The organism is Micromonospora sp. A200 (assembly GCF_029893845.1).
GTDB classification, from domain to species: domain Bacteria; phylum Actinomycetota; class Actinomycetes; order Mycobacteriales; family Micromonosporaceae; genus Micromonospora; species Micromonospora purpureochromogenes.
On sequence record NZ_JARXXY010000005.1, the window covers coordinates 112,796 to 169,258 of the forward strand.

Here is a 56,463-nt window from a genome sequence, read left to right on the forward strand (position 1 = left end):
ACCACCAGGGTCCACCGTTCGCCAAGGACAGCCATCGCCCGGGCGATGGTGCAGTTCTCCACCGACCAGTCCAGTGCCGCGGGTCTCATGTCCACCAGGCTAGGTCTGATTGACAGACTCAGCAACGCGCTGCCAGGCTGAGTCCATGACTCAGACGCAGGACCCGGCGCGCAGCCGTACCTTCTCCTGGTCCGACCCGGTGGCCGGCGCCGCGCACGTGGGCCGCCGCAGCGGCCTGGAGCTGCTCCGCGCGATGATCGCCGGCGAGCTCGCCGCGCCGCCGATCATGCACCTGATCGACATGGCCCGGATGGAGGCCGACGAGGGTCGGGTCGCGGTCGAGCTGGTCCCGCAGGAGTTCCACTACAACCCGCTCGGCACCGTGCACGGCGGGGTCATCTCCACCCTGCTGGACACCGCCGCCGCGTGCGCCGTGCACACCACGCTGCCCGCCGGCGTCGGCTACACCTCGCTGGACCTGAACGTGAAGTTCCTGCGCCCGGTGACCGTCGCCAGCGGCATGCTGCGGTGCGAGGGCACCGTCCTGCAACGGGGCCGGCGCACCGCCCTGGCCGAGGCCCGCCTGACCGACGCCCAGGGCCGCCTCATCGCCCACGCCACGTCGAGCTGCCTGCTCTTCCCCCTGGACACCCCCGCCTGACCCACCCCTCCCCACGCCCCCGCCCCGCGCCGGGCGTGCTCTTTCCGAGAAAGCGTGGCTATGGCGCGCGGAATGGCCACTCTTTCTCTGAAAGAGCGGCCATCCCCGCGACGGGGTGGGGTGGGGATTCGGGGGCGTCAGGCGCGGGTGGCGAGGCGGGCCTCGCGGGCGGCGCGCTTCTCCTCGAAGCGGGACGCGGCCCGCTCCAGGTCGTCGAGGTGGCCGGCGATCTGGTCGCGGGCGGCCTCGCCGTCGGCGTCCAGGCCGGTGACGTTGAAGACGTCCCACTGCCGCAGCACCGGCTGCACCACGTCGTCGCGGTGCTGGCGCAGGTCGTAGATCCCGGCCAGGGCGATCGCCACCGACTTGCGGGCGAAGCCCTCGATGCCGACGCCGGGCATCTGGAAGTCGGCCACCACGTCGGCGACCGCGCGCATCGCCTGGCTGGGGGCCAGCTCGAAGGCCGCGCCGAGCAGGTTGCGGTAGAAGACCATGTGCAGGTTCTCGTCGGCGGCCACCCGGGCCAGCAACGCCTCGCAGGCCGGGTCGCCGGTGACCCGGCCGGTGTTGCGGTGCGAGATGCGGGTGGCCAGCTCCTGGAACGACACGTACGCCAGCGAGTGCAGCACCTCGTCGCCGTGCACGTTCTCGTAGCCGGCCGACATGTGCGTCATCCGGGCCCGTTCCAGGGCGACCGGGTCCACCGCCCGGGTCACCGTCAGGTAGTCCCGGATGGCGGTGCCGTGCCGACCCTCCTCGGCGGTCCACCGGTGCACCCAGGTGCCCCAGGCCCCGTCCCGGCCGAAGAGGCTGGCGATCTCGTGGTGGTACGAGGGCAGGTTGTCCTCGGTCAGCAGGTTGACGATCAGCGCGGTGCGGGCCACGTCGGGAATCGTCGAGTCCGACTCCGACCATGGCTCGCCGCCGAGCGGCCCGTCGAACGTGCGTCCCTCGCTCCACGGGACGTACTCGTGCGGGAACCACTCCTTGGCGATCGACAGGTGGCGGTCGAGGTTCTTCTCCACCACGGCTTCGAGTTCGAGGAGCAGGGCGGTCTGACTCAGCGGGGCGGTGCTCATGCGGATCTCCCTACGGTGGCGTAACTTACGCTACCGTAGGGCCCCGCGAGCCTACGCGCGAGTAGTACCTCAGCTGACCAGCGGTTTGAGGTCCTCCCGGGGCGGCGTCCACTCCCCCGCCGCGGCGGCGATCTGCTCGCCGGACCGGATGTCCTTCACCTCGTCCGCCGCCCCCTCCGCGCCCGGGAACCAGACGTACGGGATGCCGCGCCGCTCGGCGTACCGGATCTGCTTGCCGAACTTCGCCGCGCTCGGCGACACCTCGGTCGGCACCCCGCGGGAGCGCAGCGCCTCGGCGACCCGGTTGCTGGCCGGCCGCGCGTCCTCGCTGGTGACCGCGACCAGGACGCAGGTCGGCACGGCCCGGGAGACCGAGAGCACGTCGGCGCCGAAGAGCAGCCCGAGCAGCCGGGTCACCCCGATCGAGATGCCCACCCCGGGGAACCGGACGGCCCCGGAGCTGGCCAGGTTGTCGTAGCGACCGCCGGAGCAGATCGAACCGAACCGCTCGTAGCCGATCATCTGCGTCTCGTAGACGGTGCCGGTGTAGTAGTCGAGGCCGCGGGCGATGCGCAGGTCGGCCACGCAGAGCCCCGGCGAGTGCGCGGCGGCGGTCTCCACCACCGCGACCAGCTCCTCGATCCCCTCGTCGAGCAGCGGGTCGCTCACCCCGAGGGCGCGCACCGCGTCGGCGAACGAGGCGTCCGGCGCGGAGATCTCGGCCAGCGCCAGGCACGCCTTGGCCTGCGCCTCGCTCGCCCCGGCCGTCTCGGCCAGCAGCTCGGCGACCCGGGCCGGCCCGATCTTGTCGAGCTTGTCGACCGCGCGCAGCGCCGCCTCCGGGTCGGTCAGCCCGACACCCCGGTAGAAGCCCTCGCAGATCTTGCGGTTGTTGACCTGGATGCGCACCGGCGGGATCGGCAGCGAGCGCAGCGCGTCGCCGATGACCAGCGGCATCTCCGCCTCGTAGTGCGCGGGCAGGGTGTCCCGGTCGACGATGTCGATGTCGGCCTGGAGGAACTCGCGGTAGCGCCCCTCCTGCGGGCGCTCACCCCGCCACACCTTCTGGATCTGGTAGCGGCGGAACGGGAACTGCAGCTTGCCGGCGTTCTCCAGCACGTACCGGGCGAACGGCACGGTCAGGTCGAAGTGCAGGCCGAGCGCGTCGTCGCCGGCCGGGCCTTCGGTGTCGGCCTGCAACCGGCGCAGCACGTAGACCTCCTTCGAGGTCTCCCCCTTGCGCAACAGCTGGTCCAGCGGCTCGACCGAGCGGGTCTCCAGCGGCGCGAAGCCGTACAGCTCGAAGGTGGCGCGGATCCGGTCGAGCACGAACTGCTCGATCATCCGCTGGCCGGGCGTCCACTCCGGGAAGCCGGAGATGGGCGTGGGCTTGCTCATGGCGTACTCCTTGCGTCCCGCGCGCAGCGGCGCGGGGAGGTCGTGGGCGCGGCTACAGGCCGCGGGCGGGCGCGGCCGGGCGCGCGGCACCGTCCCCCGCCACCTCGGCGAGGTACGGGTTGGTCGCGCGCTCGCGGCCGATGGTGGTCGCGGGGCCGTGGCCGGGCAGGACGACCGTGTCGTCCGCCAGCGGAAGGACCTTCTCCCGCAGGCTGGTCAGCATCCGGGGCATGCTGCCGCCCGGCAGGTCGGTGCGGCCGATCGAGCCGGCGAAGAGCACGTCACCGGAGAGGCAGATCTGCTCGGCCTCCCAGGGCGAGCCGGCGCCGGGCAGCCGGAACAGCACCGACCCGCCGGTATGGCCGGGGGCGTGGTCGACGGTGATCTCCAACCCGGCCAGCGCCAGCGTCGCGCCGTCGGTCAGCTCGGCCACGTCGTCCGGCTCGGTGTACGGCAGCCGGCCGCCGAAGAGCTGGGCGAGGTCCGCGGAGAGCCCCTTGGCCGGGTCAGCGAGCAGCTCCCGGTCGTCCGGGTGGACGTACGCGGGGATGCCGCGCGCGCCGCAGACCGGCGCCACCGAGAAGGTGTGGTCGAGGTGGCCGTGGGTGAGCAGCACCGCGGCCGGGTGCAGGCGGTGTTCGGCGAGCACGGCGTCGAGCCGGTCGAGCACCCCGATGCCGGGGTCGACCACCACGCACTGCTCCCCCGGAGCGGTCGCCACCACGTAGCAGTTGGTGCCGAAGGCGTCCGCGGGAAAGCCGGCCACGAGCACGTCCGCTCCCCTTCCGTCGGTACGTCGTTCCCTCCGCAGCCTAGCCGCCGCGGCGAACGGATATCCGTGACCCACCCGTCCCGCACACCCCGTCCGGCACAGTGACGCACTCCGATAAACCCAGCCCCGACCTCGTACACCACATTCCCAGCGGCTACCCGTACACTCTGGCGGGCGTGTGGCGTGGCGCACCTGCTTCACGGGGACGCGAGCGGCCCGACCGCCGGTGACGACCAGGGCAGAGGAAGGGGAGCACGAGTGGCTTCCAGCAGGGACCGGCAGCGCAAGCTGGCACGGGAGAAGCTCGACCGGCAGCTGGCCCGGCGGGCCGCCGCGACCCGGCGGCGCCGGCAGATCCAGGCCGGCGTGGGCGTCGCGGTCGTGCTGGCGCTGATCGTGGTCGGCTCCGCCTGGGCGCTGGGCGCCTTCGACCGCGACCCGAAGCAGCAGGCCGCCCAGGACGTCTGCCTCTGGACGCCGCAGGACGCCGCCGCGAACACCAACCTCAAGGACGTCGGCACCCCGGCCACCAGCGGCCTGCCCACCTCGGGCAGCCGGCCGATGACGATCAACACCAACCAGGGCGGCCCGATCACGGCCGAGCTCGACCTCGCCGGCGCGCCGTGCGCCGGGGCGAGCATCGCCCACCTGGCGACCCGGTCGTTCTACGACAACACCACGTGCCACGAGATCACCAGCGAGGGGGCGCTGCGCTGCGGCGACCCCAGCGGCACCGGCCTGGGCGGCCCGACGTACTCGTTCTACGACGAGAACGTCCCCACCGTGCCCGAGGCGAGCCCCTCGGCCAGCCCGGCCCCCGGCGAGCCGCCGGCGTACCCGAAGGGCACGATCGCCATGATCGGGAACCCGCCGGGCAACAACGGCAGCCAGTTCCTCGTCTTCTTCAAGGACTTCAACCCGGCCAAGCCGACCTACCCGGTCATCGGCCGGGTCACCGGCGGACTCGACGTGATCGAGAAGATCGGCGCCCTGCCGACCGTGGACAATGGGACCGGGGCCAAGGTCAAGCCGAAGACCGACGTGCTGCTCCAGAAGCTCACCGTCGGCGAGCCGAGCACGGCGGCGGCCCCGGCCCCGACGAGCCCGGCTTCCGGCGCCCCGTCGGCCAGCCCCAGCGCCGGCTGAGCCGGACCACACCACCCGTACGCGGCGGCGACCGCGCCACATAGTCCAGGAGGAGTGACCGTGACGTCCACGAGAGAGCGGCAGCGCGCGGCGGCGCGGGCCCGGCTCGAGCGGGAGATGGCCGAGCGCGCGGCCAGGGCCCGCAAGCGCCGGCAGACGCAGGCGATCGTCGGGGCCGCTGCGGTCCTGCTGCTCGTGGTCGCCGGCAGCGTCTGGCTGGCGACGACCCTCGGCGGTGACGACGACCCGAAGCAGGACACCGCGGGCGCCCCGGGCTTCACGCAGTGCGCGTACACCGAGGCGCCGAAGGAGGGTCGGACCGCGCAGATCAAGGACGTCGGACTGCCGCCGGCCCAGCAGAAGAACACCGGCACCCAGACGATGACGATCGACACCAACCTGGGCCCGATCACCGCCAAGATCGACCGCGCGGCGGTGCCCTGCACCGCGGGCAGCTTCACCCACCTGGCCAGCAAGGGCTTCTTCGACAACAGCAAGTGCCACCGGCTGGTCACCGAGGGCATCAAGGTGCTCCAGTGCGGCGACCCGAGCGCGACCGGCAAGGGCTGGCGGGAGACCGACGGCACCGGCGGCCCGGCGTACAACCTGGCCGAGGAGAACCTGCCGACCGACAAGCGCCCCGCGTACCCGGACGGCGTCATCGCGATGGCCAACTCGGGCCAGCCGGGCAGCACCGGCAGCCAGTTCTTCATCGTCTACGGCGACTCGCAGCTCGACCCGAACTACACCGTGCTGGGCACCGTCACCGGCGGCATGGACCTGGTCAAGCAGGTCGCGGCGGCCGGCGACGACAAGGCCTTCGCCCAGCAGGCCGGCGGCGGCCACCCCAAGAAGGAGGTCGTCATCACCAAGCTGGCGATGAGCGACATCCAGGGCTGACCCACCCGTACGACGAAGCGCCCGCCGGCCGAGCCGGCGGGCGCTTGTCGTTGCTGCCTCAGGCCCCCGAGGTGACCCGGTACGCGTCGAAGACGCCGTCGACCTTGCGGACCGCGGCCAGCAGGTGGCCCAGGTGCTTCGGGTCGGCCATCTCGAAGCTGAACCGGCTCACCGCCACCCGGTCGCGGGTGGTGGTGACGGTGGCGGAGAGGATGTTGACCCGCTCGTCGGAGAGCACCCGGGTGACGTCGGCGAGCAGCTTGTGCCGGTCCAGCGCCTCGACCTGGATGGCGACCAGGAACGTGGAGGCGGAGGTGAGCTTCCAGCTGACCTCGACCACCCGCTCGCTCTGCGCCCGCAGGTCCTCGGCGTTGGCGCAGTCGTCGCGGTGCACGCTCACCCCGCCGGAGCGGGTGACGAAGCCGAAGACCGCGTCCGGCGGCACCGGGGTGCAGCAGCGGGCCAGCTTGATCCAGACGTCGCTGACGCCCCGGACCACGACGCCCGGGTCCGCGCTGCTCTGCCGGCTGCGCGGCGGCCGGGTGGCGACGGCGGTCTCGGCGATGTCCTCCGCCGCGCCCTCCTCGCCCCCGTAGGTGGCCATCAGCTTCTGCACTACCGACTGGGCGGAGACCTGGCTGTCGCCGACCGCCGCGTAGAGCGAGGCGACGTCGGCGAGGTGCAGGTCCCGGGCGATCGCCATCAGCGCGTCCGAGGTGAGCATCCGCTGCAACGGCATGCCCTGCTTGCGCATCGCCTTGACGATCGCGTCCTTGCCGGCCTCGATCGCCTCCTCGCGCCGCTCCTTGTTGAAGTACTGGCGGATCTTGGTGCGGGCCCGGGGGCTCTTGACGAAGCCCAGCCAGTCCTGCGTCGGGCCGGCCGTGTCGGACTTCGAGGTGAAGATCTCGATCACGTCGCCGTTGGACAGCGTCGACTCCAGCGGCACCAGCTTGCCGTTGACCCGCGCCCCGATGCACTTGTGCCCGACCTCGGTGTGCACCGCGTACGCGAAGTCCACCGGCGTCGAGCCGGTCGGCAGCGGGATGACGTCACCCTTCGGGGTGAAGACGTACACCTCCTGGCTGGACAGGTCGAAGCGCAGGGCGTCGAGGAACTCGCTCGGGTCCGCCGCCTCCCGCTGCCAGTCCAGCAGCTGGCGCAGCCAGGTCATCTCGTCGATGTGCGCCGGCGGGCCGACGATCTGGGTGCCCTTGTGCTCCTTGTACTTCCAGTGCGCGGCGATGCCGAACTCGGCGGTGCGGTGCATCGCGTAGGTGCGGATCTGCATCTCCACCGGCTTGCCGGTGGGCCCGATGACCGTCGTGTGCAACGACTGGTACATGTTGAACTTGGGCATGGCGATGTAGTCCTTGAACCGGCCCGGCACCGGCTGCCAGTTGGCGTGGATGACCCCCAGCGCCGCGTAGCAGTCCCGCACCGTGTCGACCAGGATCCGCACACCCACCAGGTCGTAGATGTCGTTGAAGTCGCGACCTCGCACGATCATCTTCTGGTAGATCGAGTAGAGGTGCTTCGGCCGGCCGGTGGTCTCCGCCTTGATCTTGGCGGCCTTCAGGTCGGTCTGCACCTTCTGGGTCACCTGGCGCAGCAGCGCCTCGCGCTGCGGCTGGTGCTCCCCGATCAGCCGGTTGATCTCCTCGAACCGCTTCGGGAACAGGGTGCCGAAGGCGAGGTCCTCCAGCTCCCACTTGATCGTGTTCATACCGAGGCGGTGCGCCAGCGGGGCGAGGATCTCCAGCGTCTCCTTGGCCTTCTGCTCCTGCTTGGGGCGGGGCAGGAAGGTCAGGGTACGCATGTTGTGCAGCCGGTCGGCCAGCTTGATCACCAGGACCCGCGGGTCCTTGGCCATCGCCACGACCATCTTGCGGATGGTCTCCGCCTTGGCCGCGTCGCCGAGCTTGACCTTGTCGAGCTTGGTCACCCCGTCGACCAGCAGGGTGACCTCCGGGCCGAAGTCCGCGCGCATCTGGTCGAGGGTGTACTCGGTGTCCTCGATCGTGTCGTGCAGCAGCGCGGCGACCAGGGTGGTGGTGTCCATGCCCAGGTTGCCCAGGATGGTGGCCACGGCCAGCGGGTGGGTGATGTACGGGTCGCCGGACTTGCGGTACTGACCGGAGTGCCAGCGGGCGGCGGTGTCGAAGGCGCGCTGCAGCAGCCGCGCGTCGGCCTTGGGATGGGCGTCCCGGTGGGTGGAGATCAGCGGCTCCAGCACCTCGCTGACCTGCGAGCTCTGCCAGGGCGCGTTGAACCGGGCCAGCCGGGCCCGCACCCGACGGCCGGTCGGCGCGTTGGAGAGGGCGAAACCTCCGCTCGGCGAGGGGTCGCCGACGGTCGGCAGCGGCGCCACGGGCGCGCCGGTGTCGACGGCCTCGGCAACGGCGCCGTCGGCGGCACCCGTCACACGGGCCGGCGGGTTGCTCTTCCGGTCGGTCACCGAGCCGTCAGCGTCGCCTGTCGGGTGCACCGTGCCCTCCACCGGAGGGACGACATCGTGGGACACCGGCCTCCTCACCGCTCGCCGGAAAACACCGGCCGTGGCTCCGGCCGGTCTGGTCCTTCGCCGCCGGACGGGGAACCGCCCGGTCAGCAAAGGGCAATGCTACCCGCACGGTGGGTGCGGTGCCGCTCCGCCGGACGGTCCGCACCGGGTCCGTTCGACGGCATGGGGGTCAAACGGTCAGCAGGGCATGGACCGGGCGTCCGGCGAGCTTCTTGCGGCCCTTCAGGAAGCCCAGCTCCAGCAGGACGGTGAAACCGGCCACCGTGCCGCCGGCCCGCTCGACCAGGTCGAGGGTGGCCTCGGCGGTGCCGCCGGTGGCCAGCACGTCGTCGACCACCAGCACCCGGTGCCCGGCGGTGAAGGCGTCCTGGTGCACCTCCAGGGTCGCCTCGCCGTACTCCAGCGCGTACGAGGCGGCGTACGCGGCGCGGGGCAGCTTGCCGGCCTTGCGCACCGGCACCACGCCCACCCCGGTGGCGTACGCGATGGCGGCGGCGATCACGAAGCCGCGGGCCTCGATGCCGACCACGATGTCGAACGAGTCACGCCCGTGGTACTCGACGATCCCGTCGATCACCTCGCGGAACACCGCACCGTCGGCGAAGAGCGGCATCAGGTCCTTGAACATGACGCCGGGCTTGGGAAAGTCCGGCACGTCCAGCACCCGGCTGGCCACCAGCCGGGCGACCTGCGGGCCGCTGTCCCCCCGTACCCCGGTGCTGTGGGTCTCCGTCACGGTGCTCCCTCCAACGACGACGGCGTCCTCCATGCCGCTCGCACAGCATGAAGGACGCCGTCGGGTCGATTCCTACCGGGTGTCCCCGCCCGGGTTAGCGCCGCTTGGCGCCACCCGGCCGGTTGCCGCCGCCCCCGCTGGGACGGCCGCCCCGGGCGCCGGTCGGGCGCTTGCCGGCGGGACGGGCGCCCACCTTCGGCGCCGTGCCGGCCAGGGCCGCCGCGTCGGAGTCGATCGACTCGTCGGCGCCCTCGGCCGCGCGGGGCGCGCCCTTCGGGGCCAGCTCGCCCCGGGCGATCGCACCCCGCCGGGCCAGCACCCGCTTGTTGTGCGCCTGGATCCGCGGGTCGTAGTTCTTCAGCAGCACCAGCAGCGGGGTGGCCAGCAGGATCGAGGTCAGGAACGCCACCGCCATACCGACGAAGAGCACCAGGCCGAGGTCCTTGAGGGTGCCCGCGCCGAGCAGACCGGCACCGATGAAGAGCAGGCCACCGACGGGGAGCAGGGCGACCACCGAGGTGTTCAGCGACCGCATCAGGCTCTGGTTGAGCGCCAGGTTGGCCGCCTCGCCGTACGTCTGGTTGTTGTTCGCGGTGATGCCGCGGGTGTTCTCCTGCACCTTGTCGAAGACCACCACCACGTCGTAGAGCGCGAAGCCCAGGATCGTGAGGAAGCCGATGATGGTCGACGGGGTGACCTCGAAGCCGACCATCGAGTAGATGCCGGCGGTGAGGATCAGGTTCATGACCAGCGAGGCGATCGCGGAGGCGGCCATCCGCCACTCGAAGCGCAGGATCAGGTAGACCGCCACCACCGCGAGGAAAACGACCAGGCCGAGCAGGGCACGTTCGCTCACCTGTTCACCGAACGACGCGCTCACCTGGTTGGCGCTGATCTGGTCGACCTTGATGCCGAACCTCTCGGCGATCTCGGTCTTGACCGCGCTGGCCTGCTCGGCCGTCAGCTCAGAGGTCTTCAACTCGTACGAGTCGCCACTGGTGCTTCCGACCTTCTGGGTGGTGGCCACCTCGGCACCGCCACCCTCGGTCCGCAGCACCTCGTTCACCTGCTGCTCGGCCTCTTCCAGAGTGCCGACGCTGGCCGGGACCTGCAGGGAGGTGCCGCCGGCGAACTCGATGCCGAGGCTGAACCCGCGCACCGCGAAGCTGAGCACCGCGATCAGCACCAGCACACCGGCCACGGCGAACCAGAGCTTGCGCCGGCCGACGATGTCCAGCCCGGCCTCACCGCGGTAGAGCCGGCTCGCGAGACCACTCTTAGCCATCTCAGGCCTCCTTGACGCGCGAGGTGCGGGGCGAGTCCTGCTCGGCCGACCGGGCCGGCAGGGCCCGGCCGAGACCGCTGACCCGCGGGGACAGGAACGCCCGGGTACGGGCGAACATAGTCATGATCGGGTGCCGGAAGAGGAAGACCACGACCAGGTCCAGCACCGTCGCCAGGCCGAGGGCGAAGGCGAAGCCCTTCACCGTGCCGACCGAGACGACGTAGAGCACCACGGCGGACATCAGGGTGATCGCGTTCGCCGAGATGATCGTCCGGCGGGCCCGGATCCAGGCGCGCGGCACCGCGCTGCGCGGGCTGCGCCCCTCCCGGATCTCGTCCTTGAGCCGCTCGAAGTAGATGACGAAGGAGTCCGCCGCCACACCGAGGGAGACGATCATGCCGGCGATGCCGGCGAGGGTGAGGGTGAAGCCGATCTGCCGGCCGAGCACCACCAGCGCGCCGAAGACCAGCAGCGCCGACAGCACCAGGCTCAGGAAGATCACCGAACCGAGGAGCCGGTAGTAGAAGAACGAGTAGACGATGACCAGCAGCATGCCGATGCCGGCGGCGAGCAGGCCCGCGCGCAGGTGGCTTTCGCCCAGGGTGGCGGTGACGTTCTGCTGCTCCTGCTGCTCGAAGGTCACCGGCAGCGCGCCGTACCGCAGCTGGCTGGCCAGCTTGTTGGCGTCGGTGCTGGTGAAGTTGCCGGTGATCTGCGAGTCACCGGTGAGCACGCCCTGGATCTCGGGCGACGAGACGATCTCGTTGTCCAGCACGACCGCCACCCGGCACTTGCCGTCCTGGCCGAGCGCGGTCTGGTCGCAGGCGCCACCGGTGTTGTTGAACGCCTCGCGGGTCAGCTCGGTCCACTTGTCCTGGCCGTCGCCGGTGAAGTTCAGGCTGACCACCCAGGCGCTGGTCTCATCGAGCACGGCGTTGGCGTCGTCGACGTCGGTGCCGACCACCTTCGCCACGTCGAGCAGGTACTTGGCCGCGCCGTCCTCACAGGCGACCGCCTGCTGCTTCTCGTCCTTGATCGACGCGGCCGGCCGCTTGTCCAGCTGGGCGCAGGTGATGGTCGGGACGTTGAACTGCATCTGCGGCGTCAGCACCGCGATCTCCCGCGGGGAGAGCGCGCCGAACGGCTTGAGCTTCTCCGCCAGGGACGGGTCGGCGGTGAGGTCGGCCGGGGCCTGCAGGGCGCTCGCGGCGGCCCAGGCCGCCGGTCCCACCTTCTTCTCGACGGCGTTGCGCTGCTCCTGGATGCTCTGCGGCACCGGGGCGGCGCTGGCGCTCGGCGAGGCGGCCGGGGCGCTCGGCGAGGCCGGGGCCGAGGGGGTGGCGCTGGCGCTCGGCGCGGGGGCGCCGCCGCCCTGGCCACCGGCGCTCGGCGAGGAGGTGACCTTCGGCGACGCACTGCCCGACGGCGTCGGCGCGGCGCTGCCCGAGGGCGTCGGCGCGGCGCTGCCGGAGGGGGTCGGGGTCGCCGCCGGGGCGGCGACCGCGCCGCTGCCGTCGGCGGCCTTGAGCACCTTCCGGAAGCGCAGCTCCGCCGCGCTGCCGACGTCGGTCAGGTCGCGGTTCTGGCCGGGCAGGGAGATGACGATGTTCCGGTCGCCCTCGGTGACCACCTCGGCCTCGGCCACGCCGTAGGCGTTGACCCGGCTCTCGATGATCTGCCGCGCCTCTTCGAGGTTCTCCGAGGTCGGGGGCTTGCCGTCGATGCTGTTGGTGGCCTCGAGCGTCAGCCGGGTGCCGCCGATCAGGTCCAGGCCGAGCCGGGGCTCCAGCCGGTCCTTCCAGCCGCCGCTGGCGCCGCCCGAGAAGAACACCAAAAGATAGAGGACGACGAAGATGAACCCGAGTACGGCGAGCTGCCGCCCGGGGCGCATCTGTCCCTGAGGTGGTGCCACGGCTGTCCTGTCTCCCTGTAACGGTCGCGCCGCCGGTGGGGGCGGCGAGGTCGGGCCGGGGGTCCGGGCCGACGTGCTCTGCGGGGTCGGCGCCCGGCGGTCGGCACGGCTCACCGCCACCGACGCGGGGGCGTCGGTCGGGGGCGCGTGCCGGCGTCGGGCGTCGACCCACCTGTTCAGTTGTCGCGGTCCGCCCGCCGCTCCGTCAGGAGGGCGGGCGGGACGTTTCACTCCTTGACGGCGTCCGCCGCTTCCTCGGTGACCGGCTCGGTCGACTCGACGCGCTCGGCCTGGTTGACCACCCGGGCGATGGCCGGCCGGGCGTAGCGGGTCTGGACGCCGGGGGCGACCTCGAGCAGCACGGTGTCGTCGCTGACCCCGGTGACCGTGCCGTAGAGCCCGCCGATGGTGACGACCTCGTCACCCGGGGCCAGCGCGGACTGCATGGCCTCGGCTTCGCGCCGCCGCTTCTGCTGCGGGCGGATCATCATGAAGTACATGACGCCGAAGAGCAGGGCGATCATGAGGATCGGCGTGAGACCGCCGACTCCCCCGCCGCCCGCTGCTGCGTAAACCACGGTGTGTGACCTTCCCATTGGCCTCCCGACCGGCACGAGGGGTGCCGGAGCGGAGGCGGATTCTCACGTCCTGTACAGACCGCGGCGAGTCTAATCCCTGCACCTGAGAACGCCGAATGCGGTACAGATCACGTTCACATCACGGCTGATCCGGTGCGCCGGAGAACAGATCGGGCACGGAAGGGGCCTCGGCACCAAATGTACCATTTGGCGGCGTACGGCCCAGATGGTGCCAGGCGGCCTCGGTGGCCACCCGTCCGCGAGGCGTCCGGGCGAGCAGACCGGCCCGGACCAGGAACGGCTCGCAGACCTCCTCGACGGTGTCCGGCTGCTCCCCCACCGCCACCGCGAGGGTGGAGAGCCCGACCGGGCCGCCCCGGAACGAGTCCACCAGCGCGGTCAGCACCGCCCGGTCCAGCCGGTCCAGGCCGAGGGCGTCCACGTCGTACACGGTCAGGGCGGCTTGGGCGGTCTCCAGGTTGACCACGCCCTCGGCCCGGACCTCGGCGAAGTCCCGCACCCGGCGCAGCAGCCGGTTGGCGATCCGCGGGGTGCCCCGGGAGCGACCGGCGATCTCGGTCGCCCCGTCGTCGGTGATCGGCACGCCGAGGATCCGCGCCGAACGGTGCAGCAGCGCCTCCAGGTCGGCCGGGGCGTAGAAGTCCAGGTGCGCGACGAAGCCGAACCGGTCCCGCATCGGCCCGGTCAGCAGACCCGAGCGGGTGGTCGCGCCGACCAGGGTGAACGGCTCGACGTCCAGCGGGATCGCGGTGGCGCCCGGCCCCTTGCCCACCACCACGTCGACCCGGAAGTCCTCCATCGCGCTGTAGAGCAGCTCCTCCGCCGGCTTGGCGATCCGGTGGATCTCGTCGATGAAGAGCACGTCGCCCTCGGCGAGGCTGGTCAGGATGGCCGCCAGGTCGCCGGACCGCTCGATGGCCGGGCCGCTGGTCACCCGGATGCCGGCGCCCAGCTCGGCGGCGACGATATTGGCGAGCGTCGTTTTCCCGAGGCCAGGCGGCCCTGAGAGGAGAATGTGGTCCGGCGGGGAGCCGCGCCGCATCGCCCCCTGCAGGAGCAGGTCGAGCTGGTCGCGGACCCGGTGCTGGGCGATGAACTCCGCGAGCCGCTTCGGCCGGACGCTGGCCTCCGCGTCCAGCTCGGCGTCGTTGACGTACGCCGACACCAGGCCGTCGCCGGTCACCGGGTCACCTCCGCCCGCCGGGCCGGTGCGGTGGGCGCGCTCATCGGGTGCGGCCCAGCAGTCGGATCGCCTGCTTCAGCAGGACCGGCACCGGCGGGGTGTCCCCGTCGACGCTCTCCGCCACCGCCGCCACCGCCTGGTCGGCCTGCCCCGCCGTCCAGCCCAGCCCGACCAGCGCTTGGCGGACCTGCTCGGGCCAGGCCCCGCCGGTGACCCCGGCCGCGCCGTCGGCGCCGACCGGCACCGGGCCGATCCGGTCGCGCAGCTCCAGGACCAGGCGTTCGGCGCCCTTCTTGCCGATGCCCGGCACCCGGGTCAGCGCGGCGGTGTCGGCGTTGGCGATGGCCTTGCGGACCGCGTCCGGGGTGTGCACGGCGAGCACCGCCTGGGCCAGCCGGGGACCCACCCCGCTGGCCGTCTGGAGCAGCTCGAACAGCTGCTTGGCGTCGTCGTCGGGGAAGCCGTAGAGGGTGAGCGAGTCCTCCCGGACGACCAGGCTGGTGGCGAGTCGGGCCGGCTGGCCGACCCGCAGGTCGGCGAGGGTGCCCGGGGCACACTGCACCGCCAGGCCGATCCCGCCCACCTCCACCACCGCGTGGTCCGGACCGGTCGCGGTCACCGTGCCGCGCACGCTGGCGATCATCGAGCTCCTCCTCGTCGTGCCCGGTCGGCGGCGGCGGCCAGCTTCGACCGGGTGCCGCCGCGCCACACGTGACAGATGGCCAGGGCCAGGGCGTCGGCCGCGTCGGCCGGCTTCGGCGGCTCGGGCAGCCGCAGCAGCCGGGTCACCATCGTGGTCATCTGCCGCTTGTCGGCCTGACCGGAACCGGTCACGGCCGCCTTCACCTCGCTCGGGGTGTACGTCTGCACCGGCAGTCCGGCGCGCGCCCCGGCGAGCACGGCGATCCCGCTGGCCTGGGCGGTGCCCATCACGGTGCGGACGTTGTGCTGGCTGAAGACCCGTTCGACGGCGACGGCGTCCGGCCGGTGCTCGGTGACCAGGTCGGTCAGCGACCGGTCCAGGTGCAGCAGGCGCAGCGCCAGCTCGTCGGCCGGGTCGGTGTAGACGACGTAGTAGGCGATCAGGGTGCAGGGCCGTCCCGGCACGCCCTCGACCACGCCGACTCCGCACCGGGTCAGCCCCGGGTCGACGCCGAGCACGCGCACGCCGCCTCCTCCCCCAGCCGCCAGCAGTACGTGTGTTCGACACCCTACTGGTCGGTCCGGCCCGGCATCCCGGGGGACACGCCGGCCGTACCGGCGCGTCGCGGTGGCCCGGACCACGCCACTACATCCGGGCGTGGTCGACCTCGACGGCGACGGTGACGACGTCCCCGTCGTCCTTGCCGGCGCGGATCCGCGCCGGCACCGCCAGCAGCCAGCCCGCCGCCCGGTCCCGCCAGACGCTGGTCGACCAGGTGCGGCCGTCCACGGTGGCGGTCACCGGCACCCGGCCGAACGGGCCGGCGGCGCCCGGCGCGTGGGCGTCGGGCACCGGGGCGAAGACCCACCCGCCCGCGCCCGGCCAGCGGATCAGCGTCGCCCGGAAGGCCGGCCGGCCCGGCGGGCCTTCGTCGGGGCCGCCCGGCGGCACGTGCCCCGCCATCTCCACCTCCCGTCCGCCGAGCCGGCCGAGGGGTGGCCAGCGCGGTGCTCTCACCCGGGCGAGGGTGCCACCCACCGCCGACAGTTCCGGCCCGCGACGGGGCCGGGTCGCCCGTTCCCGGGCCGGCGCCCGCGCGCCCACACAGACCGACGGTCGAGTATGTGTCGCCGCCCCATGTGCCGCCGGCCACACAGCTCGTAACTTCTTGCGCCATGACGGCAGAACCCGTGGCGGTCCCCCACGTCGTACACGTCGACCTCTCCGGTCGTAGCGCCCTGGTGACCGGTGGTGGCAGTGGCATCGGGCGGGCCTGCGCTCTGCGCCTGGCGGAGGCCGGCGCGAAGGTGCTGGTGGTGGACCGCAACCTCGAGGCGGCCAAGGTGGTGGCCGCCGAGGCGGGCGGCCGCGCCGAGGGGGTGGACCTGTCCGACCCGGCGGCGGTGGACCAGCTCGACGCCGACGTGGACATCGTGGTCAACAACGCCGGGCTCCAGCACGTCGCGCCAATCCAGGAGTTCCCCACGGAGCGCTTCGAGTACATCCACCGAGTGATGGTGGAGGCGCCGTTCCAGATCATCCGGCGCGCGCTGCCGCACATGTACGCCCGGGGCTGGGGCCGGATCGTCAACATCTCCTCGGTGCACGGGCTGCGCGCCTCGCCGTACAAGGTGGCGTACGTGTCGGCCAAGCACGCCCTGGAGGGGCTCTCCAAGGTCGTGGCCCTGGAGGGCGCGGCGCACGGCGTGACCGCCAACTGCATCAACCCGGCGTACGTCCGCACCCCGCTGGTAGAGAGCCAGATCGCCGACCAGGCGGCCAGCCACGGCATCGGCGAGGACGAGGTGATCGAGAAGATCATGCTGGCCCGGGCGGCGATCAAGCGGCTGATCGAGCCGGAGGAGGTCGCAGAACTGCTGGCGTACCTCTGCTCGCCGCCGGCGGCCTTCATCACCGGCGCCTCGATCGCCCTCGACGGGGGCTGGACGGCGAACTAGTGGCACCGCGCACAATGAGCGTCATGTCGTCGCCGGTGGAGTTCCTGGAGCTGCTGGCCCGGGAGGCGGCGGCCGTCGAGTTCGAGGGCCCGCTGGTCGCCGCCCGGGCAGCCGGGCTGCCCGCCGACCGGCTGGCCGAACTCGAACAGGCCAAGACGGTGGCGCTGCGCGTCCGCGCGCTGCTGGAACGCCGCCGCCGCCGGGAGACCGAACTCTCCGGCCTGTACGACACCGTCAGCGACCTGGCCGGCCTGCGCGACCTGGACGACGTGCTGCGGGCCATCGTGCACCGGGCCCGGCACCTGCTCGGCGCCGACGTCGCCTACATGACCCTCGACGACGAGGAGCGCGGCGACACCTACATGCGGGTCACCGACGGCTCGGTCTCGGCCCGGTTCCAGCGGCTGCGGCTCCCGATGGGCGCCGGTCTCGGCGGCCTGGTGGCCCAGTCCGGCGCCCCCTATGTCACCGCCAACTATCCGGAGGACGACCGCTTCCACCACACCGGCGAGATCGACGCCGGGGTGGGCGAGGAGGGCCTGGTCGCCATCCTCGGGGTGCCGCTGCGGCTCGGCTCGACCTCGATCGGCGTGCTCTACGCCGCGAACCGCTCGGCCCGCCCGTTCGTCCGCGAGGAGGTGGCCCTGCTGGTGTCGCTGGCCGCGCACGCCGCGGTGGCGATCGACACCGCGCGGTTGCTCGCCGAGACCCGCTCGGCGCTGGAGGAGTTGTCCGCGGCCAACATCACCATCCGGGCGCACAGCAGTTCGGTGGAGCGGGCCGCCGCCGCCCACGACCGGATGACCGCGCTGGTGCTCCGCGGCGGCGGGGTGGAGGACGTCGCGGCGGCGGTCACCGAGGTGCTGGGCGGCGCGCTGCTGGCGCTGGACGCCGAGGGTCGGCTGCTGGCCCGGGTCGGCGAGATCGAGGAGCCGGACCGGGCGGACATGGTCGAGGCGGTGGCCGCGTCGCGTACCGAGGGGCGCAGCGTGCGTCGGGGCCCGCTCTGGTACGCCGCCGTGGTCGCCGGCGCGGAGAACCTGGGCGCGCTGGTGCTGCGCCCGGACGACGACCTGGTCGACGCCGACCAGCGCATCCTGGAGCGGGCCGCGCTGGTGACCGCGCTGCTGCTGCTGTTCCGGCGTACGGTCGCCGAGGCCGAGGGGCGGGTGCGCGGCGAGCTGCTCGACGACCTGATCGCCCGGCCGCTGCGGGACACCGACGCGCTGCGCAGCCGGGCCCGTCGGCTCGGGATCGACCTGGACGCCCCGCACGTGCTGGTGGCGGTCGGCGACGACGCGATCGCCGCAACCGGCTCGGCCCGGCTGCGGGTGCTCTCCTGGGCCACCACGTACGCCTCGACCCGGGGTGGCCTGGCCGCGGCCCGCGACGGGCGGGTGGTGCTGATGCTGCCCGGCCGGGACGCCGGTGGCAGCGCCCGGTCGGTGGCCCGGGACCTGTCCCGGGTGACCGGGCGCCCGGTGACCGCCGGGGCGAGCGGCCCGGCGTGCGGGCCGACGGCGCTGGCCGCCACGTTCACCGAGGCGGACCGCTGCCTCACCGCGCTGGGCGCGCTGGGCCGGGCCGGCGAGGGGGCGAGCACCGCCGAACTGGGCTTCGTCGGGCTGCTCCTCGGCACGGTCGGCGACCAGGGCGAGCGGGACGTCGCCCGGTTCCTGACCGCCACGGTGGGGCCGGTGCTGGACTACGACGCGCGGCGCGGCACCGCGCTGGTGCGGACGCTGGAGGCGTACTTCGGGGTGGGCGGCAGCCTGGCCCGCGCGGCCGAGCAGCTGCACGTGCACGTCAACACGGTGACGCAGCGCCTGGAGCGGGTCGGGCAGCTGCTGGGTGCGGACTGGCAGAAGCCGGAGCGGGCGCTGGAGGTGCAGTTGGCGCTGCGCCTGCACCGGCTGCGCACGCCCGCGAGCTGATCCGGGGCAGGGCCCGACGGGGCGGCGCGGCGGATGATCATGGGGCATGATCGCGCCGTGACCGACCCCGACCAGGAGCCGTTCCGGCGGCTCGCCACGGCCGCCGACCGGGTGTGCCGGCTGGCCGACCACCCGGACGTGCAGGACGAGTACAACCGCAGCGACGAGTATGCGGCGTTCCGGGCGGCCCTGGCGGAGCTCGCCGCGGTGCTGCGCGCAGTGGACCCGGTTTCCCTGCCGTCCTCGCGGCGGGCCCCGACGGTCGCCGACGTGGCGGCCACGGTGCTCGACCTGCCCGGCCTACCGGGACTGGAGGAAATGGCCGACCGGCTCACCGAGGCGCAGGTCGAGCGCGCCCTCATCGCCGCCCTGGCCCTGCCCGACCGGGACCGGCAGGCGGACCTGCTGGTCGCCGCCGCCGCCCGCCTCGACGCCGGGCAGGCGGAGCGGGCGCTGGCGGCGGTGCCCCACCTGGACCGGGCGTCGCAGCAGGCCCGGACGGTGACCGCGCTGCTGCCCCGGCTGCCGGACGAGCGGCGGCCCCGGGCGGCCGCGTTCGCGTTGGCCGCCGCGCGCCGGGCACACCCGTCGCTGATCCTGCCCACCGTCGGCGACCTGGCGCCCTGGCTGGACGCCACCGGGCGGGCCGAGCTCTACGGGATCGCCGCCGCCGAGCAAGATCCGGGGTGGCACCTGCACCTGCTGGCCGCGCACCAGCTGCCCGAGCGGCGGGCCGCGGTGCTGGCCACCGCGCTCGCGCATGAGCACGAGCCCAGCCGGGCCCGGTCGCTGGCCGGGCTGGCGCCCCACCTGGACGACGAGCAGCTCGCCACGGCCGTGGCGGCCGCGCGGGGCATCGGTGACCCGACGTGGCGGGCCACGGCGCTGACCGGGCTGGCCACGGCCCTGGCGGGTGAGTCGCGCCGCGCCGCGGTCGACGCCGCGCTCGACGCCGGCGCCCAGGGCGGCCGGCTCGACTGGCCGGAGCTGCTCCCGCTGCTCACGCCGCACCAGATGGACGCGGCGCTGGCGGCGGTGGCGGCGTCGCCCTACCCGGACGGGGCCGCCGCCGCTCTCGGCGGGCTGCTCCCGCTGCTGTCGCCGGCCCGGTTGCCCGCCGCCGTCGCGGCGGCCCACGCGATCCGGGACGACCCGACCCGTGCCGTCGCGCTGGCCGAACTGGTGCCGGCGCTGCCGGCGGAACTGCGGGCGACGGCGGTGGCCACAGCGACCGACGCGCTGGTGGCCAGCCCGGTGTACGGCTGGTTCAACCCGCTCGGAGCGCTGGGCCCGCACGCCACCCCGGCGCAGCTGGCCCGGCTGTGGGCGGCGGCGCTGGCCGGGGAGGACGGCTACCCGCAGGGCGCCCTCGCCGCCCTCGCCCCGTACGTCGACGCGGAGCGGCGCGAGCAGGCGCTACGCCTCGCGCTGGGCTATGAGCCCGCGCACCGGGCCGAGGCGCTTAGTGGGCTGGTCCCGCAGCTGGACGAGGCGCAGCGGTCGCGGGCGTACCGGGCGGTGTCGGAGATCGACGACCCGTCCACCCGGGCGGTCGGGCTGGCCGGGCTGGTCGCGTACCTCTCCCCCGCCGACGCCGCCGAGGCGACCGAGGCGGCGCTCACCACGGCCGCCGGCCTGCGCGACCCCGTGGCCCGGACCCGGCTGCTGACCGACCTGGCCCGGCGGCTCGGCAGCCCGGCCCGGGACACGGCGCTGGCCTGGGCGTTCGCCGCCGCCCGAACGATCGGGGCGGAGCAGCGGGGGCCGCGCTTCCCGGCCCTCACCGACCTGGTCCCGCTGCTCGCCGACGGCTGAGCGGTCAGCGGGCCCGGATGCCCTCCAGCACCGCGTCGACGACCTTCTCGGGCAGGATCAGGTCGTCCAGCTCGGGATGCCAGCGCAGCATCCGCTGGATCAGCATCGGCCCGGTGAGCAGCGCCATCGTCACCTCGACGTCGAGGTCGGCGCGGAGCTCGCCGGTGCGGATCCCGCGCCGCAGCACCTCGCGCATCAACTGCCGGCGCGGCTCGATGATGTTCTGGTAGAGCTGGAAGTGGTCCGGGCTGCGGTTCACCTCGGGCACCAGACAGGGCATGATCTTCGCGGCGCGCGGGTCGATGTTGTGCCCGACGGCGCCGACAATCAGCACCAGGTCGTCGCGGACGGAGTGCCCGGCCGGCTGCGGCAGGACCCCCTTGAGCCGGCGCAGCGCGTCGAGCAGCAGCGCATCCTTGCCCGGCCAGCGCCGGTAGATGGTGGCCTTGCCGACCCCGGCGCGGCTGGCGATCGCCTCGATCGACAGCGCCTCGATGGTGCTGCCCTCGGCGAGCAGATCGAGGGTGGCCTCGATGATGGCCTCGTCCGCGCGGACGCTCCGCGGTCGCCCGGGCGACCGCGGAGCATCTGCGGTGGAAGTCATGTCGGACATTATCCCCGAACCTATGCCGTTCCGGCCAACTCCGGTTCGCCCACCACCGGCGCGGCGGCGGGCGCTTCCGCGGCCCGGCCCGGCATCCAGCGCAGCACGATGAGGATGCCGAGGGCGGCCACCACCGCGGACAGCGCCGCGGCCCAGTGCATGGCCGAGACGAACGAGTCGTTGGCCGCCGCGATCAGCTTCGGCGCCGCCGGCCCGAGTTGTCCCGCCGCCGCGTACGCGCCGGAGATGGACTCGTTGGCCGCCTCGCGGGCCGGGGCGGGAAGCCCGTCGACCGCCGAGGCGATGTCCTCCCGGTAGACCGCGGAAAGCACCGAGCCGAGCACGGCCACGCCCAGCGCGCCGGCGACCTGCCGCACCGTGTTGCTGACCGCCGAGCCCACGCCCGCCTTCTCCCGGGGCAGCGCCGACATGATCGACTCGGTGGCCGGCGGCATGATGTTGGCCATCCCGGCGCCCTGGAGGAAGAAGAACACCAGCACCACCCAGATCGGTGTGCTCGCGTCGACGAAGGCGAACGCGCCGAGCGCCAGCACGGTCAGCACCAGCCCGACCACCGCGACCGCCTTGCCGCCGTACTGGCGGACCATGGCGGCACTGCGCGGCGCGAAGATCAGCTGGGCGACGGCGAAGGGCAGGAAGAGCAGACCGGTCTGCAGCGGGCTGTAGCCACGGACCAGCTGGAGGTAGAACGAGCTGAAGAACATGACGCCCATCGCGGCGAAGAAGATCAGGCCGACGATGGCCACCGGCGCGGCGAAGCGCGGCACCCGGAACAGCCGGACGTCCAGCGACGGGTGCTCACTGCGCCGCTCGTGGGCGACGAACCAGGCCAGCACCGCCAGGCCGCCGACGATGGACGCCCAGACCACCGGCCGGTCGAAGCCGTGCTCGCCGCCGTCGATGATGCCGTAGGTCAGCGCGACCAGACCCACCACCGACAGCAGCACGCCGAGCAGGTCCACCCGGCCCGGCCGGGGGTCGCGGGACTCCGGCACCAGCAGCGCCACCAGGACCACGCCGGCCGCCACCACCGGCACGTTGATCAGGAAGACCGAGCCCCACCAGTAGTGCTCCAGCAGGGCGCCGCCCAGGATCGGGCCGATCGCCACGGCGAGGCCGACGGCGCCGGCCCAGACGCCGATCGCCCGGCCCCGCTCGCGCGGGTCGAAGACGTTGGAGATGATCGACAGGGTCACCGGCATGATCGCCGCGCCGCCGACGCCCATCAGGGCGCGGGCCGCGATCAGCTGGCCGGGATCCTGCGCGTACGCCGACAGCAGCGAGGCCAGACCGAACAGCACCAGCCCGATCAGCAGGAAGCGGCGGCGACCGAAGCGGTCACCGAGCACGCCGAAGGTGAACAGCAGCCCGGCGAAGACCAGCGTGTAGGAGTTGATCGACCACTCCAGCTCGCCCTGGCTGGCGCCGAGGCCGTGCACCGGGTCGGCGAGGGTGCGCAGTGCGACGTTGAGGATGGTGTTGTCGAGGACGACGACGAGCAGGCTGATCACCAGCACCGCGAGGATCCCCCACCGCCTCGGATGTCCGGTGTTCTCGTGCGGTTCCATGTGTCCGGTTCTCCCCCCGGCGTGCCCGTACCGTGAATTACGATACGAGTCAGACTCGTAACGAGCCTGAGCGTACGGGCCCGAGTTTCGATACGGAACCGGACCGTTTCGTATGTGTCCGGCGTCACTCTCCGTGCGTCATGTCGAAGCCGGCCGGGGCCTCGCGCCTTCGGGCACGGTTTGCGCGTGTCGGGCTGTCCCGCGCCCCCGTCACCGCGACACGCCGCGAACCGCGCGGCGAGAAATGGTTGCAGGCGCGCAGCGCGGAATGTCCGATTCGGGGGCCTACTCGGCGCGCCCGGGATGTCCGTTCTGAGGCGGCGAGTGACGGGCCGTCCGGTGACCGGGGGCACCCCGGCGGCGGAATGGTGGCCGGGCCGGTGTCGTTACATCACCTGGACGATCGCAGCAGCAAGCCCGCTGGCCTGGCCCGATACATGGGGCCGCCCGGGATGCCGGGCCCCCGGAATGATGGTGGGCCGGCGGTCGTTACACATGGACCCGGCGCCGTGAGCCCCCCGCTTGCGAAGCCTGCCGGGCGAAGACTTTCCCCTTTGATCTTTGAGCGCCGTCGTGGTGCTTGCGCGTGTCCGACCCCCCTTTGGGCACGTCGCCAACCCCCGAATGGAGCCACTCTGATGAACACCACCATTCTGCGCAAGAGCGTTCTGGGTATTGCTGGTCTGGCTTTCGCCGGTGGCGTCTTCGCCGGCCCCGTCACCGAAGCCCACGCCAACCCGGTCGACGCCAAGGCGGTCGCCGTGGTGCAGGCCGACAAGCCCGGTGTGGACAAGAGCAAGCTGATCCCGCACGGTGTGCAGGGCAAGCAGTCGCACATCGACCTGGGCGACGAGCAGACCGCCAACGTGAAGGCGATCATCGCGGCGACGAAGAAGTCGGGCATGGACGAGCGGGCCGCCGTGGTGGCGATCGCGACCGCGCTGCAGGAGTCGAAGCTGGAGAACCTGGGTCACCTGGGTGACCGGAACGACCACGACTCGCAGGGCCTGTTCCAGCAGCGCCCGTCCAGCGGTTGGGGCACCGTTGAGCAGATCACCGACCCGGAGTACTCGACGATGGCGTTCCTGAAGGGTCTGAAGCAGGTCGACGGTTGGCAGGACATGCCGCTGACCGAGGCCGCGCAGACGGTGCAGGTCTCGGCCTACCCGGACCACTACGCCCAGTGGGAGAAGCAGGCCGCCGACCTCGTCGCCAAGCACTGGAACAACTGACACGTGAACGATCAACGCTGGCCGGCACCCCCGAACCCGGGGTGCCGGCCAGCGGCATGTCTAGGGCGATCCACCCCGCAGGCGGCGACGGCGGCGGCGAAGGTGGTGAGGCGTGCCGACGGCGGCGGGAACGGCTCGATCCAGCCGGGCCCCGCGCCGAAGAGGCGTACCCGGGGAAAGTCGCGCCCGAAGCGGACCAGGCGGTACGCGCGGCCGGTGAGCGGGGTCTGCGACCAGACCAGGACTGTGCGGGCGGACCCGCACCACGGCGGCGGCCAGTGCGGCCCACGGCAGCGCGGGCCCGAGCAGCAGGCAGCCCCGGCCCTGCTCGCGCAGCGCGGCAGCGAGCGCGTGCAGCCCGAGGCAGTGCGCCTCCTGTTCGGCCCCGGCGAGCAGCACCCCGTCCGGCGGCAGGGGCCGACCCCGGTCCCGGCGGTAGCCGTCCAGGCCGATCCGGACGCCCTCGGAGAGCGCGTGTTCGACCGCGATCTCGGTGGCGCTGTGCCCCCGCGGTCCGCCGAGCAGCGGTCGGCGGACCCGCTCCCACACCGGCGCCACGCCGGCCTCGGCGGCGAGGTCCCGCACCAGCGCGGCGATCCGGTTGGCGTCGAGGTCCTCGGCGGCCACCGCGAGCCGCTTGCGGGCGGCCTCGACGGCGTCGGCCGGCATCGGTTCGGTCAGCACCAGACGTACCCCCGGGTGTGCGATCACTACCAGGGGGTTCGCTGGGACGGCGCGGTTCGGATGCGCCGTCGCGGGACGTCATCTGCGGCGGGCGGCCATCCAGCGCAGCGCCAGGGCGGAGAAAGTGCCCCACAACCCGCGGCGGAACAGCAGCACGACCAGGACGAAGATGCTGCCGGTCACCAGGCCGATCGTCTCGAATCCGGAGAACGACAGCCAGTCCTCCAACCGCACCACCACGGCCGCGCCGAGCACCCCGCCCCACAGCGTGCCGATGCCACCGAGCACGACGACGATGACCGCCTTGCCGGAGGTGGTCCAGTGCAGCACGTCGAGGGAGACGAACCGGTGCCCGACGGCGAAGAGCCCGCCACCGAGACCGGCGATGAAGCCGGAGAGCACGAACGCGGTCAGCTTGTAGCGGTGCACCGGGTAGCCGAGCGCCCGCGCCCGGGCCGGGTTGTCGCGGATGCCGACCAGCACCCGGCCGAACGGCGAGTGCGTGATCCGCCAGGCGGCGGCCAGGCCGAGCAGCACGATCGGCAGGATCGCGTAGTAGAAGTAGTAGTCGTCGGTCAGGTCGAGGCCGAACAGCGACCGGGGCACGCCCTGCAGGCCGTTCTCGCCCTTGGTGACCGAACGCCACTCGTTGGCCACGTAGTAGACCATCTGCGCGAAGGCCAACGTGACCATGGCGAAGTAGATGCCGGTCCGCTTCACCGCGAGGTAGCCGATGGGCAGCGCGAGCACCGCCGCGCCGAGCGCCCCGGCCAGCACCGCGACCGGGAACGGCAGGCCGGCGTGGATGGCGACCAGGCCGGTGAGGTACGCCGAGGTGCCCCAGAACGCCGCGTGCCCGAAGGACATCAGCCCGGTGAAGCCGAGCAGCAGGTCCACCGACACGGCGAAGAGCGCCCAGCAGAGGATGTCCACCGCCACCGCCGGGTAGAGCCCGTTGGGCAGCCAGATCGCGGCGGCCAGCCCGGCGGCGAGCAGCGCGTACCGGACCCAGCCGGGCGCGCGGGCGACGGCGAGGAGCCCGGACGGCGGGGCCGGCCGGCTCGCCTCGGCCGGGGTGTCGACGGTGCTGGTCATGCCGGTGCCTCCTCACGGCCGAACAGCCCGGCCGGCCGCCAGAGCAGCACGGCGGCCATCACGACGAAGACGATCGTCTGGGACACGATGGGGAACTCGGACAGGTACGCCTCGCCCCACGCCTGCACCAGACCGATGCCGAAGCCGGCGGCGACCGAGCCGAAGATCGAGCCGAGACCGCCGATCACCACCACCGCGAAGACCACGATGATCAGGTCGGCGCCCATCAGCGGGTTCACCGCCCGCATCGGGGCGGCGAGCACGCCGGCGAGCCCGGCCAGGCCGATGCCGAAGCCGAAGACCGGCGTCACCCACCGCCCGACGTCGATGCCGAACGCCCGGGTCAGCTCCGGCCGCTCGGTCGACGCCCGGACCACCATGCCGATCCGGGTACGGGTGAGCACCCACCACACCGCGACGCAGAGCAGCACCGCGAAGCCGAGGATGAAGACCCGGTACGTCGGGAAGTCGAAGAGTCCGAAGTCGACCGAGCCGCTGAGCTCGTCCGGGGTGGCGTACGGGCTGGACTGCACGCCGTAGCGGGTCTTCACCAGGTCCTGCAGGATCAGCGTCAGGCCGAAGGTGAGCAGGAAGTTGTAGAGCGGGTCGAGTCGGGTGAGCCGGTGGATGACGGCCCGTTCCAGGATCATGCCCACCACGGCGAGCGCCACCGGCATGATCACCAGGGCCGCCCAGAACGGCACGCCCGCCTCGGCCAGCAGCACGTACGCGCCGAAGGCGCCGAGCATGTAGAACGCGCCGTGGGCGAAGTTCACCACCCGGAGCATGCCGAAGATGACCGCGAGCCCGAGGGCGAGCAGGGCGTAGAACGCCCCGCTCACCAACCCGTTGAACGTGTTCTGGAGGAAACCGGTCACAGCTTGCAGTCCGGGGACGGGGCGCGGAACGCCTCGGCGGCGGGGATGGTCTTGAGCACCTTCACGTAGTCCCAGGGCTCGGCGACCTCGGCCTGCGGCTTCACCTGGGCGAGGTACGCGTCGTGGATCACCCGGTGGTCCTCGGCGCGGATCTTGCCGTTGCGCAGGAAGACGTCGTTGACCTCCTTGCCCTCCAGCCCCTTGACCACGGTGTCCGCGTCGTCGGTGCCGGCGGCCTGCACGGCCTCCAGGTACTGCATCGCCGCGGAGTAGTTGGCGGCGTGCGCGAAGGACGGCCGGGTGCCGGTCTCCTTCTGGAACCGGTCGGCGAACTCCCGGTTCTGCTGGTCGAAGTTCCAGTACCAGGCGTCGGTGTAGGTGGTGCCGGCCAGCGCGGCCGGGGTGAGCGAGTGGATGTCGGTGATGAACATCAGGCCGACCGCCAGGCCGACGCCCTTGTCCCGCAGCTTGAACTCGTTGTACTGCTTGACCACGTTGACCAGCTCGGCGCCGGCCTGCATGGTGCCGAGCACCTGCGGCTTGGGGTTCAGCGTCGGCGCCTTGAGCAGGAAGGTCGAGTAGTCGCCGGTGGTGTTCGGGAACGGCGCGCCGTCCTTGCCGACGACCGTGCCGCCGGCGGCGGTGATGGCGGTGGAGAAGCTCTTCTCCATGTCCTGCCCGAAGGCGTAGTTCGGGTAGAGGATGTACCAGTTCTTGCCGACCTGCTCGGTGGTGGTCTTGCCGGTGCCGTTGGCCAGCATGTAGGTGTCGTACGCGTAGTGGAACGTGTACTTGTTGCAGCTCTTGCCGGTCAGGTCGGTGGTCGCCGCGCCGATGTTGAAGTAGAGCTTCTTCTTCTCCTTCGCCACGTCGGCGACCTTCAGCGCGGCCGACGAGGTGGGCACGTCGAGGATCAGGTCGACGCCCTTGCGGTCGTACATCTCCTGGGCCTTGGCGTTGGCCACGTCCGGCTTGTTCTGGTGGTCGGCGGTCTCCACGGTGATGTCGGTGGTCACCGCCTTGTCGCCGTGCTTGGCCTTGAAGTCGGCGATGGCCATCTCCACGGCCTTGACCGAGTTCTTCCCGGACAGCTCCGAGTAGGCCCCGGACTGGTCGTTGAGCACGCCCAGCACGATCTTGTCGCCGGTCAGCTTCTGGTCGCCGCCGGACTGGGGGCCACCGCCGCCGCAACCCGCGGCCAGCACCACCGCCGCCGAGGCGGCGGCCACACCCACGCTCCTACGCATGTCAATCCCCTTCGTACCGCGCGGACACCGCGCGGGTCAGCCGTCGAAAATTCAGATACCGAGGTACGCCAGCAGCTCGCGCTCCCGCGAGCGCACCTCGGAGTTCGCCATCGCCTCCACGACGCGTCCCTCGGCCAGCAGGTAGTGCCGGTCGGCGACGCCGGTGGCGAAGTGCAGGTTCTGCTCGACCAGCAGCACGGTCACCCCGTGCTTCTTGGCCTCCCGCAGCAGGTCGCCGACCTGCTGCACGAGCAGCGGCGACAGGCCCTCGGTGGGCTCGTCGCAGAGCAGCAGCCGGGCGCCCATCCGCAGCACCCGGGCCAGGGCGAGCATCTGCTGCTCGCCGCCGGAGAGCATGGTCGCCGCCGAGTCGCGCCGGGAGTACAGGGCGGGGAACGCCTCGTACACCCGCTCCAGCGGCCACGGGTCGGGGCCGACCCGCGGCGGCAGCGTCAGGTTCTCGGTGACGCTGAGGGTGGCGTACGCGCCCCGGTCGTCGGGCACCCAGCCGAGGCCGAGCCGCGCCCGCTTGTACGCCGGCAACCGGCTGATGTCCCGCCCGTCCAGCTCGACGGTTCCGCGCTGGCCGGGGTGCAGCCCCATCACGCAGCGCAGCAGGGTGGACTTGCCGGCGCCGTTGCGCCCGACCAGGGTGACCACCTCGCCGGCGGCGACCTCCAGGCTCACCTCCCGCAGCACCTGCGCCTCGCCGTAGAAGGCGGAGAGGGTGTCAATGCGCAGCATCAGCGGCTCCCAGGTAGGCGGTGATGACCCGCTCGTCGGCGCGGACCTGCTCGTACGGGCCCTCGACCAGCACCGTGCCGGCCTGCAGCACGGTGACGGTGTCGGCGAGGCGGCCGACGACGCTCATGTTGTGCTCGACCATCACCACGGTGCGGCCGGCCCGAACCCGGGCGATCAGCTCCACCGTGCGGTCGACGTCCTCCAGCCCCATCCCGGCGGTCGGCTCGTCGAGCAGCAGCACCTTCGGATCCAGGGCGAGGGCGATGGCCAGCTCCAGGGCGCGCTTGCGCCCGTACGCCAGCGCCTCGGCCGGGGCCTCGGCCAGCGCGCCGAGCCCGACCATGTCCAGCAGTTCGTCGGCCCGCTCCCGGTAGCGGCCCATCAGCTTGGCCGACCGCCAGAACCGCCAGCCGAGCCCGCTCGAGCTCTGCAACGCCAGCTCGACGTGCTCGCGGGCGGACAGCTGCGGGAACAGGCTGGTGATCTGGAACGAGCGGGCCACCCCGAGCCGGGCCACCTGCTCCGGGGGCAGGCCGGTGACGTCCCGGCCGTCCAGCTCGATCCGACCCTCGGTCGGCGGCAGGAAGCCGGTGAGCAGGTTGAACAGGGTTGTCTTGCCGGCACCGTTGGGGCCGACGAGCGCGTGCACGCTCTCCGGGGCGATGTCGAGGTCGACGTGGTCGACCGCACGGAAGCCCCGGAAGTCACGGGTCAGCCCGCGCGCCGACAGGAGCGCTTGCCCGGCCATCGCCTCATCCTCCGCAGGTAACTGGCGACGACCGGGTCGGTGACCGGGGTCACAGGGCCGTCGCGTGGAGGAAACCTACGGGGAACGGCCGGAGTCCAGCCATGTCGGTCCACCACACTTTCCGGCCGGTCGGCGCGGGGCCGGCCGACATGAGCACCGGTCGGGAGCCGTCCGCAGGGGATCGACAGGCGTGAGCGGATGGTCTGGGAGACCGCTCCCATGTGGCCCGGCCACCTGACCTGCGGGGGGCGTGGCGGGCGTGGCCGACCACGCCCGCAGGGGGCGGCCGGCCACACCACTGCGCCCGGGACTCCGACGGCGGCCGGGTCAGTCGGGGAAGGTGACCACCCAGCGGGCGCCCTCGCCCCGGGCGAGCCGGTCGAACGCCTCCGGCGCCTCGTCTAGGGTGACCAGCCCGCTGATCAGCGGAGTCAGGTCGAGCGTGCCGTCGCCGACCTCGCGGGCCAGGCCCGGCACCTCCCGGTCGGGATCGGACGAGCCGTACACCGAGGAACGCAGCGTCCGGGCGGAGTGGAAGATGTCCAGCGCGGAGAGGCTGACCAGGTCGTCCTTGCCGCCCATGCCCACCACGGTGACCGCTCCCCCGCGCCGGGTGAGCCGCCAGGCCGTCCGGATGGTGGCCGCCCGCCCGACGCACTCGAAGGCGTGGTCGACGCCACGCCCCTCGGTGAGCGCCCGGATCTCCTTCGACAGCCGGTCGTCGGGCGCGAGGAAGTGCGTCGCCCCGGCGGCGAGGGCCAGATCCCGCTTGGCCTCGGCCACGTCGATCGCGACGATCGGGGCGGCGCCGGCGGCCCGGGCGGCGGTGAGCACCGACAGGCCGACCCCGCCGAGGCCGATCACCGCGACCGACTCGCCGGCGGCGACGCGGGCGGTGTTGCGGACCGCGCCGGTGCCGGTGAGCACGGCGCAGCCGAGCAGCGCGGCCCGCTCCGGCGGCAGGTCGTCGGGGACGGCGACGACGGCGGCCTCGGGCACCACCACCTCCTCGGCGAACGCGCCGAGCCCGAGCGTGACGTGCAACGCCTCACCGTCGGCGGTCTCGCCGCGCGGCACGGCCGGGGCGGTGTTGGCGGCGCAGAGCCACGGCTCGCCGTGGCGGCAGTGCCAGCACCGCCGGCAGGCGGGCGCCCAGTTGAGCACCACCTGCGTGCCGACCGGTACGGCGGCGCCGGGGCCGGCCTCGACCACCACGCCGGCCGCCTCGTGCCCCAGCACCAGCGGGTACGCGGGTGCGAGGGTGCCGTTGACCATGGACAGGTCGGAGTGGCAGACGCCGGCGGCGCGGACGCGGACCCGCAGCTCGCCGGGGCCGGGCGCGGGCAGGCGGATCTCCTCGACCCGCAGCGGCGCGCCGGGCGCGCGGGCGACCAGCGCCCTCACCGCTGGATCGCCTTGATCTCGCGGAACTCGTCGATGCCGTACGGGCCCAGCTCCCGGCCCAGGCCGGACTGCTTGTAGCCGCCGAACGGCGCCCGCGGGTTGAACGCGCCGCCGTTGACGTCCACCTGGCCGGTACGCAGCCGCCGGGCCACCGCCAGCGCCCGGTCGGCGTCGGCGGACCAGACCGCGCCGGCCAGGCCGTAGCGGGAGTTGTTGGCGATGGCGACGGCCTCGTCGTCGTCGCCGAACGGGATGACGGCGAGCACCGGGCCGAAGACCTCCTCCTGGGCGAGCGCGCTGTCGGGGTGCACGTCGGCCAGCACGGTCGGGGCGACGAAGTGCCCCCGGGGCGGCAGCGGGGCGTCCGGGCCACCGCAGACCAGGCGCGCCCCGTCGGCGAGGGCGCGCTCGACGTGGCCGCGTACCCGCTCGGCCTGGGCGGCGGAGACCAGCGGGCCGAGCCGGGTGTCCGGGTCGAACGGATCCCCCGGCCGGTACGCCGCGGCGGCCCGGGCGACCAGGTCGAGTGCCTCGTCGTACCGGTCGCGGTGGACCAGCATCCGGGTCCACGCGGTGCAGGTCTGCCCGGAGTTGAGCAGCGCGTTGCCCACCCCGACCTTGACGGCGGTGGGCAGGTCGGCGTCGGCGAGGATCAGGTTGGCCGACTTGCCGCCCAGCTCCAGGGCCACCCGGGCGATCCGGTCGGCGGCGAGGTGGGCGATCCGGCGGCCGGTGGCGGTGGACCCGGTGAACGAGACCATGTCCACGTCCGGGTGGGCGGCCAGGGCCTCGCCGACCACCGGCCCGGTGCCGGGCACCAGGTTGACCACACCGGCGGGCAGCCCGGCCTCGGCGACCGCGTCGAAGAGCAGGTACGCCGTCAGCGGGGTCAGCTCGCTGGGCTTGAGCACCACCGTGCAACCGGCGGCCAGGGCGGGCGCCAGCTTGGCGACGACCTGGTGCAGCGGGTAGTTCCACGGGGTGATCGCGCCGACCACGCCGACCGGTTCGCGGACGACGAGCGAGTTGCCGATCGTCTCCTCGGCGGGCGGCCGGGCGGCCAGCTCGACGCAGTCGCGCAGCACGGTCAGCGGCAGGCCGGTCTGCACCCGGGCGGCCAGCTTGAGCGGGGTGCCGAGTTCGAGCGCGACGGTCCGGGCGATGTCCTCGGCGCGGGCGGTCAGTGCGGCGAGCAGCCGGTCGAGGTGGGCGGCGCGCTCGGCCGGCGCGGTGGCCGCCCAGCCGGGAAAGGCGGCCCGGGCGGCGGCGACGGCCCGGTCGACGTCGGCCGGGGTGCCGGCCGGCACCTGCCCGAGGGTCTCCCCGGTGGCCGGGTTCTCCACGTCGATCTGCTCGGTCTCGGTCGGGTCGGCCCAGGCGCCGCCGAGGTAGAGGTGACGGCGGACCAGGAGCGCGGGGGGCGCGGCGGCGAGATCCATGTCGTCCTTCGGGGGTGAGGAAACTAGCGCTGGGAGTTTTGACGCTACCCGTTCGCCCCGGGTGGTTCCACCGCGGATACGCGCCGGTGTTCGGCGGCGAGGCCGTGCAGCAGCGCGTCCAGGCCGAGGGCGAAGGCGCCCTCGTCCACGCTGCGCTGGTGCTCGGCGAGCCGGTGCGCCTGGCCCAGGTGCGGGTAGTGGGCGGCGTACAGCTCGGGGTCCTCGACGAAGCCGCGGGCGAACGAGCCGAGCGCCGAGCCGGCGACGAAGTACCGCATCGCCGCGCCGACGTGGGTGGCCCGGGCCGGCGGCCAGCCGGCCTTGACCAGCGCGCCGTAGACCGCGTCGGCCATGGCGAGCGCGGCCGGCCGCCGCCCGGGGCCCTCGGCCAGGTACGGCACGACGTTCGGGTGCGCGGTGAGCGCCGCCCGGTACGACCAGGCCCAGCGGCGCAGCGCCTCGCGCCAGTCGTGGCGGCCGAAGAAGCCGATGTCCACGGCGACGGTGACGCTTTCGGCGACCGCGTCGAGGATGGCCTCCCGGTTGGCGAAGTGGTTGTAGAGCGAGGGACCCCGCACGCCGAGCGCGGCGGCGAGCCGCCGGGTGGAGAAGGCGGCCAGCCCGTCGGCGTCGATCAGGGCCAGGGCCGCGGCGACGATCCGGTCCCGGGTGAGCACCGGCTGCGGGGGTCGGGGCACGTCGACTCCTCGGGGGTCTGGACGACAGAAAACTTACACCGCTAGTTTAAGCGGGACGCAGCCACGACGGCGGAAGGGATCAGCATGGACTTCTCACTGACCGACGAGGAGCGGGCGGTCCGCGACACCGTCCGGTCGTTCATCACCCGCGAGGTGATGCCGCTGGAACAGGAGGTGCTGCGCCGCGAGCGCGCGCACCAGCCCGGCCTGGAGCACGCCGAGTTGCGCGAGCTCCAGCAGAAGGCGCGCAAGTTCGGCTTCTGGGGGCTGGCCACCCCCGAGGAGTACGGCGGGATGGACCTGCCCGCCGTCATGCAGTCGCTGATCTGGACCGAGTTGGGCCGCACCTTCGTGCCGTTCCGCTTCGGCGGCGAGGCGGACAACATCCTCTTCCACGCCACCGAGGAGCAGAAGCGGGAGTTCCTCATCCCCACCATCGAGGGGGAACGGATTTCCTGCTTCGCCATCACCGAGCCGGGGGCCGGCTCGGACGCGGCCAACATCCGGCTGTCGGCCCGGCGCGACGGCGACGACTGGATCCTCGACGGCGAGAAGACGTTCATCACCAACGGCAACGACGCCGACTTCGCCATCGTGGTCGCGGTGACCGACCGGGAGAAGGGCGCGCGCAACGGCGGGGCGACTGCGTTCCTGGTGGACCGGGCGATGGGCTGGCGCTCGGAGTTCATCCAGACGATGGGCGAGGGCGGGCCGGCGTCGCTGATCTTCGACGGCGTACGGGTGCCGCACCGCAACATCCTCGGCGAGATCGGCCAGGGCTTCACGCTGGGCATGGAGTGGATCGGCAAGGGCCGCTACACCATCCCGTCGCACGCCATCGGCATCGCCGAGCGGGCGTTGCAGATGGCCATCGACTACGCCAACACCCGGGAGACCTTCGGCGCGAAGATCGGCACCAACCAGGCCATCCAGTGGATGATCGCCGACTCGGAGACCGAGCTGGAGGCGGCCCGCTGGCTGGTGCTGCGCTCCGCCTGGACGGTCGACCAGGGCATGGACCCCCGGCACGCATCCTCGATGGGCAAGCTCTACGGCGCCGGCATGGTCAACCGGGTGGTGGACCGGGTGCTCCAGATCCACGGCGGCATGGGCTACACCCGGGAACTGCCGGTCGAACGTTGGTACCGGCAGGTGCGGCTCTACCGGATCTTCGAGGGCACCGACGAGATGCAGCGGCTGATCATCTCGCGGGACCTGCTGCGCGGGTACACGAAGATCGGCGGTCACCTGGCCTGAGTCCGCCGCCGGCTCCTCATTTTCCCCGCCCGCCCCGGCGCCTGATCAGCCAGGTCGAACCGGGACGAGGGTCGAGGAGCCGGCGGCTCGGGTCGAGGCGCCGGCGGCCCGGTGAGCCGGACTGCTCGGGTGGGCGGCGATGACAGCCGCCCACCCGCACGCTCGCCCGCCACGTGACCTGAGCGGGCTCAGCCGGTCAGCACCGTCAGGGCGGCGTCCACGTCTGCCTCGGTGGAGTACACGTGGAAGGAGGCGCGGACCCGCCCGGCGCGCACCGCCGCCCGGATCCCGGCCCGCTCCAGCCGCCGCTCGGCGTCGGGCACGTCGACGGCGACGATGGCGCTCTCCCCCGGCGGCCGACCCAGCCCGGCCAGGAACCGGTTGGCCAGCGCCACGTCGTGCGCCCGGATCGCCGGCACGCCGATCTCGGCGACCACCTCCAGTGCCGGCGCCGCGCCGACCCAGCTGAACCAGGCGGGCGAGATGTCGAACCGGCGGGCGTCGTCGGCCAGCCGCAGCGGCGGGCCGTAGTAGGAGGCGTGCGGGTCGGCGCCCGCGTACCAGCCGGCGGCGTCCGGACGCAGCCGCTCGCGCAGCTCGGGCGCCAGGTAGGCGTACGCGCAGCCGCGCGGACCCATCAGCCACTTGTACCCGCCCACCGTCACCACGTCGGCCCGGCTCCCGTCGAACGGCAGCCAACCGCACGCCTGGGTCGCGTCCACCGCCACCAGCGCACCGTGCGCCCGGGCCGCGGCCACGATCTCGTCGTACGCCGCCACGGCGCCGTCGGCGGACTGCACCAGGCTGAACGCGACCAGATCGGTGTCGGCGTCGATCGCGTCGACCAGCCCCGTCAGCGGCACGGTGCGGACCGTGACGCCGCGCTCCTGCTGAACCAGCCAGGGAAACAGGTTCGAGGTGAACTCGACCTCGGGGACCACCACGTTCGCGCCCGCCGGGAGGGCCGCCGCGACCGGTGCGAGGAGCTGGGACACGGCCGCGCCGACCGCCACGTCCCCGGCCGGTACGCCGACCAGGCCGGCGAACGCGGCCCGGGCCCGGTCCACCGACTGCCCCCAGCCCTCCCAGGAGCTGCTCCCGATCCGCCAGGCGGCCAGCGCCTCCTGCAGTGCCGTCCAGGCCGGCTCGGGCGGCAGCCCGTAGGAGGCGGTGTTCAACCAGCCGGGCTCCGGCTTCCACAACTGCTGCGCCTGCTCGATGTCCACGGCACCGACGCTAGGCGGGGTGACGTCGGATGGGCACGGCCAATCGGCGACCGGCGGCCTGCGGCACACCGGCACGCGCCGACCGGTCTGGCGACTGCTAGGACTGCCGGAGGTCGTTGGTCGATCCGGTGGCGGCACGGCGCCGGAACAGGCCGAGCCGGAGCGCCCGGAGCAGGGTGCCGGGCTGGCTCAGCGTCGCCGGATGGTCGAGCATGGTGGTGACCCGGCCCAGCCGGGCGCTGAGCACCGGATCGGTCAGCGAGGTCCGGAAGAGCAGGTCACCGAACCACTTGGTGACCCGGTACCCCGGCGGGTACGGCCCGTCGACGTGTGGAAGCTCGATGTCGGCGGTGGTGGAGGTCTGCCAGGCGGCATCGACGACCACCCGGACCCGCTCGAAGTACGCCCGCGCCGGCTCCGCGTGCAGGTCCGGGTTCGACCGGAGGTACGCCGACAGACAGGAGGCGTGCAGCATCGCGGAGGTCATGCCCTGGCCGTACACCGGGTTGAAGGAGGCGATCGCGTCCCCGGCGGCAACCAGTCCGGCGGGCATCCGGTCGAGCCTGTGGAAGTCCCGGCGTCGGCTGTCGGCCTGGTGGTACGTGACCACGCCGCCGAGCATCTCGCCGTGTTCGGCGATGTCACCGAACATCTGCGGATAGTGCTCACGGCAGCGGGCGGTGAAGTCGGCGACGTCGCGGCTGGGCCGGTCCTCGTCGTAGCCGGCCACCAACATGATCCAGCGGTCCCCCTCGACCGAGTTGATCCCACCGATCCGAGCGGTACGACCCTTGCCGGCCATGGTGTGGTAGACCACCACCCAGGCGTCGCTGACCTTCTCGTCCTGCTTGAAGAGCGCGGTCGCGTAGTTCAGTTTGATCGGCATCCGCTGCATCGGCGGGCGGGGCCACCCGTTGTCGGCCAGCCAGTCGCTCAGCCGGCTGGACCGGCCCGTCGCGTCGACCACCAGGTCCGCCGGTTCGACCACCGGCTCACCACCGCCCTCGGGCACGTACCGGGCGCCGGTGACGCGCCGGTCGGCGAGGACCAGGCCGTCCGCACGGCCGTACACCATCCGGATGTTCTCCACGGCGAGGGTCCGCCGCCGGACCAGCGCCTCGAGGAACGGTCGCGTGGTGATCAGCGTCGGACCGGTGCCGGACGGTGCCGGCGGCAGCCCCAGCACACCGTTCACGAAGATCTTCGCCGCGCCCTCGTCGCTGGGCGGCGGCGGGGCACCGAGCGCGTGCGCCTCGTCGACGATGCCGGGAAACCACCGTTCCAACTGGATCTGACCGGCGGGCAGCAGCGCGTGCACCTGGCTGCCCTGCGGCACGCCCGGCCGGGGCCCGTCCTCCACGTCGGACGGATCCCGTTCGATGATCAGCACCTGCTCGGCGTGGTCACTCAACACCCGAGCCGCCATCAGTCCGGCGATGCTGCCGCCCAGCACCACGGCACGACGCATGACCACCGTGGTCCGAGTAGGCCGCTCGGCGATCGCGATCTCCGCGAAGAGCCGGGACGGAGAGGGGGGCATACGATCACTCCTCGAGTGGTCGGGGAACCTCGGCACCCACGACCGTAGCCACCCGGAGGAAGACTCTGGCGACGTGGTCGGATCGTTACACCGTCAGAGCCTTCGATCTACCTACGACAACCAGGCTGGATTCATGGGGCCGGGGATGCACACGACATTGGCGCGGGGTAACCGACGGGCATCGGCTCCAACGGGCCGGGCGCTCGCGTGCGTCCTGATTCTGCTGTGCTGCCTACTCACGTCCGGATGCTCGCCCATCCAGATCGCGATCACCGCCGTCTTCCTCGACGATGGCCACCCAGCGGCTCTCTTCCACCCCTGTGGCCGGTCCGACGTCGTTGGGGTGTCGATCGTCGAGACCTGGACCGGATCCGCGCCAGCCACCGGCCTTCCGCTCGGTTGGAGTGTTGCCGACACCAAGGGCGGCGACCCCATCACACAGATTCGGCTCCTGGAGACTCCGCCGGGTTGGAAACTGCGGCTCACGGAGCCGGGCGGGGAGGTGCGCTTCGAGAATGTCGAGCCGGGAGCCAACCTCCTGACCGCTTTCGCGGAGGATCAGCGGTATCTGGTCTGGGCGGACACCGACGGGACAGAGCGGCGGGATGCCATGGTTCAGTTCACACTCGGCGACCTGCGTTCCCTCGCCGACGGACAGGTACGGGCGATACCGGACCCGTTCGGAGAACCGCAGACCATGACCCGCGAGGAGTTTCGCGCGTACGCGGCTGCCAGTTGTTGACAGCCCACGTTCGGGAACCGCGCTCATCGCTTCGCCGACGCCGCCCGCGCTGGACAACCGCGCCCCTGGCGCACTCCACCCGCTCCACCACCTGCGCCCCCTCCACCAACATGCAACCAATGGTTGCGCAACGACGGGTGGTCGGCTAGCGTCACATGCAACCAACGGTTGCATATCAAGGGGTGGCGGAGCATGGAGTACGGCAGCATCGAACGGGAGATCCACGTCGACGCCTCGCCAGAGGTGGTCTTCGAGGTGGTCAGCAGCCCCGAGCACATCTCCGAGTGGTGGACCGACGACGCCGACTTCGAGGCGACCCCCGGCGCGGTCGGCGAGCTGGTCTGGGGCGACCGGGCGCAGGTCGTCCCGATGGTCGTGGTGGACGCCGAGCCGCCTCGGCTGTTCTCGTTCCGCTGGTGTCATCCGGAGGGCAAGGTCGACGACCGGGCCAGCTCGCTGCTGGTCACCTTCGAACTCACCCCGTCGGGCACGGGCACCCTGATCCGGCTCACCGAGACCGGGTTCCGGGAGATGGGCTGGGAGGCCGCGAAGCTGGAGGAGGTGTACCGCGACCACGTCGCCGGCTGGGACACCTTCGTCCCCCGGCTGGGGGAGTACCTGGCCCGGCTGGTGTCGACCCGGTGACCGCCGCCGTCGACGACGACCTGTGGTCCGCGGTGGGGGATCCGACCCGTCGGCGGATGCTCGACCTGCTCCTGGCCGATGGGGACGGCACGGCCACCAGCCTCAGTGAGCGGCTGCCCGTGACCCGGCAGGCGATCGCGAAACATCTCGGCGTGCTCGACCGGGTGGGCCTGGTGCGCTCCACTCCCGCCGGGCGCGAGCGAAGGTACCGGGTGGACGAGGTGCAGCTCGCCCGGGCCGTCGCGCAACTGTCCTCGGTCGGAGCGGCGTGGGACGCCCGGCTCCGGCGCATCAAGCGGATCGCCGAGGCTGTCCAGCGCACCAAGGACCAGCGCGGCACCCAGCAGTGACGTCATGAGATTCATCCGAGAAGCGATACGGAAAGAAGATCGAAGATGGTGGACATCCTGCACAAAGTCGGAATCACGTCGTCCACGGCCGAGGTCTACACGGCCCTGACCACCGTCGAGGGACTTGCCGGCTGGTGGACGACCGACACCCGGGCCGTCGGCGACGGCGTCGACGGCGTGCTCCAGTTCCGGTTCGCGGCCGGCGGATTCGACATGAAGGTCCTCGAGCTCGACCCGGGCAGGCGCGTGCTGTGGGAGGTGGTCGACGGACCGGACGAATGGATCGGCACGCAGGTGGACTGGCGCCTCGCCCAGGTCGACGACTACGCCGTCGTGCTCTTCAGCCACCGGGGCTGGAAGGAGCCGGTGGATTTCATGCACCACTGCAGCACCAAGTGGGCGGTCTACCTGCTGAGCCTGAAGTCGCTGATCGAGACCGGGAAGGGCGCTCCGCATCCCCACGACCTCAAGATCGACAGCTGGGACTGAGGGGTCCGCTCGGTCCTGACGGGTCTCGCACCGGCGCGAAGCCACGACGCCACCTCCACCGGCAGCATCGCGACCGGTGGAGGTGGCGCCGCGCGGCCCCTGGTGGGTCCGCGACGGCGGCGTCAGGCCGGTACGCCGACCGCGGCGGCCGGCTCGCCGGCCGGCCGCCGGGTCGCGGGCTCACCCTCGTCGGCGTCCTCGTCGAGCATGGTCGACTCGTCGAACGGGTCGTCACCGCGCAGCACCCGACCGGCCCGGTCCCGGTCGAACTCCCCCGTCCACGTCCCGACCAGCACGGTCGCGACCGCGTTGCCGGCGAAGTTGGTCAGCGCCCGCGCCTCCGACATGAACCGGTCGATCCCCACGATCAGCCCGACCCCGTCGACCAGGTCCGGCCGGTGCGACTGGAGCCCACCGGCGAGCGTGGCCAGCCCGGCACCCGTTACGCCCGCAGCACCCTTCGACGCGATGATCATGAACAGCAGCAGCGACACCTGCTCGCCGATCGACAGCGGCTTGCCCAGCGCGTCGGCGATGAACAGCGACGCCATGGTCAGGTAGATCGCCGTGCCGTCCAGGTTGAACGAGTACCCGGTCGGCACCGTGATGCCGACCACCGGCTTGCTCACCCCGACGTGCTCCATCTTCGCGATCAGCCGCGGCAGCGCCGACTCCGAGGACGACGTCGACAGGATCAGCAGGAACTCCCGGCCCAGGTAGCGCAGCAGCGAGAAGATCGAGATCCGGGCCACGAACCACAGCAGCGCACCCAGCACCACCAGCACGAAGATCAGACAGGTCGCGTAGAAGCCGAGCATGATCTGCGCCAAACTCTTCAACGCGTCCATCCCGGTGGCGCCGACCACGGCGGCGATGGCGCCGAACGCGCCGATCGGGGCCAGCCACATGATCATGGCCAGGACCTTGAAGACCACCCGCTGGAGCAGGCCCACGGCGGTCAGCACCGGCTCGCCGCGCCGGCCCAGGCTCTGCACGGCGAAGCCGACCAGCAGCGCCACGAGCAGCGTCTGGAGCACCTCCCCCTCCGTCAGCGCGGAGAAGAGCGTGGTCGGGATGACCCCGAGCAGGAAGTCGACGGTCCCGCCGGCCCCGTCGCCGGCGGCGGCCTTGCCCGAGCCGGCGAGGTCCTGCCCCAGGTCGAGCCCGGAGCCGGGGTGGATGAGGTTGCCGACCACCAGGCCGATGGCGAGCGCGACGGTCGACATGACCAGGAAGTAGCCGAGGGCGAGGCCGCCGACCTTGCCGACCTTCGCCGCCTGCCGGACGGAGCCGACGCCGAGCACGATGGTGCAGAAGATGACCGGGCTGATCATCATTTTGATCAGGTTGACGAAGCCGGTTCCGAGCGGCTTGAGTTCCTTGCCGACCTCGGGGGCGGCGAGGCCGACCACGACGCCGGCCAGCACGGCCACGATGACGGCCAGGTAGAGGTAACGGGTACGGTCCCGACGGACCGGGGGTGACGGTGTGGTGGTGGATGTGGTGGGGTCCATCTCGACAATGTGAAGCGCGTCTCATCACAAGGCAGCCTTGCGGTCATTCTGTTCATCCCGTCGGAGCACGCGCGACGCGTGCCGGTGACGACGGCGCGGACGAGGAGGGGAAACATGGCCCGGCGGCAGTGGAGCATCGCGGGGCAACTGTTCGCTCTCCAGGCCGTGGTGGTTACCCTGCTCGTCCTGGCCGGCGCCGCCGGGGCCGTCTGGCTGGCCCGCAGCGACTCCCGGCAGGCGGCACAGGAGGAGGTGCTCGCGGTGGCGCAGACCGTCGCCCGCTCCCCCGACGTCCGCGCGGCGCTGCGCAGCGCCGACCCCAGCGCCGCCCTCCAGCCGTACGCGGAGGCCACCCGAGTGGCGACCGGCACCGACTTCGTGGTGGTGATGGCGTCCGACCGCACCCGTTACTCGCACCCGCACCCGAAGCGGATCGGCCAGCCGTTCGTCGGCGACATCGCGCCGGCTCTGGCCGGCCGGCCGTTCACCACCACCAACGTGGGCACGCTCGGCGAGTCGGTGCGCGCGGTGGTGCCGGTGTACGACGACGAGCGGCTCGTCGGCCTGGTCTCGGTCGGCATCACCACCGAGGCGATCGATCGCAAGCTGCTCGGGCAGTGGCCGGTGCTGCTCGGCGTCGCCGCACCGGCGCTCGCCCTCGCGGCCACCGGCTCCTGGCTGCTCAGCCGTCGGCTGCGTCGGCAGACGCACGGCCTCGGGCCGGCCCAGATGACCCGGATGTACGAGTACTACGACGCGGTGCTGCACTCGGTGCGGGAGGGCCTGCTGGTACTGACCACCGACCGCCGGGTGGCGTTGGTCAACGACGAGGGCCGCCGGCTGCTCGGGCTGGACGCGGACGCGCCGCTGACCGACCGGCCGGTGGCCGGGATCGACCTGCCGCCCGCGGTGGCCGAGCTGCTGACGTCGGCCCGGGACGCTCGCGACGAGCCCGTCCTGGCCGGTGACCGCGTGCTGGTCGCCAACCAGCGGACCGCCCGCTTCGAGGGCATCACGCTCGGCACGGTGCTCACCCTGCGCGACCAGACCGAGCTGCGCACGCTCGCCAGCGAACTCGACTCCGTACGTGCGTTGACCGAGGCGTTGCAGGCGCAGACCCACGAGTCGGCCAACCGGCTGCACACCGTGCTGACTCTCGTGGAGCTGGGCCGTACCGACGAGGCGGTGCGGCTGGCCACCCGGGACCTGGCCGCGGCGCAGCAGCTCACCGACCGGGTGGTCGGCGCGGTGACCGAGCCGGCGCTGGCCGCCCTGCTGCTCGGCAAGTCGGCCCAGGCCGGTGAGCGCGGCGTGGACCTGGTGATCGACCCGGAGTGCCGGCTCGACGGCAGCCCGCTGCCCAGCGCTGACCTGCTCACCGTGGTGGGCAACCTGGTGGACAACGCGCTGGAGGCGGTCGCCGGCAATCCGCCGCCGCGGCGGGTCCAGGTCTTCGTCGGCGCGGTCGACGGCGAACTGGTGGTCCGGGTCGATGACAACGGCCCGGGACTGGACCCGGAACGGGTGAACGACGCGTTCCGGCGCGGCTGGTCCACCAAGAGCGCGGGCCGCGGCCTCGGCCTGGCGCTGGTCGGGCAGGTGGTCCGCCGGCACGGGGGCAGCTACGAGGTTGACCGCTCGAACGACGGCGGGAGCCTGTTCACCGTCCGGCTGCCGGTCGGGGGCGGCGAGGCCCGATGAACGACATCCGGGTGCTGGTGGTCGAGGACGAGCCGCTGCTGGCCGAGGCGCACACCGCGTACACCGAGCGGGTGCCGGGTTTCGTGGTGGCCGGGGTGGCGCACACCGGCCGGGAGGCGATGGCCGCGCTGCGCCGGCGCGGCGGCGCGGACGTCGACCTGGTGCTGTTGGATTTCCGCCTGCCCGACGTGCACGGCCTGGACGTCTGCCGGGCGTTGCGCGCGGCGGGCAGCGGCGTCGACGTGCTCGCGGTGACCTCGGCCCGGGACCTGGCGGTGGTGCGTACCGCGGTCTCCCTCGGGGTGACCCACTACCTGCTCAAGCCGTTCACCTTCGCCGCCTTCCGCGACAAGCTGGAGCGCTACGCCGACTACCGCCGGCAGGCGCTCGCCGACGGCGAGGTGGCCGCCCAGCACGAGGTGGACCGGATGTTCGCCACCCTGCGCGGTGCCGCCCCGCACACCCTGCCCAAGGGGCTGGACGTGCAGACCCTGCACCGGGTGCTCTCCGCCCTGGCCGACCGGCCGCGAGCCACGCCCGCCGACGCCGAGGCCGGGCTGTCGGCGACCGAGGTGAGCCAGCGCACCGGCATCTCCCGGGTGACCGCGCGCCGCTATCTGGAGTACCTGGTGACCATCGACCGGGCGGTCCGCAGCCCTCGCTACGGCACGCCCGGGCGCCCCGAGGTCGAGTACCGGCCGACCTGACCGGCACCCCGGCCGGGTCAGCTCACGTTGGCCGGGCCGAGCACGCTCTTCAGGTCGCCCATCAGCGCGGTGGTCGCCGCCACCCGGAACGGGCCCAGCCGCAGCGTGGTGGTCTTGCCGCCGTTGAGCAGCTTGACGTGCACCTCGGTGTCGCCGGGGTGCAGCACCAGGGTCTCCTTGAGCCGTTCCACCAGCGGCGGCGTGCAGCGGTGCACCGGGATGGTGAGGGTGACCGGCTTGTTGGCCGGGTTGCTGCTGACGTCCGGCATGGACATGTCCATCGCCATGATCCGCGGCGTGTCGTCGCGACGGTCCACCCGGCCCTTGACCACCACGATGGCGTCCTCGGCGATGTACTGCCCGATCACCTCGTAGGTGTTCGGGAAGAACAGCGTCTCCACGCCGCCGGCCAGGTCCTCTAGGGTGGCCGAGGCCCAGGCCCGGCCCTGCTTGGTGACCCGGCGCTGCACGCCGGAGAGGATGCCGGCCAGGGTGACCACGGCGCCGTCCGGGACGGTGCCCTCCTCGGAGAGGGCGGCAATGGTGGTGTCCGCCGCCGCGCCGAGGACGTGCTCCAGGCCGAAGAGCGGGTGGTCGGAGACGTAGAGGCCGAGCATCTCCCGCTCGAAGGCGAGCTTGTCCCGCTTGTCCCACTCGCTGTCGCTGATGGTCGGCATGACCGTGGTGCTGCCGCCGGTGTCGGCGTCGCCGAAGCCGGCGCCGAAGAGGTCGTACTGGCCGACCGCCTCCTTGCGCTTGACGTCGGCGTACGCGTCGATGGCGTCGGCGTGCACGGCGAGCAGGCCCTTGCGGGTGTGCCCGAGCGAGTCGAAGGCACCGGCCTTGATCAGGGATTCGATGGTCTTCTTGTTGCAGGCCACCGCGTCGACCTTCGACAGGAAGTCGTAGAAGTCGGCGTACTCGCCCTTCTCCTCCCGGCACCGCATGATCGCGGCCACCACGTTCGCGCCGACGTTGCGGACGGCGGCGAGGCCGAAGCGGATGTCCTTGCCGACCGGGGTGAACGGCCCGGCCGAGGTGTTCACGTCCGGCGGCAGGACCTGGATCCGCATCCGGCGGCACTCCGACAGGTAGAGCGCCATCTTGTCCTTGTCGTCACCGACCGAGGTGAGCAGCGCCGCCATGTACTCGGCCGGGTAGTGCGCCTTGAGGTACGCCGTCCAGTACGACACCAGCCCGTACGCGGCGGAGTGCGCCTTGTTGAAGGCGTAGCCGGCGAACGGGACCAGCACGTCCCACACCGCCTGGATCGCCTGGTCGGAGTAGCCGCGCTCGCGGCAGCCGTCCCGGAACGGGATGAACTCCTTGTCGAGGATCTCCTTCTTCTTCTTGCCCATCGCCCGGCGCAGCAGGTCGGCCTGGCCCAGGGTGTAGCCGGCGAGGATCTGCGCGGCGCGCTGCACCTGCTCCTGGTAGACGATCAGGCCGTGGGTGGGCGCCAGGATCTCCCGCAGCGGCTCCTCCAGCTCCGGGTGGATCGGGGTGATCTCCTGGAGGCCGTTCTTGCGCAGCGCGTAGTTGGTGTGCGAGTCGACGCCCATCGGGCCGGGCCGGTACAGCGCCAGCACGGCGGAGATGTCCTCGAAGTTGTCCGGCTTCATCAGCCGCAGCAGGGAGCGCATCGGCCCGCCGTCGAGCTGGAACACGCCGAGGGTGTCCCCCCGGGCCAGCAGCTCGTAGGCGGCCTTGTCGTCCAGCGGCAACCCCAGCAGGTCGAGTTCCCGGCCGTGGTTGAGCTGGATGTTCTTGACCGCGTCGTCGATGATCGTCAGGTTGCGCAGGCCGAGGAAGTCCATCTTCAACAGCCCGAGCGACTCGCAGGTCGGGTAGTCGAACTGGGTGATGATCGCCCCGTCGGCGTCCCGGCGCATCAGCGGGATGTGGTCGATGATCGGCTCGGCCGACATGATGACGCCGGCGGCGTGCACGCCGGTCTGCCGGATCAGCCCCTCGATGCCCTTCGCGGTGTCGATGACCTTACGGACGTCCGGGTCGGACTCGTAGAGGCCACGGATCTCGCCGGCCTCGGCGTAGCGCGGGTGCTTCGGGTCGAAGATGCCGGAGAGCGGGATGTCCTTGCCCATCACCGCCGGCGGCATCGCCTTGGTGATCCGGTCGCCGACCGCGTACGGGAAGCCGAGCACCCGGGCCGAGTCCTTGATCGCGGCCTTCGCCTTGATCGTGCCGAAGGTCGCGATCTGGGCGACCTTGTCCTCGCCCCACTTGTCGGTGACGTACTTGATCACCTCACCGCGCCGGCGCTCGTCGAAGTCGATGTCGACATCGGGCATCGAGACGCGCTCGGGATTGAGGAACCGCTCGAAGATCAGGCCGTGCGGGATCGGGTCCAGGTCGGTGATGCCCAGGGCGTACGCGACCAGCGAGCCGGCGGCCGAGCCACGGCCCGGGCCCACCGCGATGCCCTGGCTCTTGGCCCATTGGATGAAGTCGGCGACCACGAGGAAGTACGAGGGGAAGCCCATCTGGTTGATGACGCCCAGCTCGTACTCGGCCTGCGCGACGTGCCCCTCCGGGATCCCGTTGGGGTAGCGGCGGGCCAGGCCGGCGAAGGTCTCCTTGCGGAACCAGGACTCCTCGGTCTCCCCCTCGGGCACCGGGAAGCGCGGCATCAGGTTGTGGAACTCGAACATGCCGGCCGGGTCGACCTTCTCGGCGACCAGCAGGGTGTTGCGGCAGCCCTGCTGCCACAGCTCCGAGGAGTCGACCGCGCGCATCTGCTCGGCGGACTTGATGAAGTAGCCGCCGCCCTCGAACCGGAACCGGTTCGGGTCGTCGATGTTGCTGCCGGTCTGTACGCAGAGCAGCACGTCGTGCGCGGTGGCCTGGGCCTCGTGGGTGTAGTGCGAGTCGTTGGTGACCACTGGCGGGATGTCCAGCTTGCGGGCGATCTCGGTGAGCCCGTCGCGGACCCGGCGCTCGATCGAGAGGCCGTGGTCCATGATCTCCAGGAAGTAGTTCTCCTTGCCGAAGATGTCCTGGTAGCTGGCGGCGACCTTGAGGGCCTCGTCGAACTGGCCCAGCCGCAGCCGGGTCTGCACCGCGCCGGAGGGGCAGCCGGTGGTGGCCATGATGCCCTCGGCGTGCTCGGCGATCAGCTCCATGTCCATCCGGGGCCACTTGACGTAGTGGCCCTCCATGGAGGCGCGCGAGTTGAGGGTGAAGAGGTTCTTCAGGCCGGTGGCGTTCTTCGCCCACATGGTCTTGTGGGTGATGGCGCCGTTACCCGAGACGTCGTCGCTCTTCTGCTCCGGCCGGCCCCACTTGACCCGCGCCTTGTGGAAGCGCGACTCCGGCGCGACGTACGCCTCGACGCCGAGGATCGGGGTGATGCCGGCGGCCATCGCCTGCTTGTAGAAGTCGTTCGCGCCGTGCATGTTGCCGTGGTCGGTGATCGCCACCGCCGGCATCCCGAGCCGGTTCGCCTCGGCGAAGAGGTCCTTGAGCCGGGCCGCCCCGTCGAGCATCGAGTACTCGGTGTGTACGTGCAGATGCGCGAACGAATCGCCCATGCGTGGCGCCCCCCCGGGTCGGTCTCATGGGTGGTCGGAAGTCGGTCGGCCCACCCTATCCCCGGGCCCACGGACGGCTCCAGCAGCCGCGCGGACAGACCGCCGCCGGGTGGTGTGGATCTCCCGGGGAGCCCGCCCGAGGGGGTCGCGGCCGGGTCGGCTGCCCGACTCGGGGATCCCGGGAAGGCCGGTGCCGCCGTAGCCTGGACGGCACGGCGCACCGGCGGATCGGGGACGGTGTGATGCTTCTCGCGGACGACATCGACGACCTGGCCAGGGCGGCCGCGCGCGGCGAACCGGGCGCGGTCGACGCGCTGCTGGCGGCCGTGCGTCCCGAGGTGCTGCGGCTCTGCGCCCGCCTGCTGCCCCACCGGGAGGATGCCGAGGAGGCGTGCCAGGACGCCCTGCTCGCGCTCGCCCGGGGCATCGGCCGCTTCGAGGGCCGGTCGTCGTTCCACACCTGGCTCTACCGGCTCACCGCCAACCGGGCCCGCTCGACGTACCGGGCGCTGCGCCGGCGCTGGCAGGTCGAGTCCGGCGGCGTGCCGCTGCCCGATGCGCCCGACCCGAGGCGCACCAGCGTGGTCGCCGGCACCCGGCTGGACCTGCTCGACGCGCTGGACGCGGTGCGCCCCGAACTCGCCGAGGCGGTGACGCTGCGCGACGTGCTCGGGCTGAACTACCGCGAGATCGCCGCCCTGCTCGACGTGCCGGAGGGCACCGCGAAGTCCCGCGTCCACCTGGCCCGGAGGCAGGTCCGGCAGCGGATGTCCGGTGACTGAGACCGGGCACCGCCGGATCGTCGCCCTGCTCGCGGCCGCCCGCCGCTCGTCGGGTCCGGTGGCCACGCTGGCCCTGCTCGCGGCGGTGGCGGCCTGCGGGCAGACTCCGGTCGCGCCGCTGCCGGTGCGGCCGCCGACCCCGGCGGTCACCCCGTCGACCCCCGCCGCGCCGGCCCCGTCCGCACTCCCCGGCCCGGCCACGCTCGCCGCCACGCCGCGACCGCCCGCCCCGGTCGGACCCGCGCCGACCCGCGGCAGGGGTACCCGCTCACCGTCGCCGAGCCCGCGGTCGAGCGCCTGCCTCGGCCCGGTCCGCTACGACCTGGTCCTCGCCGAGACCGAGGTGGCCCTGCTGAAGTCGCTGTGTCTGGCCGCCGGTGGGGTGCTGCGCATCCAGGGCATCGGCCCGGGCGAGGTGACCGTGGACCGGGAGGACCTGGTCTCCCGCAACTACGAGGCCGGGGTGGTCGACATCCGGTTCCTGCGCGCCGGCACGGTCCGGGTGACCATCCCGCAGGGCGGCGAGGCGCACCCGGTCGCCGTGGTGGTGGTCTAGTCGCCGGAGGCGCGGACCCCGGCCAGCAGCGCGTCCACGAAGTCCGTCCCGCCGCCGGCGGGCGGCGTGACCTGCACGTAGAGCAGGGCGTCCCGGCCGGCGGTGAGCCCGGCCGCCTCGACGAGCACCGGCCGGCCGGCCGGGCAGGCGTACCGGACCACCACCCAGTCGACGCCGGCCTGCCGGGTACGCCGCACCGGCGCGGCCACGCAGTCCGCGTGCGGGCGCTCGGCGACGAACCCCTCCGCCGTGGTACGCCGGGCGGCGCTGGCGGAGAAGCCGACGAAGGCCCCCGGCACGTCCGGGTCGGCGGCCCAGCGGTCCGGGTCGGCCGCGACGATCAGCGCCGGTTCGAGCCTGCCGTCGTCGCCGTACTGTCCGGCCCAGCCGGTGCCGGTGGCCCGCCATCCCGCCGGCAGCGCGACGCTGAGCGGCCCGCTGGTCCCCCGGCCGGTGTCGGCGCGGGGCGGCCCGGTGTCCCCGGCGGCGGCGCCCAGCATGACCAGCGCCAGGGCGCCCGCGCCGGCCAGGCCGAAGCGGCGGGCCGACCCCCGGCTCGGCCGAGCGGGCACCGTCGTGCGGTCGCCAGCGGGCGGGTCGGCCGGATGCCGGTCGTCCGCGCCGGCGGCGGCCGGGGAGGCGGCACGGCGCAGTGCCGCCCGGAAGGCGTCGGCGTCCGGGTAGCGGTCGGCGGGGCGGACCGCGGTGGCCCGGCGCAGCACCGACGGCACGGCGGCCGGGACGCCCGGCCGCCATCGCAGTGTCGGGCCGGGACCGCCGTCGGGGTCGCCGAGCAGCCGCAGCCCGAGCCGACCCAGCCCGAACACGTCGCTGCGGGTGTCCACCACGGCCAGTGGGTCGTCCTGCTCGGGGGCCATGTAGCCGGGCGTCCCCGCCCGGGCGGTCAGCCCGGACGCGGCGGCCAGGGCCTTGGCCAGTCCCAGATCGGCGATGAGCACCCGCTCACCGGTCGCACCGGAGGCGAACAGGATGTTGCCCGGGGTCAGGTCGCGGTGCACCACCCGGTGCCGGTGCAGGACCGCGACCCCGGCGGCGATCTCGCCGAGCAGGGCCAGCGCCTCCGCCGCCGGCAGCGGCCCCGTGGCCAGCCGGTCCCGCAGGCTGCCGCCGTCGGCCCAGGCCAGCACCGCGTACGGGCGGCCGTCGGGCAGCTCGCCGACGCCGTGCACCCGGACCACCCGGGGGTGGTCGAGCCGCCGCAGCAGCCGCGCCTCGTCCAGGAACCGTTCCCGCACCCGCAGGTCGTGACTCCAGTTCTCGGCCAGCACCTTGATCGCCACCCGGGAGTCCAGGACGGGATCGTGGCCCAGCCAGACGGTCGCGAACGAGCCCGCGCCGAGCAGTCGCTCGATCCGGTAGGAGCCGATCCACGCCGGAGTGCTCATCGCCCCACCCTCGTCGGCAGTCCCCGCTGCGACGGTAACCGGTGCGGACGGGTGGCGGGGACCGCCGGAGCGCGCTGGCGGAGACCGCCGGGAGCGGGTCCGACCGGTGCGGGTGGTCCGGTCGGAAACCCGACGAACCGAGGTGGCGGGCGGGGAGACGAACAAGACGACAGGACAGCACCACCACCGAAGGAGTTCCGTCATGAACCGTCTGTCGTCCACCGTCCTCGCCGGCGCGCTGGCCCTCTGCGCCGTCGTACCCGCGCTGGCCGGCCCGGCCGCCGCGCGGCCCGCCGCCGACGCTCCGACCGTCGTGCGCCCCGGCACCGCCGCCGACGCTCCGACCCGCCCCGGCACCGCCGCCGGGGCCCCGGCCACCGTCGCCGCCGCGTCCACCGACCGCGCCGACCGGCGTCGGGCGGCGAAGGCGCCGGCCGTCCGGGGCGCCGGTTCGGTCGACCTGCTCAGCGTCCGGGGCGCCGGACCGTTCCGGATCGGCGCGCGCCTGACCCGGCTCTCGGCGGCCGGCCTGATCGGCTGGACGGCCGCCGGCTGCGCCGGCGTGGTCCACGCCGGCGTCACCGGCGACTGGGCCGGGAAGATCGTGCTCGCCTTCCGGGACGGGCGGCTGGTCTCGGTCGGCACCGCCGCCGCACCGCCCCGCTCGCCGGCGGGAGCGAGCGTCGGCATGTCCTTCGCCGAACTGGAGGAGATCTACGGCCGGCGCGGTGAGCTGATCAGCAACGACGCCGGCGACGCCACGGCGTACCTGGTCCGGTTCGGCAGCCGGGTGGAGCTGTTCACCGGACACCCGATCCGCCCCGGCGTCGGCTGGTTCGAGGCCGGGCGCGCGGACTTCGTCGAGCGCGGCTTCCGGCAGGGCCGGTCCTGCTGAACCCGCCCGCACGAGGGGCGCCGGCATCCCGCCGGCGCCCTTTCGTCGTGGAGCGACACATCGTTCCCCTCCGGCACAACGCTATCGGCCTCGACAATACTGTGTGCCGCACAGTATGGTGTGACGCATGGTTAGCGAGGAGATCCTGCGGACCCATCTCCAGGAGTTGCGCCGCGGCACGGTGGTGGTGGCGAGCCTGGTCGCCCTGCGTCACCCCGACTACGGCTACGCGCTGCTGCAACGGCTGGCCGCGCACGGCTTCCCGGTCGACGCCAACACGCTCTACCCCCTGCTGCGCCGACTGGAGGAACAGGGCCTGCTGACCAGCGAGTGGAACACCGAGGAGAGCCGCCCGCGCAAGTTCTACCGCACCAGCGAGGAGGGCGAGGCCGTGCTGCGCCGACTCCTCGACGACCTCGCCGCCGTGCAGACCTCCGTCGCCGGGCTGATCGAAGGAGTGGACCGATGAGTACCCTGACCGACCGCTACGTCGCCGCCACCCTGCGGGCCGTGCCCGCGCCGCGCCGGACGGAGATCGCCACCGAGCTGCGCGCCTCCATCGAGGACATGATCGACGGCCGGACCGCCACCGGGGAGGACGCCGCCGCGGCCGAACGCGAGGTGCTGACCGAGATGGGGCACCCGGAACGGCTCGCCGCCCGCTACGCCGACCGCCGGCTCCAACTCATCGGCCCCACCTACTACCTGGTCTGGCAGCGGTTCCTGAAGGGGCTGCTCGCCGTCGTCCCCGCCACCGTCGGCGTGGTGGTGGGCGTGATCAGGGCGACCGTCGAGGGCGAACCCGGCCCGGCCGTCGGCGCCGGCATCACCGCCGCCCTCCAGACGGCGGTGCAGATCGCCTTCTGGGTCACCCTCTGCTTCGCCGTGCTCGAACGGACCGACACCTCGCTCAACCTGCCCGACTGGACCGTGGACCAGCTACCCGAGGGCCCGGTCGAGCGGGACGTACGACTCACCGACACCTGCGCGGCGGTGGCGATGCTGCTGCTCACCCTGGCCTTCCTGCCCTGGCAGCACTTCCAGCCCTGGGTGACGGACACCGACGGCGGGCGGATCCCCGTGCTCGACCCGGCGCTGTGGCGCTCCTGGCTGCCGGTGCTCGCGGCGGTGCTGGTCGCGAGTCTGGCGCTGGAGATCGCGAAGTACCGGGCCCGGCGGTGGACCTGGCCGCTGGTGGCCGTCAACGCCGCGCTCGACCTGGCCTTCGCCGTGCCGGTGGTGGTGCTGCTGCTCACCGACCGGCTGCTCAACCCGGACCTGGTCGCCCGGTTCGGCTGGCTGCGCGAGCGCGAACACCTGGACGCCGTCGCCACGGTGTCGGTGGTGGTGATCGCCGTGATCACGCTCTGGGACGTCGTCGACAGCGTGCTGAAGGCCCGCCGCCGCGAGGCCTGAGCAGAACCATCCGGCCCGGCGCACACGGGGGCGCCGGGCCGGGGGCGATTCAGCGCCGGCCGGCCCGCCACTCGCGCGCCAGCAGGGCGTACACCGCCTCGTCGGTCCACTCCCCCTTGACCAGCTCGTTCTCCCGCAGGTGCGCCTCCCGGCGCATCCCGAGCCGCTCCAGCACCCGGGCCGAGGCGGTGTTGCGGGCGTCCAGCCGGCCGACGATCCGGTGCAGGCCCAGCTCGTCGAAGCCCAGCCGCAGCATCTCCCGGGCCGCCTCGGTGGCGTACCCGCGGCCGGCGTGGTCGGGGTGCAGGACGTACCCGATCTCGCCCTGCCGGTGCGCGACGCTGGTCCAGATCAGCAGCACGTCACCGATCACCGCGCCGGTCTCCCGCAGCACCAGCGCCAGGTTCAGCACGTCGCCTTCCGCGCGCAGCGCCACCCGGGCGCGCTTGCGGGCCAGCGCCTCCCGGCTGGCGGCCTCGTCGTTCGGCCCGAAGTAGAGGTAGCGGGTGACGTCGGCGCGGGACTGATAACCGTGCAGGGCGGCGAAGTCGTCGGCGGTGAACAGCCGCAGGTCGAGGCGGTCGGTGCGCAGCGGGAGGTCGGGGACGAGCATCCCGGCAGGCTACGGCGGGAGCGGGTAACCGGTCAGCCGAGTTTCGCCGGCGTCACGGCCGCTTCAGCAGGGAACGGCGTCCCACCCGGCCGGCAGGCGCGGCCCGGCCCAGGAGGGGTCCGGCCGCCAGTGCGCCCAGCCCTCGTCCCACCAGCGCCGGCCCGCGTCGAGCAGGGCGGCGATCCGGTCTCCCTCCCCGCGGATGGCGTCGGCCATGCCCGGGTAGCGCCCCTCGGTGAGGCGCTGGGCGAACATCTCCACGTCCTTCCAGACGTACCGGTCGGCGCCCGCCGGCCACCACAGGTCCAGCTCGTGGTCGAGGGTGTCCACTCCGATCGGGGTACGCCGGAACGGGTCCTGGAGGTTGAAGTACCAACCGGCGAAGGCGCGGTCCTCGCCGGCCCAGAAGACGTCCACCGAGTGCGCCTCACCCGGGCGCTGGAGCATCAGCTTGCCGTGCCCGGACCAGGCCGTGTGGCCGGCGGTCTGCCAGGGGTGCCGTCCACACGGGAAGGTGCCGCCCTCCGGGAAGCCGAACTCGGCCCCTGGCGGCAGGTAGAGCGCGAGCAGGTCGGCGGAGTCCTCGACGCAGATGGTCGGGCAGCCGAACCAGACCTCGCCGCGCAGCACCTCCCGCCGGACGACCACGTCGCCCGGCGGGAATCGCCGTCCGGTCACCGGGGTCAGGCGTCGACCGCGGCCAGGACGTCGTCGGAGACGTCGAAGTTGGCGTAGACGTTCTGCACGTCGTCGCAGTCCTCGAGCACGTCGATCAGCTTGAAGACCTTGCGCGCGCCGTCGGCGTCCAGCGGCACGTTGACGCTGGGGATCAGGGAGGACTCGGCCGACTCGTACTCGATCCCGGCGTCCTGCAGGGCGGTGCGGACCGGAATCAGGTCGGTCGGCTCGGAGACCACCTCGTACGCCTCACCGAGGTCGTTGACCTCCTCCGCGCCCGCGTCGAGCACGGCCATCATGATGTCGTCCTCGGTCGTGCCGGCCTTGGGGACGATCACGACGCCCTTGCGGGAGAACATGTACGACACCGAGCCGGCGTCGGCGAGCGAGCCGCCGTTGCGGGTCAGCGCGGTACGGACCTCGGTGGCGGCCCGGTTGCGGTTGTCGGTCAGGCACTCGATGAGCATCGCCACGCCGTTCGGGCCGTAGCCCTCGTACATGATCGTCTGCCAGTCGGCGCCGCCGGCCTCCAGGCCGGAGCCCCGCTTGACCGCGCGGTCGATGTTGTCGTTCGGTACCGAGTTCTTCTTGGCCTTCTGGATGGCGTCGTAGAGCGTCGGGTTACCGGCCGGGTCGCCACCGCCGGTGCGCGCCGCGACCTCGACGTTCTTGATCAGCTTGGCGAACATCTTGCCGCGCTTGGCGTCGATGACGGCCTTCTTGTGCTTGGTGGTCGCCCACTTTGAGTGGCCGGACATCTCGTACCTCCGTCTGTCATTCCACGCCTGCGTCGACAGCCCGCGCCGACTCCACCCCGCAACCGGCGACAGGACGGCCGGTCGGCTCCGCGTGGAGGGCTGCGGCGGGCGATGGCCCTGCCGAACCGCGGCAATCCTACCGAGGTCGTGCCCCGGCTTGTCACACCCGGCACCCGTCCGGGCGGCGTCGGGGGCACCCGGGCCATGAGGAAGACAACCCGCGCGGACCGGAAAAAATGCCCGCCCGGCACGCGGGAGGGCCCTTCCGGATCGGAAGGGCCCCGCGCACATCCGCTCAGGCGGCGCGGACCAGGTCCACGAAGTAGCGGTGCAGCCGCAGGTCGCCGGTGAGCTCCGGGTGGAACGAGGTGGCCAGCAGGTTGCCCTGCCGGACCGCGACGATCCGCTCGGCGGCCGGGCCCTCGCTGACCCGGCCGAGCACCTCGACGCCGTCGCCGACCCGCTCGACCCACGGGGCCCGGATGAAGACCGCGTGGAACGGCTCGCCCGCGACCCCGGCGATCTCCACCGGCGCCTCGAACGAGTCGACCTGCCGGCCGAACGCGTTGCGCCGCACCGTCATCTCGATGCCGGCGAAGCCGCGCTGGTCGGGCCGGCCGTCCAGGACCTCGGTGGCCAGCATGATCATGCCGGCGCAGGACCCGTAGACCGGCATCCCACCGGCGATCCGCTTGTCGATCGGCTCTCGCATCTCGAAGATGTCGGCCAGCTTGCTGATCGTGGTGGACTCGCCGCCGGGGATGACCAGCCCGTCGACCGCGTCCAGCTCGGCCGGGCGGCGTACCGGGCGGGCGTCCGCGCCGGCGCCGGCCAGGGCCGCGACGTGCTCGCGGACGTCACCCTGCAGCGCGAGCACACCGATGACGGGTGCGTCGCTCATGTGACCGCTCCTTCTGGTTCCTGCGCGACGGCGGGCCGGCGCGCCGGCCCGCCGTGCGTTCCCGGTCCCGGCGTACGCCGGAACCTGCTCACCAACCGCGCTCGGCCAGCCGGTGCGGCTGCGGGATCTCGTCGACGTTGATGCCGACCATCGCCTCGCCGAGGCCGCGGGAGACCTTGGCCAGCACGTCCGGGTCGTCGTGGAAGGTGGTGGCCTTGACGATCGCGGCGGCGCGCTGGGCCGGGTTGCCGGACTTGAAGATGCCGGAGCCGACGAAGACGCCCTCGGCGCCGAGCTGCATCATCATCGCAGCGTCGGCCGGGGTGGCGATACCACCGGCGGTGAAGAGCACCACCGGCAGCTTGCCGGTCTCGGCGACCTCCTTGACCAGCTCGTACGGGGCCTGGAGCTCCTTGGCGGCGACGAACAGCTCGTCGGCCGGCAGCGAGCTGAGCCGGGCGATCTCCTGCCGGATCTTGCGCATGTGCATTGTGGCGTTGGAGACGTCACCGGTGCCGGCCTCGCCCTTGGAGCGGATCATCGCCGCGCCCTCGGTGATCCGACGCAGCGCCTCGCCGAGGTTGGTCGCGCCGCAGACGAAGGGCACGGTGAAGGCCCACTTGTCGATGTGGTTGGCGTAGTCGGCCGGGGTGAGCACCTCGGACTCGTCGACGTAGTCGACGCCGAGGGACTGCAGGATCTGCGCCTCGACGAAGTGGCCGATCCGGGCCTTGGCCATGACCGGGATGGAGACGGCGTTGATGATGCCGTCGATCATGTCCGGGTCGCTCATCCGGGACACCCCGCCCTGGGCGCGGATGTCGGCGGGCACGCGCTCCAGCGCCATCACGGCGACGGCGCCGGCGTCCTCGGCGATCTTGGCCTGCTCGGCGGTGACCACGTCCATGATCACGCCGCCCTTGAGCATCTCGGCCATGCCGCGCTTGACGCGGGCGGTGCCGACGAGGGAGGTGGCGCCGGCGTTCTGGGAGGTGGTTTCGGGCACGGGTTATCGCTCCTCGGACCTGCTCGGGGGGTGGCTACGGCTGATGCTACGGCGGGTTCAACGCCGGTCCGACAGCCAATCAGACCCCTGGTGGCCTGCACTGTGGCTGCCGTCACCCGGAACCGGACAGCCGCCCGCACCGCCACGAAACCGGGCAGTCGGCACCAGCGGCGCCGAAAGCCGACGTCAGCTCGCGGGAGCCTCGGCGGCGACCACGAGCGTGGGGTCGTCGACGTCGAAGTAGCGGGGCCACGGGTGCCGGCGCCCCATCCGGCACAGCCGCACCAGCGGCCGGCTGCGCGCCGCGCGGGCGTCGCGGACCAGGTCGGTGTGCACCTGCCGGGCCAGCGCCAGCCGCCGACTGGCGGCGATCACCGCCTCGCAGACCGGGTCGGCCGGGTCCAGCCGCACCGTGCGCAACTGCCGGGTCAGGTCGTTCTCGGCGGCCTCCCGCTCCTCTGGCGGGGCGTCCAGCGCGATCCGCGCCGCCGCGTACAGCTCGACGCCGAAGCGCCGCTCGGCCAGCACCGCGGCGGCGGCCGCCCGGCGCAGCAGGTGCGCGTCGAGGGCCCGGGCCGCGGACTCCGCCCGGGACTGCAGCCGCTCGACCCGGCCGGCCGTCCAGACCAGGTACGCCGCGACCAGGGCGACGACCACGGTCGCGCCCACCACCCACCACATGTGCGGCATCGTAGTGCTCACACCGCCCCGCCCAGCCCCACCCATTCCTGGTCGATGACCCGGCCGTCGGTGGCCTCGATGGCCGCGGCGTAGACCTCCAGGACCCGGCGGGCGATCACCGGCCAGTCGTAGTGCGCCACCA

Annotated in this window: 55 protein-coding genes (2 of these 55 only partly in view); 19 read left to right on the forward strand and 36 right to left on the reverse strand. The window is 72.8% G+C overall.

What is annotated here, in order from left to right; translation table 11 throughout:
• Nucleotides 1-89: the 5' end (the start) of a helix-turn-helix domain-containing protein gene (locus M2302_RS07150; protein ID WP_280837135.1), read on the reverse strand. 388 nt of this gene lie to the left of the window's left edge; the window shows 89 of its 477 coding nt (coding positions 1-89); its start codon is at nt 87-89; its stop codon lies beyond the left edge, outside the window.
• 56 nt (nt 90-145) lie between these two features.
• Here M2302_RS07150 and M2302_RS07155 point away from each other — a divergent pair, with 56 nt between their 5' ends.
• Nucleotides 146-661 (forward strand): PaaI family thioesterase, encoded by a 516-nt coding sequence (locus M2302_RS07155; protein WP_088962765.1) that lies wholly within the window; start codon nt 146-148, stop codon nt 659-661.
• A 137-nt stretch (nt 662-798) separates the two neighbouring features.
• Here the strand turns inward: M2302_RS07155 and M2302_RS07160 are convergent, their stop codons facing one another.
• From M2302_RS07160 to M2302_RS07170, 3 genes are all read right to left on the reverse strand, one after another.
• Nucleotides 799-1,740, reverse strand: coding sequence for an acyl-ACP desaturase (locus M2302_RS07160; RefSeq protein ID WP_088962766.1), 942 nt, complete (start codon nt 1,738-1,740; stop codon nt 799-801).
• Nucleotides 1,741-1,809: 69 nt separating this feature from the next.
• Nucleotides 1,810-3,138, reverse strand: a complete 1,329-nt coding sequence (gene hisS / locus M2302_RS07165) for a histidine--tRNA ligase (protein WP_280837136.1) — start codon at nt 3,136-3,138, stop codon at nt 1,810-1,812.
• Nucleotides 3,139-3,190: 52 nt separating this feature from the next.
• Nucleotides 3,191-3,910, reverse strand: a complete 720-nt coding sequence (locus M2302_RS07170) for an MBL fold metallo-hydrolase (protein ID WP_280837137.1) — start codon at nt 3,908-3,910, stop codon at nt 3,191-3,193.
• A 258-nt stretch (nt 3,911-4,168) separates the two neighbouring features.
• Here M2302_RS07170 and M2302_RS07175 point away from each other — a divergent pair, with 258 nt between their 5' ends.
• Both M2302_RS07175 and M2302_RS07180 read left to right on the forward strand, forming a co-directional pair.
• A complete protein-coding gene (locus tag M2302_RS07175; RefSeq protein ID WP_280837138.1) occupies nt 4,169-5,056 on the forward strand; it encodes a peptidylprolyl isomerase in 888 nt (295 codons plus the stop codon).
• 60 nt (nt 5,057-5,116) lie between these two features.
• Nucleotides 5,117-5,956, forward strand: a complete 840-nt coding sequence (locus tag M2302_RS07180) for a peptidylprolyl isomerase (RefSeq protein WP_280837139.1) — start codon at nt 5,117-5,119, stop codon at nt 5,954-5,956.
• 58 nt (nt 5,957-6,014) lie between these two features.
• On the opposite strand, the gene M2302_RS07185 is transcribed toward M2302_RS07180, so the two are convergent.
• From M2302_RS07185 to M2302_RS07225, 9 genes are all read right to left on the reverse strand, one after another.
• Complete coding sequence (locus M2302_RS07185) at nt 6,015-8,456, reverse strand: bifunctional (p)ppGpp synthetase/guanosine-3',5'-bis(diphosphate) 3'-pyrophosphohydrolase (RefSeq protein WP_280837250.1); 2,442 nt, start codon at nt 8,454-8,456, stop codon at nt 6,015-6,017.
• 193 nt (nt 8,457-8,649) lie between these two features.
• The gene (locus M2302_RS07190; protein ID WP_280837140.1) at nt 8,650-9,216 is read right to left on the reverse strand and encodes an adenine phosphoribosyltransferase; all 567 of its coding nucleotides are present in this window, start codon (nt 9,214-9,216) and stop codon (nt 8,650-8,652) included.
• 94 nt (nt 9,217-9,310) lie between these two features.
• Entirely contained in the window at nt 9,311-10,501 is a 1,191-nt protein-coding gene (secF, locus tag M2302_RS07195; protein WP_280837141.1) for a protein translocase subunit SecF, read from the reverse strand.
• Nucleotide 10,502: 1 nt separating this feature from the next.
• Complete coding sequence (gene secD / locus M2302_RS07200; protein WP_280837142.1) at nt 10,503-12,413, reverse strand: protein translocase subunit SecD; 1,911 nt, start codon at nt 12,411-12,413, stop codon at nt 10,503-10,505.
• 227 nt (nt 12,414-12,640) lie between these two features.
• Nucleotides 12,641-12,991, reverse strand: a complete 351-nt coding sequence (yajC, locus tag M2302_RS07205; RefSeq protein WP_280837143.1) for a preprotein translocase subunit YajC — start codon at nt 12,989-12,991, stop codon at nt 12,641-12,643.
• Between the two features lie 139 nt (nt 12,992-13,130).
• Nucleotides 13,131-14,195: a Holliday junction branch migration DNA helicase RuvB gene (gene ruvB / locus M2302_RS07210; protein ID WP_280837144.1), complete on the reverse strand. Its 1,065-nt coding sequence runs from the start codon at nt 14,193-14,195 to the stop codon at nt 13,131-13,133.
• Between the two features lie 40 nt (nt 14,196-14,235).
• On the reverse strand, nt 14,236-14,838 hold the full coding sequence (ruvA, locus tag M2302_RS07215) for a Holliday junction branch migration protein RuvA (RefSeq protein WP_210777247.1): 603 nt from the start codon (nt 14,836-14,838) through the stop codon (nt 14,236-14,238).
• The gene (gene ruvC / locus M2302_RS07220) at nt 14,835-15,362 is read right to left on the reverse strand and encodes a crossover junction endodeoxyribonuclease RuvC (protein WP_280837145.1); all 528 of its coding nucleotides are present in this window, start codon (nt 15,360-15,362) and stop codon (nt 14,835-14,837) included. Before ruvC ends, ruvA begins: the two co-directional genes overlap by 4 nt.
• A 121-nt stretch (nt 15,363-15,483) precedes the next feature.
• Nucleotides 15,484-15,855 (reverse strand): DUF1905 domain-containing protein, encoded by a 372-nt coding sequence (locus M2302_RS07225; RefSeq protein ID WP_280837146.1) that lies wholly within the window; start codon nt 15,853-15,855, stop codon nt 15,484-15,486.
• Nucleotides 15,856-16,013: 158 nt separating this feature from the next.
• Here M2302_RS07225 and M2302_RS07230 point away from each other — a divergent pair, with 158 nt between their 5' ends.
• Genes M2302_RS07230 through M2302_RS07240 form a run of 3 tightly spaced genes read left to right on the forward strand, consistent with a single transcriptional unit; the run spans nt 16,014 to nt 20,545 of the window.
• Nucleotides 16,014-16,796 (forward strand): 3-hydroxybutyrate dehydrogenase, encoded by a 783-nt coding sequence (locus M2302_RS07230; protein ID WP_280837147.1) that lies wholly within the window; start codon nt 16,014-16,016, stop codon nt 16,794-16,796.
• 14 nt (nt 16,797-16,810) lie between these two features.
• Complete coding sequence (locus tag M2302_RS07235) at nt 16,811-18,730, forward strand: helix-turn-helix domain-containing protein (RefSeq protein WP_280837148.1); 1,920 nt, start codon at nt 16,811-16,813, stop codon at nt 18,728-18,730.
• Between the two features lie 57 nt (nt 18,731-18,787).
• Nucleotides 18,788-20,545 (forward strand): hypothetical protein, encoded by a 1,758-nt coding sequence (locus M2302_RS07240; RefSeq protein ID WP_280837149.1) that lies wholly within the window; start codon nt 18,788-18,790, stop codon nt 20,543-20,545.
• A 4-nt stretch (nt 20,546-20,549) separates the two neighbouring features.
• Here M2302_RS07240 and M2302_RS07245 read toward each other — a convergent pair whose 3' ends face one another.
• Nucleotides 20,550-21,158 carry a TetR/AcrR family transcriptional regulator gene (locus tag M2302_RS07245; RefSeq protein WP_210777253.1) on the reverse strand — a complete coding sequence of 203 codons (609 nt, stop codon included), beginning with the start codon at nt 21,156-21,158 and terminating at the stop codon, nt 20,550-20,552.
• A gap of 11 nt (nt 21,159-21,169) precedes the next feature.
• The gene (locus tag M2302_RS07250) at nt 21,170-22,738 is read right to left on the reverse strand and encodes an MFS transporter (RefSeq protein ID WP_280837150.1); all 1,569 of its coding nucleotides are present in this window, start codon (nt 22,736-22,738) and stop codon (nt 21,170-21,172) included.
• Nucleotides 22,739-23,376: 638 nt separating this feature from the next.
• On the opposite strand from M2302_RS07250, the gene M2302_RS07255 reads away from it, so the two are divergent.
• Nucleotides 23,377-23,970 (forward strand): hypothetical protein, encoded by a 594-nt coding sequence (locus M2302_RS07255; RefSeq protein WP_280837151.1) that lies wholly within the window; start codon nt 23,377-23,379, stop codon nt 23,968-23,970.
• Nucleotides 23,971-24,030: 60 nt separating this feature from the next.
• Here M2302_RS07255 and M2302_RS07260 read toward each other — a convergent pair whose 3' ends face one another.
• The 9 genes from M2302_RS07260 to M2302_RS07300 form a co-directional block, all read right to left on the reverse strand.
• Nucleotides 24,031-24,654, reverse strand: a complete 624-nt coding sequence (locus M2302_RS07260; RefSeq protein WP_280837152.1) for a hypothetical protein — start codon at nt 24,652-24,654, stop codon at nt 24,031-24,033.
• A 78-nt stretch (nt 24,655-24,732) separates the two neighbouring features.
• Entirely contained in the window at nt 24,733-25,749 is a 1,017-nt protein-coding gene (locus M2302_RS07265) for a branched-chain amino acid ABC transporter permease (protein WP_280837153.1), read from the reverse strand.
• Nucleotides 25,746-26,627, reverse strand: coding sequence for a branched-chain amino acid ABC transporter permease (locus M2302_RS07270; RefSeq protein ID WP_154938178.1), 882 nt, complete (start codon nt 26,625-26,627; stop codon nt 25,746-25,748). Before M2302_RS07270 ends, M2302_RS07265 begins: the two co-directional genes overlap by 4 nt.
• Nucleotides 26,624-27,874 (reverse strand): ABC transporter substrate-binding protein, encoded by a 1,251-nt coding sequence (locus M2302_RS07275; RefSeq protein WP_211364370.1) that lies wholly within the window; start codon nt 27,872-27,874, stop codon nt 26,624-26,626. Before M2302_RS07275 ends, M2302_RS07270 begins: the two co-directional genes overlap by 4 nt.
• Before the next feature lie 51 nt (nt 27,875-27,925).
• A complete protein-coding gene (locus M2302_RS07280) occupies nt 27,926-28,618 on the reverse strand; it encodes an ABC transporter ATP-binding protein (protein ID WP_154938182.1) in 693 nt (230 codons plus the stop codon).
• A complete protein-coding gene (locus M2302_RS07285) occupies nt 28,605-29,366 on the reverse strand; it encodes an ABC transporter ATP-binding protein (RefSeq protein WP_210777259.1) in 762 nt (253 codons plus the stop codon). The genes M2302_RS07280 and M2302_RS07285 overlap by 14 nt, the downstream gene beginning before the upstream one ends.
• Before the next feature lie 327 nt (nt 29,367-29,693).
• Nucleotides 29,694-30,770, reverse strand: coding sequence for a zinc-binding dehydrogenase (locus tag M2302_RS07290; protein WP_280837154.1), 1,077 nt, complete (start codon nt 30,768-30,770; stop codon nt 29,694-29,696).
• Entirely contained in the window at nt 30,767-32,209 is a 1,443-nt protein-coding gene (locus M2302_RS07295; protein ID WP_280837155.1) for an aldehyde dehydrogenase family protein, read from the reverse strand. Before M2302_RS07295 ends, M2302_RS07290 begins: the two co-directional genes overlap by 4 nt.
• A 44-nt stretch (nt 32,210-32,253) precedes the next feature.
• Nucleotides 32,254-32,907 (reverse strand): TetR/AcrR family transcriptional regulator, encoded by a 654-nt coding sequence (locus tag M2302_RS07300; protein ID WP_280837156.1) that lies wholly within the window; start codon nt 32,905-32,907, stop codon nt 32,254-32,256.
• Between the two features lie 84 nt (nt 32,908-32,991).
• On the opposite strand from M2302_RS07300, the gene M2302_RS07305 reads away from it, so the two are divergent.
• Nucleotides 32,992-34,164: an acyl-CoA dehydrogenase family protein gene (locus M2302_RS07305; protein WP_210777262.1), complete on the forward strand. Its 1,173-nt coding sequence runs from the start codon at nt 32,992-32,994 to the stop codon at nt 34,162-34,164.
• Between the two features lie 188 nt (nt 34,165-34,352).
• On the opposite strand, the gene M2302_RS07310 is transcribed toward M2302_RS07305, so the two are convergent.
• Nucleotides 34,353-35,390, reverse strand: a complete 1,038-nt coding sequence (locus M2302_RS07310) for an aminotransferase class V-fold PLP-dependent enzyme (protein ID WP_280837157.1) — start codon at nt 35,388-35,390, stop codon at nt 34,353-34,355.
• Nucleotides 35,391-35,487: 97 nt separating this feature from the next.
• The gene (locus tag M2302_RS07315; RefSeq protein ID WP_280837158.1) at nt 35,488-36,930 is read right to left on the reverse strand and encodes an FAD-dependent oxidoreductase; all 1,443 of its coding nucleotides are present in this window, start codon (nt 36,928-36,930) and stop codon (nt 35,488-35,490) included.
• 343 nt (nt 36,931-37,273) lie between these two features.
• Between M2302_RS07315 and M2302_RS07320 the strand changes: the two genes are divergently transcribed.
• The 4 genes from M2302_RS07320 (at nt 37,274) to M2302_RS07335 (ending at nt 39,156) form a co-directional block, all read left to right on the forward strand.
• Entirely contained in the window at nt 37,274-37,672 is a 399-nt protein-coding gene (locus tag M2302_RS07320) for a hypothetical protein (protein ID WP_280837159.1), read from the forward strand.
• A 192-nt stretch (nt 37,673-37,864) separates the two neighbouring features.
• Nucleotides 37,865-38,317, forward strand: coding sequence for an SRPBCC family protein (locus tag M2302_RS07325; RefSeq protein ID WP_280837160.1), 453 nt, complete (start codon nt 37,865-37,867; stop codon nt 38,315-38,317).
• Nucleotides 38,314-38,667: a metalloregulator ArsR/SmtB family transcription factor gene (locus M2302_RS07330; RefSeq protein ID WP_280837161.1), complete on the forward strand. Its 354-nt coding sequence runs from the start codon at nt 38,314-38,316 to the stop codon at nt 38,665-38,667. The genes M2302_RS07325 and M2302_RS07330 overlap by 4 nt, the downstream gene beginning before the upstream one ends.
• Before the next feature lie 45 nt (nt 38,668-38,712).
• Nucleotides 38,713-39,156 carry an SRPBCC domain-containing protein gene (locus M2302_RS07335; protein ID WP_280837162.1) on the forward strand — a complete coding sequence of 148 codons (444 nt, stop codon included), beginning with the start codon at nt 38,713-38,715 and terminating at the stop codon, nt 39,154-39,156.
• Between the two features lie 122 nt (nt 39,157-39,278).
• On the opposite strand, the gene M2302_RS07340 is transcribed toward M2302_RS07335, so the two are convergent.
• The gene (locus tag M2302_RS07340; protein ID WP_280837163.1) at nt 39,279-40,670 is read right to left on the reverse strand and encodes a cation:dicarboxylase symporter family transporter; all 1,392 of its coding nucleotides are present in this window, start codon (nt 40,668-40,670) and stop codon (nt 39,279-39,281) included.
• 114 nt (nt 40,671-40,784) lie between these two features.
• Here M2302_RS07340 and M2302_RS07345 point away from each other — a divergent pair, with 114 nt between their 5' ends.
• Nucleotides 40,785-42,371, forward strand: coding sequence for a sensor histidine kinase (locus tag M2302_RS07345; protein WP_280837164.1), 1,587 nt, complete (start codon nt 40,785-40,787; stop codon nt 42,369-42,371).
• Nucleotides 42,368-43,078 (forward strand): response regulator, encoded by a 711-nt coding sequence (locus tag M2302_RS07350; RefSeq protein WP_280837165.1) that lies wholly within the window; start codon nt 42,368-42,370, stop codon nt 43,076-43,078. Before M2302_RS07345 ends, M2302_RS07350 begins: the two co-directional genes overlap by 4 nt.
• Before the next feature lie 17 nt (nt 43,079-43,095).
• Here M2302_RS07350 and dnaE read toward each other — a convergent pair whose 3' ends face one another.
• The gene (gene dnaE, locus M2302_RS07355) at nt 43,096-46,629 is read right to left on the reverse strand and encodes a DNA polymerase III subunit alpha (protein ID WP_280837166.1); all 3,534 of its coding nucleotides are present in this window, start codon (nt 46,627-46,629) and stop codon (nt 43,096-43,098) included.
• A gap of 242 nt (nt 46,630-46,871) precedes the next feature.
• Between dnaE and M2302_RS07360 the strand changes: the two genes are divergently transcribed.
• A complete protein-coding gene (locus tag M2302_RS07360) occupies nt 46,872-47,411 on the forward strand; it encodes an RNA polymerase sigma factor (RefSeq protein ID WP_280837167.1) in 540 nt (179 codons plus the stop codon).
• Nucleotides 47,404-47,967, forward strand: coding sequence for a hypothetical protein (locus M2302_RS07365; protein WP_280837168.1), 564 nt, complete (start codon nt 47,404-47,406; stop codon nt 47,965-47,967). The genes M2302_RS07360 and M2302_RS07365 overlap by 8 nt, the downstream gene beginning before the upstream one ends.
• Here the strand turns inward: M2302_RS07365 and M2302_RS07370 are convergent.
• Nucleotides 47,964-49,373: a serine/threonine-protein kinase gene (locus tag M2302_RS07370; RefSeq protein WP_280837169.1), complete on the reverse strand. Its 1,410-nt coding sequence runs from the start codon at nt 49,371-49,373 to the stop codon at nt 47,964-47,966. The two genes, M2302_RS07365 and M2302_RS07370, sit on opposite strands and share 4 nt — an antisense overlap.
• Before the next feature lie 202 nt (nt 49,374-49,575).
• Between M2302_RS07370 and M2302_RS07375 the strand changes: the two genes are divergently transcribed.
• The 3 genes from M2302_RS07375 (at nt 49,576) to M2302_RS07385 (ending at nt 51,684) form a co-directional block, all read left to right on the forward strand.
• Nucleotides 49,576-50,268 (forward strand): hypothetical protein, encoded by a 693-nt coding sequence (locus M2302_RS07375; protein ID WP_280837170.1) that lies wholly within the window; start codon nt 49,576-49,578, stop codon nt 50,266-50,268.
• A gap of 127 nt (nt 50,269-50,395) precedes the next feature.
• A complete protein-coding gene (locus tag M2302_RS07380) occupies nt 50,396-50,737 on the forward strand; it encodes a PadR family transcriptional regulator (protein ID WP_210779409.1) in 342 nt (113 codons plus the stop codon).
• Nucleotides 50,734-51,684 carry a permease prefix domain 1-containing protein gene (locus M2302_RS07385; protein ID WP_280837171.1) on the forward strand — a complete coding sequence of 317 codons (951 nt, stop codon included), beginning with the start codon at nt 50,734-50,736 and terminating at the stop codon, nt 51,682-51,684. The genes M2302_RS07380 and M2302_RS07385 overlap by 4 nt, the downstream gene beginning before the upstream one ends.
• A 49-nt stretch (nt 51,685-51,733) precedes the next feature.
• Here the strand turns inward: M2302_RS07385 and M2302_RS07390 are convergent, their stop codons facing one another.
• The 7 genes from M2302_RS07390 to M2302_RS07420 form a co-directional block, all read right to left on the reverse strand.
• The gene (locus M2302_RS07390; RefSeq protein WP_280837172.1) at nt 51,734-52,297 is read right to left on the reverse strand and encodes a GNAT family protein; all 564 of its coding nucleotides are present in this window, start codon (nt 52,295-52,297) and stop codon (nt 51,734-51,736) included.
• A 63-nt stretch (nt 52,298-52,360) separates the two neighbouring features.
• Nucleotides 52,361-52,975, reverse strand: coding sequence for a DUF402 domain-containing protein (locus M2302_RS07395; protein ID WP_280837173.1), 615 nt, complete (start codon nt 52,973-52,975; stop codon nt 52,361-52,363).
• 5 nt (nt 52,976-52,980) lie between these two features.
• Nucleotides 52,981-53,733 carry a YebC/PmpR family DNA-binding transcriptional regulator gene (locus M2302_RS07400; protein WP_088962808.1) on the reverse strand — a complete coding sequence of 251 codons (753 nt, stop codon included), beginning with the start codon at nt 53,731-53,733 and terminating at the stop codon, nt 52,981-52,983.
• A 295-nt stretch (nt 53,734-54,028) separates the two neighbouring features.
• On the reverse strand, nt 54,029-54,634 hold the full coding sequence (gene pdxT / locus M2302_RS07405; RefSeq protein WP_280837174.1) for a pyridoxal 5'-phosphate synthase glutaminase subunit PdxT: 606 nt from the start codon (nt 54,632-54,634) through the stop codon (nt 54,029-54,031).
• Nucleotides 54,635-54,722: 88 nt separating this feature from the next.
• A complete protein-coding gene (gene pdxS, locus M2302_RS07410; RefSeq protein ID WP_280837175.1) occupies nt 54,723-55,640 on the reverse strand; it encodes a pyridoxal 5'-phosphate synthase lyase subunit PdxS in 918 nt (305 codons plus the stop codon).
• Between the two features lie 186 nt (nt 55,641-55,826).
• Entirely contained in the window at nt 55,827-56,321 is a 495-nt protein-coding gene (locus M2302_RS07415; RefSeq protein ID WP_280837176.1) for a hypothetical protein, read from the reverse strand.
• A 17-nt stretch (nt 56,322-56,338) separates the two neighbouring features.
• A protein-coding gene (locus M2302_RS07420; protein ID WP_280837177.1) for a glycosyltransferase family 4 protein crosses the window boundary here: on the reverse strand, nt 56,339-56,463 show its end. Its footprint extends 1,045 nt past the window's final position; the window shows 125 of its 1,170 coding nt (coding positions 1,046-1,170); its start codon lies beyond the right edge, outside the window; the stop codon is at nt 56,339-56,341.

Coding starts and splice junctions, on each gene's coding strand:
- M2302_RS07155 (WP_088962765.1), top strand. CDS start 146: ATGACTCAGACGCAGGACCCGGCGCGCAGCCGTACCTTCTCCTGGTCC.
- M2302_RS07160 (WP_088962766.1), bottom strand. CDS start 1,740: ATGAGCACCGCCCCGCTGAGTCAGACCGCCCTGCTCCTCGAACTCGAA.
- hisS (WP_280837136.1), bottom strand. CDS start 3,138: ATGAGCAAGCCCACGCCCATCTCCGGCTTCCCGGAGTGGACGCCCGGC.
- secF (WP_280837141.1), bottom strand. CDS start 10,501: ATGGCTAAGAGTGGTCTCGCGAGCCGGCTCTACCGCGGTGAGGCCGGG.
- ruvA (WP_210777247.1), bottom strand. CDS start 14,838: ATGATCGCCAGCGTGCGCGGCACGGTGACCGCGACCGGTCCGGACCAC.
- M2302_RS07230 (WP_280837147.1), top strand. CDS start 16,014: ATGACGGCAGAACCCGTGGCGGTCCCCCACGTCGTACACGTCGACCTC.
- M2302_RS07235 (WP_280837148.1), top strand. CDS start 16,811: ATGAGCGTCATGTCGTCGCCGGTGGAGTTCCTGGAGCTGCTGGCCCGG.
- M2302_RS07245 (WP_210777253.1), bottom strand. CDS start 21,158: ATGTCCGACATGACTTCCACCGCAGATGCTCCGCGGTCGCCCGGGCGA.
- M2302_RS07250 (WP_280837150.1), bottom strand. CDS start 22,738: ATGGAACCGCACGAGAACACCGGACATCCGAGGCGGTGGGGGATCCTC.
- M2302_RS07255 (WP_280837151.1), top strand. CDS start 23,377: ATGAACACCACCATTCTGCGCAAGAGCGTTCTGGGTATTGCTGGTCTG.
- M2302_RS07265 (WP_280837153.1), bottom strand. CDS start 25,749: ATGACCAGCACCGTCGACACCCCGGCCGAGGCGAGCCGGCCGGCCCCG.
- M2302_RS07275 (WP_211364370.1), bottom strand. CDS start 27,874: ATGCGTAGGAGCGTGGGTGTGGCCGCCGCCTCGGCGGCGGTGGTGCTG.
- M2302_RS07280 (WP_154938182.1), bottom strand. CDS start 28,618: ATGCTGCGCATTGACACCCTCTCCGCCTTCTACGGCGAGGCGCAGGTG.
- M2302_RS07285 (WP_210777259.1), bottom strand. CDS start 29,366: ATGGCCGGGCAAGCGCTCCTGTCGGCGCGCGGGCTGACCCGTGACTTC.
- M2302_RS07295 (WP_280837155.1), bottom strand. CDS start 32,209: ATGGATCTCGCCGCCGCGCCCCCCGCGCTCCTGGTCCGCCGTCACCTC.
- M2302_RS07305 (WP_210777262.1), top strand. CDS start 32,992: ATGGACTTCTCACTGACCGACGAGGAGCGGGCGGTCCGCGACACCGTC.
- M2302_RS07315 (WP_280837158.1), bottom strand. CDS start 36,930: ATGCCCCCCTCTCCGTCCCGGCTCTTCGCGGAGATCGCGATCGCCGAG.
- M2302_RS07325 (WP_280837160.1), top strand. CDS start 37,865: ATGGAGTACGGCAGCATCGAACGGGAGATCCACGTCGACGCCTCGCCA.
- M2302_RS07335 (WP_280837162.1), top strand. CDS start 38,713: ATGGTGGACATCCTGCACAAAGTCGGAATCACGTCGTCCACGGCCGAG.
- M2302_RS07340 (WP_280837163.1), bottom strand. CDS start 40,670: ATGGACCCCACCACATCCACCACCACACCGTCACCCCCGGTCCGTCGG.
- M2302_RS07345 (WP_280837164.1), top strand. CDS start 40,785: ATGGCCCGGCGGCAGTGGAGCATCGCGGGGCAACTGTTCGCTCTCCAG.
- M2302_RS07350 (WP_280837165.1), top strand. CDS start 42,368: ATGAACGACATCCGGGTGCTGGTGGTCGAGGACGAGCCGCTGCTGGCC.
- dnaE (WP_280837166.1), bottom strand. CDS start 46,629: ATGGGCGATTCGTTCGCGCATCTGCACGTACACACCGAGTACTCGATG.
- M2302_RS07360 (WP_280837167.1), top strand. CDS start 46,872: ATGCTTCTCGCGGACGACATCGACGACCTGGCCAGGGCGGCCGCGCGC.
- M2302_RS07370 (WP_280837169.1), bottom strand. CDS start 49,373: ATGAGCACTCCGGCGTGGATCGGCTCCTACCGGATCGAGCGACTGCTC.
- M2302_RS07375 (WP_280837170.1), top strand. CDS start 49,576: ATGAACCGTCTGTCGTCCACCGTCCTCGCCGGCGCGCTGGCCCTCTGC.
- M2302_RS07380 (WP_210779409.1), top strand. CDS start 50,396: ATGGTTAGCGAGGAGATCCTGCGGACCCATCTCCAGGAGTTGCGCCGC.
- M2302_RS07385 (WP_280837171.1), top strand. CDS start 50,734: ATGAGTACCCTGACCGACCGCTACGTCGCCGCCACCCTGCGGGCCGTG.
- M2302_RS07390 (WP_280837172.1), bottom strand. CDS start 52,297: ATGCTCGTCCCCGACCTCCCGCTGCGCACCGACCGCCTCGACCTGCGG.
- M2302_RS07400 (WP_088962808.1), bottom strand. CDS start 53,733: ATGTCCGGCCACTCAAAGTGGGCGACCACCAAGCACAAGAAGGCCGTC.
- pdxT (WP_280837174.1), bottom strand. CDS start 54,634: ATGAGCGACGCACCCGTCATCGGTGTGCTCGCGCTGCAGGGTGACGTC.
- M2302_RS07415 (WP_280837176.1), bottom strand. CDS start 56,321: ATGTGGTGGGTGGTGGGCGCGACCGTGGTCGTCGCCCTGGTCGCGGCG.